71 protein-coding genes, 1 rRNA gene and 2 other annotated features (1 of these 74 only partly in view) are annotated in these 55,716 nt (G+C 39.9%); of the genes, 71 read left to right on the top strand and 1 reads right to left on the bottom strand.

Annotation, left to right across the window (positions count from 1 at the left end):
* From rrf to ACFX40_RS26075, 71 genes are all read left to right on the top strand, one after another.
* Window positions 1-76: ribosomal RNA gene (gene rrf / locus ACFX40_RS27610) — 5S ribosomal RNA — on the top strand; the annotation flags it as partial.
* Window positions 77-311: 235 nt separating this feature from the next.
* Window positions 312-773, top strand: coding sequence for a CtsR family transcriptional regulator (locus ACFX40_RS25730; RefSeq protein ID WP_013054895.1), 462 nt, complete (start codon window positions 312-314; stop codon window positions 771-773).
* A gap of 41 nt (window positions 774-814) precedes the next feature.
* Entirely contained in the window at window positions 815-1,357 is a 543-nt protein-coding gene (mcsA, locus tag ACFX40_RS25735; protein WP_025753183.1) for a protein-arginine kinase activator protein McsA, read from the top strand.
* Between the two features lie 3 nt (window positions 1,358-1,360).
* Window positions 1,361-2,434 (top strand): protein-arginine kinase McsB, encoded by a 1,074-nt coding sequence (gene mcsB, locus ACFX40_RS25740; protein WP_013054897.1) that lies wholly within the window; start codon window positions 1,361-1,363, stop codon window positions 2,432-2,434.
* A gap of 20 nt (window positions 2,435-2,454) precedes the next feature.
* Complete coding sequence (gene clpC / locus ACFX40_RS25745) at window positions 2,455-4,896, top strand: ATP-dependent protease ATP-binding subunit ClpC (protein ID WP_014462041.1); 2,442 nt, start codon at window positions 2,455-2,457, stop codon at window positions 4,894-4,896.
* 123 nt (window positions 4,897-5,019) lie between these two features.
* Window positions 5,020-6,396 (top strand): DNA repair protein RadA, encoded by a 1,377-nt coding sequence (radA, locus tag ACFX40_RS25750; RefSeq protein ID WP_013054899.1) that lies wholly within the window; start codon window positions 5,020-5,022, stop codon window positions 6,394-6,396.
* 3 nt (window positions 6,397-6,399) lie between these two features.
* The gene (gene disA / locus ACFX40_RS25755; protein ID WP_013054900.1) at window positions 6,400-7,479 is read left to right on the top strand and encodes a DNA integrity scanning diadenylate cyclase DisA; all 1,080 of its coding nucleotides are present in this window, start codon (window positions 6,400-6,402) and stop codon (window positions 7,477-7,479) included.
* Between the two features lie 147 nt (window positions 7,480-7,626).
* Window positions 7,627-8,724, top strand: a complete 1,098-nt coding sequence (locus ACFX40_RS25760) for a PIN/TRAM domain-containing protein (protein ID WP_013054901.1) — start codon at window positions 7,627-7,629, stop codon at window positions 8,722-8,724.
* 25 nt (window positions 8,725-8,749) lie between these two features.
* Entirely contained in the window at window positions 8,750-9,451 is a 702-nt protein-coding gene (gene ispD / locus ACFX40_RS25765) for a 2-C-methyl-D-erythritol 4-phosphate cytidylyltransferase (RefSeq protein ID WP_377257154.1), read from the top strand.
* A complete protein-coding gene (ispF, locus tag ACFX40_RS25770; protein ID WP_013054903.1) occupies window positions 9,448-9,927 on the top strand; it encodes a 2-C-methyl-D-erythritol 2,4-cyclodiphosphate synthase in 480 nt (159 codons plus the stop codon). The genes ispD and ispF overlap by 4 nt, the downstream gene beginning before the upstream one ends.
* A 105-nt stretch (window positions 9,928-10,032) precedes the next feature.
* Window positions 10,033-11,490, top strand: coding sequence for a glutamate--tRNA ligase (gltX, locus tag ACFX40_RS25775; RefSeq protein WP_028412658.1), 1,458 nt, complete (start codon window positions 10,033-10,035; stop codon window positions 11,488-11,490).
* 39 nt (window positions 11,491-11,529) lie between these two features.
* Window positions 11,530-11,754: a binding site (T-box leader), on the top strand.
* A 72-nt stretch (window positions 11,755-11,826) separates the two neighbouring features.
* Window positions 11,827-12,483 (top strand): serine O-acetyltransferase, encoded by a 657-nt coding sequence (cysE, locus tag ACFX40_RS25780; protein ID WP_025753192.1) that lies wholly within the window; start codon window positions 11,827-11,829, stop codon window positions 12,481-12,483.
* On the top strand, window positions 12,473-13,870 hold the full coding sequence (gene cysS, locus ACFX40_RS25785; RefSeq protein WP_028410362.1) for a cysteine--tRNA ligase: 1,398 nt from the start codon (window positions 12,473-12,475) through the stop codon (window positions 13,868-13,870). The genes cysE and cysS overlap by 11 nt, the downstream gene beginning before the upstream one ends.
* Window positions 13,871-13,877: 7 nt before the next feature.
* Window positions 13,878-14,303 (top strand): Mini-ribonuclease 3, encoded by a 426-nt coding sequence (locus ACFX40_RS25790; RefSeq protein WP_013054907.1) that lies wholly within the window; start codon window positions 13,878-13,880, stop codon window positions 14,301-14,303.
* Window positions 14,293-15,036 (top strand): 23S rRNA (guanosine(2251)-2'-O)-methyltransferase RlmB, encoded by a 744-nt coding sequence (gene rlmB, locus ACFX40_RS25795; protein WP_028410364.1) that lies wholly within the window; start codon window positions 14,293-14,295, stop codon window positions 15,034-15,036. The genes ACFX40_RS25790 and rlmB overlap by 11 nt, the downstream gene beginning before the upstream one ends.
* Before the next feature lie 2 nt (window positions 15,037-15,038).
* Complete coding sequence (locus ACFX40_RS25800) at window positions 15,039-15,548, top strand: NYN domain-containing protein (RefSeq protein ID WP_013081364.1); 510 nt, start codon at window positions 15,039-15,041, stop codon at window positions 15,546-15,548.
* A gap of 68 nt (window positions 15,549-15,616) precedes the next feature.
* Complete coding sequence (sigH, locus tag ACFX40_RS25805; protein WP_013054910.1) at window positions 15,617-16,267, top strand: RNA polymerase sporulation sigma factor SigH; 651 nt, start codon at window positions 15,617-15,619, stop codon at window positions 16,265-16,267.
* An 81-nt stretch (window positions 16,268-16,348) separates the two neighbouring features.
* Window positions 16,349-16,498: a 50S ribosomal protein L33 gene (gene rpmG / locus ACFX40_RS25810; protein ID WP_028410365.1), complete on the top strand. Its 150-nt coding sequence runs from the start codon at window positions 16,349-16,351 to the stop codon at window positions 16,496-16,498.
* 53 nt (window positions 16,499-16,551) lie between these two features.
* Window positions 16,552-16,731, top strand: coding sequence for a preprotein translocase subunit SecE (gene secE / locus ACFX40_RS25815; RefSeq protein ID WP_013054912.1), 180 nt, complete (start codon window positions 16,552-16,554; stop codon window positions 16,729-16,731).
* Between the two features lie 195 nt (window positions 16,732-16,926).
* Complete coding sequence (gene nusG / locus ACFX40_RS25820; protein WP_013054913.1) at window positions 16,927-17,460, top strand: transcription termination/antitermination protein NusG; 534 nt, start codon at window positions 16,927-16,929, stop codon at window positions 17,458-17,460.
* Window positions 17,461-17,625: 165 nt separating this feature from the next.
* Complete coding sequence (gene rplK, locus ACFX40_RS25825) at window positions 17,626-18,051, top strand: 50S ribosomal protein L11 (RefSeq protein WP_013054914.1); 426 nt, start codon at window positions 17,626-17,628, stop codon at window positions 18,049-18,051.
* Between the two features lie 110 nt (window positions 18,052-18,161).
* The gene (gene rplA, locus ACFX40_RS25830) at window positions 18,162-18,857 is read left to right on the top strand and encodes a 50S ribosomal protein L1 (protein ID WP_013054915.1); all 696 of its coding nucleotides are present in this window, start codon (window positions 18,162-18,164) and stop codon (window positions 18,855-18,857) included.
* A 65-nt stretch (window positions 18,858-18,922) separates the two neighbouring features.
* Window positions 18,923-19,066: a sequence feature (ribosomal protein L10 leader region), on the top strand.
* A 40-nt stretch (window positions 19,067-19,106) separates the two neighbouring features.
* Window positions 19,107-19,607: a 50S ribosomal protein L10 gene (gene rplJ / locus ACFX40_RS25835; RefSeq protein WP_013054916.1), complete on the top strand. Its 501-nt coding sequence runs from the start codon at window positions 19,107-19,109 to the stop codon at window positions 19,605-19,607.
* 44 nt (window positions 19,608-19,651) lie between these two features.
* On the top strand, window positions 19,652-20,014 hold the full coding sequence (gene rplL / locus ACFX40_RS25840; protein WP_013054917.1) for a 50S ribosomal protein L7/L12: 363 nt from the start codon (window positions 19,652-19,654) through the stop codon (window positions 20,012-20,014).
* A 112-nt stretch (window positions 20,015-20,126) separates the two neighbouring features.
* Window positions 20,127-20,729, top strand: a complete 603-nt coding sequence (locus ACFX40_RS25845) for a class I SAM-dependent methyltransferase (RefSeq protein ID WP_028410366.1) — start codon at window positions 20,127-20,129, stop codon at window positions 20,727-20,729.
* 245 nt (window positions 20,730-20,974) lie between these two features.
* Window positions 20,975-24,538 carry a DNA-directed RNA polymerase subunit beta gene (rpoB, locus tag ACFX40_RS25850; protein WP_377257157.1) on the top strand — a complete coding sequence of 1,188 codons (3,564 nt, stop codon included), beginning with the start codon at window positions 20,975-20,977 and terminating at the stop codon, window positions 24,536-24,538.
* A 62-nt stretch (window positions 24,539-24,600) separates the two neighbouring features.
* Window positions 24,601-28,194 carry a DNA-directed RNA polymerase subunit beta' gene (gene rpoC / locus ACFX40_RS25855; RefSeq protein ID WP_013081369.1) on the top strand — a complete coding sequence of 1,198 codons (3,594 nt, stop codon included), beginning with the start codon at window positions 24,601-24,603 and terminating at the stop codon, window positions 28,192-28,194.
* A gap of 131 nt (window positions 28,195-28,325) precedes the next feature.
* Complete coding sequence (locus ACFX40_RS25860; protein ID WP_013054921.1) at window positions 28,326-28,574, top strand: 50S ribosomal protein L7ae-like protein; 249 nt, start codon at window positions 28,326-28,328, stop codon at window positions 28,572-28,574.
* A gap of 99 nt (window positions 28,575-28,673) precedes the next feature.
* A complete protein-coding gene (gene rpsL, locus ACFX40_RS25865; RefSeq protein ID WP_013054922.1) occupies window positions 28,674-29,096 on the top strand; it encodes a 30S ribosomal protein S12 in 423 nt (140 codons plus the stop codon).
* Between the two features lie 50 nt (window positions 29,097-29,146).
* A complete protein-coding gene (gene rpsG / locus ACFX40_RS25870) occupies window positions 29,147-29,617 on the top strand; it encodes a 30S ribosomal protein S7 (RefSeq protein WP_013054923.1) in 471 nt (156 codons plus the stop codon).
* A 57-nt stretch (window positions 29,618-29,674) separates the two neighbouring features.
* Window positions 29,675-31,753 (top strand): elongation factor G, encoded by a 2,079-nt coding sequence (gene fusA, locus ACFX40_RS25875; protein ID WP_028410367.1) that lies wholly within the window; start codon window positions 29,675-29,677, stop codon window positions 31,751-31,753.
* A 116-nt stretch (window positions 31,754-31,869) separates the two neighbouring features.
* Complete coding sequence (gene tuf / locus ACFX40_RS25880) at window positions 31,870-33,060, top strand: elongation factor Tu (protein WP_013081371.1); 1,191 nt, start codon at window positions 31,870-31,872, stop codon at window positions 33,058-33,060.
* Between the two features lie 316 nt (window positions 33,061-33,376).
* On the top strand, window positions 33,377-33,685 hold the full coding sequence (gene rpsJ / locus ACFX40_RS25885; RefSeq protein WP_013054926.1) for a 30S ribosomal protein S10: 309 nt from the start codon (window positions 33,377-33,379) through the stop codon (window positions 33,683-33,685).
* 41 nt (window positions 33,686-33,726) lie between these two features.
* Complete coding sequence (rplC, locus tag ACFX40_RS25890) at window positions 33,727-34,356, top strand: 50S ribosomal protein L3 (protein ID WP_013054927.1); 630 nt, start codon at window positions 33,727-33,729, stop codon at window positions 34,354-34,356.
* Between the two features lie 28 nt (window positions 34,357-34,384).
* The gene (gene rplD / locus ACFX40_RS25895; protein ID WP_013054928.1) at window positions 34,385-35,008 is read left to right on the top strand and encodes a 50S ribosomal protein L4; all 624 of its coding nucleotides are present in this window, start codon (window positions 34,385-34,387) and stop codon (window positions 35,006-35,008) included.
* The gene (gene rplW, locus ACFX40_RS25900; protein ID WP_013054929.1) at window positions 35,008-35,295 is read left to right on the top strand and encodes a 50S ribosomal protein L23; all 288 of its coding nucleotides are present in this window, start codon (window positions 35,008-35,010) and stop codon (window positions 35,293-35,295) included. The genes rplD and rplW overlap by 1 nt, the downstream gene beginning before the upstream one ends.
* 27 nt (window positions 35,296-35,322) lie before the next feature.
* Window positions 35,323-36,153, top strand: a complete 831-nt coding sequence (gene rplB / locus ACFX40_RS25905; protein WP_013054930.1) for a 50S ribosomal protein L2 — start codon at window positions 35,323-35,325, stop codon at window positions 36,151-36,153.
* Window positions 36,154-36,210: 57 nt separating this feature from the next.
* A complete protein-coding gene (gene rpsS, locus ACFX40_RS25910; protein WP_013054931.1) occupies window positions 36,211-36,489 on the top strand; it encodes a 30S ribosomal protein S19 in 279 nt (92 codons plus the stop codon).
* A 19-nt stretch (window positions 36,490-36,508) separates the two neighbouring features.
* On the top strand, window positions 36,509-36,850 hold the full coding sequence (rplV, locus tag ACFX40_RS25915) for a 50S ribosomal protein L22 (RefSeq protein WP_013054932.1): 342 nt from the start codon (window positions 36,509-36,511) through the stop codon (window positions 36,848-36,850).
* Window positions 36,851-36,853: 3 nt separating this feature from the next.
* Window positions 36,854-37,510 (top strand): 30S ribosomal protein S3, encoded by a 657-nt coding sequence (rpsC, locus tag ACFX40_RS25920; RefSeq protein WP_013054933.1) that lies wholly within the window; start codon window positions 36,854-36,856, stop codon window positions 37,508-37,510.
* 2 nt (window positions 37,511-37,512) lie between these two features.
* Window positions 37,513-37,947: a 50S ribosomal protein L16 gene (rplP, locus tag ACFX40_RS25925; RefSeq protein ID WP_060747341.1), complete on the top strand. Its 435-nt coding sequence runs from the start codon at window positions 37,513-37,515 to the stop codon at window positions 37,945-37,947.
* On the top strand, window positions 37,937-38,137 hold the full coding sequence (gene rpmC, locus ACFX40_RS25930; RefSeq protein ID WP_013054935.1) for a 50S ribosomal protein L29: 201 nt from the start codon (window positions 37,937-37,939) through the stop codon (window positions 38,135-38,137). Before rplP ends, rpmC begins: the two co-directional genes overlap by 11 nt.
* 25 nt (window positions 38,138-38,162) lie before the next feature.
* Entirely contained in the window at window positions 38,163-38,426 is a 264-nt protein-coding gene (gene rpsQ / locus ACFX40_RS25935; RefSeq protein WP_013054936.1) for a 30S ribosomal protein S17, read from the top strand.
* Between the two features lie 51 nt (window positions 38,427-38,477).
* A complete protein-coding gene (rplN, locus tag ACFX40_RS25940) occupies window positions 38,478-38,846 on the top strand; it encodes a 50S ribosomal protein L14 (protein WP_013054937.1) in 369 nt (122 codons plus the stop codon).
* A gap of 49 nt (window positions 38,847-38,895) precedes the next feature.
* Complete coding sequence (gene rplX, locus ACFX40_RS25945) at window positions 38,896-39,207, top strand: 50S ribosomal protein L24 (RefSeq protein WP_013054938.1); 312 nt, start codon at window positions 38,896-38,898, stop codon at window positions 39,205-39,207.
* A 31-nt stretch (window positions 39,208-39,238) separates the two neighbouring features.
* Window positions 39,239-39,778: a 50S ribosomal protein L5 gene (gene rplE / locus ACFX40_RS25950; RefSeq protein WP_013054939.1), complete on the top strand. Its 540-nt coding sequence runs from the start codon at window positions 39,239-39,241 to the stop codon at window positions 39,776-39,778.
* Between the two features lie 33 nt (window positions 39,779-39,811).
* Window positions 39,812-39,997 (top strand): type Z 30S ribosomal protein S14, encoded by a 186-nt coding sequence (locus ACFX40_RS25955; RefSeq protein WP_013054940.1) that lies wholly within the window; start codon window positions 39,812-39,814, stop codon window positions 39,995-39,997.
* A 30-nt stretch (window positions 39,998-40,027) separates the two neighbouring features.
* Entirely contained in the window at window positions 40,028-40,426 is a 399-nt protein-coding gene (gene rpsH, locus ACFX40_RS25960; RefSeq protein WP_028410368.1) for a 30S ribosomal protein S8, read from the top strand.
* 30 nt (window positions 40,427-40,456) lie between these two features.
* On the top strand, window positions 40,457-40,996 hold the full coding sequence (rplF, locus tag ACFX40_RS25965; protein WP_013054942.1) for a 50S ribosomal protein L6: 540 nt from the start codon (window positions 40,457-40,459) through the stop codon (window positions 40,994-40,996).
* 32 nt (window positions 40,997-41,028) lie between these two features.
* Window positions 41,029-41,391 carry a 50S ribosomal protein L18 gene (gene rplR, locus ACFX40_RS25970; RefSeq protein WP_013054943.1) on the top strand — a complete coding sequence of 121 codons (363 nt, stop codon included), beginning with the start codon at window positions 41,029-41,031 and terminating at the stop codon, window positions 41,389-41,391.
* A gap of 20 nt (window positions 41,392-41,411) precedes the next feature.
* Window positions 41,412-41,912 carry a 30S ribosomal protein S5 gene (gene rpsE / locus ACFX40_RS25975; RefSeq protein WP_013054944.1) on the top strand — a complete coding sequence of 167 codons (501 nt, stop codon included), beginning with the start codon at window positions 41,412-41,414 and terminating at the stop codon, window positions 41,910-41,912.
* Between the two features lie 14 nt (window positions 41,913-41,926).
* Window positions 41,927-42,109: a 50S ribosomal protein L30 gene (gene rpmD, locus ACFX40_RS25980; protein WP_013054945.1), complete on the top strand. Its 183-nt coding sequence runs from the start codon at window positions 41,927-41,929 to the stop codon at window positions 42,107-42,109.
* 33 nt (window positions 42,110-42,142) lie between these two features.
* Window positions 42,143-42,583, top strand: a complete 441-nt coding sequence (gene rplO / locus ACFX40_RS25985; RefSeq protein WP_013054946.1) for a 50S ribosomal protein L15 — start codon at window positions 42,143-42,145, stop codon at window positions 42,581-42,583.
* Entirely contained in the window at window positions 42,583-43,875 is a 1,293-nt protein-coding gene (gene secY / locus ACFX40_RS25990; RefSeq protein WP_013054947.1) for a preprotein translocase subunit SecY, read from the top strand. Before rplO ends, secY begins: the two co-directional genes overlap by 1 nt.
* Before the next feature lie 66 nt (window positions 43,876-43,941).
* On the top strand, window positions 43,942-44,595 hold the full coding sequence (locus tag ACFX40_RS25995; RefSeq protein WP_013054948.1) for an adenylate kinase: 654 nt from the start codon (window positions 43,942-43,944) through the stop codon (window positions 44,593-44,595).
* A complete protein-coding gene (map, locus tag ACFX40_RS26000; protein ID WP_014462024.1) occupies window positions 44,592-45,338 on the top strand; it encodes a type I methionyl aminopeptidase in 747 nt (248 codons plus the stop codon). Before ACFX40_RS25995 ends, map begins: the two co-directional genes overlap by 4 nt.
* 235 nt (window positions 45,339-45,573) lie before the next feature.
* On the top strand, window positions 45,574-45,792 hold the full coding sequence (gene infA, locus ACFX40_RS26005; RefSeq protein ID WP_010285101.1) for a translation initiation factor IF-1: 219 nt from the start codon (window positions 45,574-45,576) through the stop codon (window positions 45,790-45,792).
* A 37-nt stretch (window positions 45,793-45,829) separates the two neighbouring features.
* Window positions 45,830-45,943, top strand: coding sequence for a 50S ribosomal protein L36 (gene rpmJ, locus ACFX40_RS26010; protein ID WP_003156543.1), 114 nt, complete (start codon window positions 45,830-45,832; stop codon window positions 45,941-45,943).
* Between the two features lie 24 nt (window positions 45,944-45,967).
* Window positions 45,968-46,333, top strand: coding sequence for a 30S ribosomal protein S13 (rpsM, locus tag ACFX40_RS26015; protein WP_013054950.1), 366 nt, complete (start codon window positions 45,968-45,970; stop codon window positions 46,331-46,333).
* Window positions 46,334-46,356: 23 nt separating this feature from the next.
* Window positions 46,357-46,746 (top strand): 30S ribosomal protein S11, encoded by a 390-nt coding sequence (gene rpsK, locus ACFX40_RS26020; protein ID WP_028412666.1) that lies wholly within the window; start codon window positions 46,357-46,359, stop codon window positions 46,744-46,746.
* Window positions 46,747-46,926: 180 nt separating this feature from the next.
* Window positions 46,927-47,871, top strand: coding sequence for a DNA-directed RNA polymerase subunit alpha (locus ACFX40_RS26025; RefSeq protein WP_013054952.1), 945 nt, complete (start codon window positions 46,927-46,929; stop codon window positions 47,869-47,871).
* Between the two features lie 44 nt (window positions 47,872-47,915).
* Complete coding sequence (rplQ, locus tag ACFX40_RS26030; RefSeq protein ID WP_013054953.1) at window positions 47,916-48,278, top strand: 50S ribosomal protein L17; 363 nt, start codon at window positions 47,916-47,918, stop codon at window positions 48,276-48,278.
* 138 nt (window positions 48,279-48,416) lie between these two features.
* Window positions 48,417-49,256: an energy-coupling factor ABC transporter ATP-binding protein gene (locus ACFX40_RS26035; RefSeq protein ID WP_028410399.1), complete on the top strand. Its 840-nt coding sequence runs from the start codon at window positions 48,417-48,419 to the stop codon at window positions 49,254-49,256.
* On the top strand, window positions 49,232-50,101 hold the full coding sequence (locus ACFX40_RS26040; protein WP_098332917.1) for an energy-coupling factor ABC transporter ATP-binding protein: 870 nt from the start codon (window positions 49,232-49,234) through the stop codon (window positions 50,099-50,101). The genes ACFX40_RS26035 and ACFX40_RS26040 overlap by 25 nt, the downstream gene beginning before the upstream one ends.
* The gene (locus tag ACFX40_RS26045) at window positions 50,098-50,895 is read left to right on the top strand and encodes an energy-coupling factor transporter transmembrane component T family protein (protein ID WP_098250161.1); all 798 of its coding nucleotides are present in this window, start codon (window positions 50,098-50,100) and stop codon (window positions 50,893-50,895) included. Before ACFX40_RS26040 ends, ACFX40_RS26045 begins: the two co-directional genes overlap by 4 nt.
* Window positions 50,896-50,913: 18 nt before the next feature.
* Window positions 50,914-51,654, top strand: coding sequence for a tRNA pseudouridine(38-40) synthase TruA (gene truA / locus ACFX40_RS26050; protein WP_098250162.1), 741 nt, complete (start codon window positions 50,914-50,916; stop codon window positions 51,652-51,654).
* A gap of 156 nt (window positions 51,655-51,810) precedes the next feature.
* Window positions 51,811-52,248: a 50S ribosomal protein L13 gene (gene rplM / locus ACFX40_RS26055; RefSeq protein ID WP_013081381.1), complete on the top strand. Its 438-nt coding sequence runs from the start codon at window positions 51,811-51,813 to the stop codon at window positions 52,246-52,248.
* A 22-nt stretch (window positions 52,249-52,270) separates the two neighbouring features.
* A complete protein-coding gene (rpsI, locus tag ACFX40_RS26060; RefSeq protein ID WP_013054959.1) occupies window positions 52,271-52,663 on the top strand; it encodes a 30S ribosomal protein S9 in 393 nt (130 codons plus the stop codon).
* Between the two features lie 111 nt (window positions 52,664-52,774).
* Complete coding sequence (locus tag ACFX40_RS26065; protein WP_013054960.1) at window positions 52,775-53,197, top strand: DUF2521 family protein; 423 nt, start codon at window positions 52,775-52,777, stop codon at window positions 53,195-53,197.
* A gap of 70 nt (window positions 53,198-53,267) precedes the next feature.
* On the top strand, window positions 53,268-53,975 hold the full coding sequence (cwlD, locus tag ACFX40_RS26070; RefSeq protein ID WP_014462005.1) for an N-acetylmuramoyl-L-alanine amidase CwlD: 708 nt from the start codon (window positions 53,268-53,270) through the stop codon (window positions 53,973-53,975).
* 90 nt (window positions 53,976-54,065) lie between these two features.
* Window positions 54,066-55,139: an Mrp/NBP35 family ATP-binding protein gene (locus ACFX40_RS26075; protein ID WP_013054962.1), complete on the top strand. Its 1,074-nt coding sequence runs from the start codon at window positions 54,066-54,068 to the stop codon at window positions 55,137-55,139.
* Between the two features lie 38 nt (window positions 55,140-55,177).
* Here ACFX40_RS26075 and ACFX40_RS26080 read toward each other — a convergent pair whose 3' ends face one another.
* Window positions 55,178-55,716 carry the 3' portion of a LysR family transcriptional regulator gene (locus ACFX40_RS26080; RefSeq protein ID WP_013081385.1) on the bottom strand. It continues 370 nt past the right edge of the window, so 539 of the gene's 909 nt are visible here — the last part of the coding sequence; its start codon lies off the right edge, out of view; its stop codon occupies window positions 55,178-55,180.

Here is a 55,716-nt window from a genome sequence, read left to right on the forward strand (position 1 = left end):
CGAACACGGAAGTTAAGCTCTTTAGCGCCAATGGTAGTTGGGACTTTGTCCCTGTGAGAGTAGGACGTTGCCAGGCACCTGAAAAAGGACTAGCTATTTTAGCTAGTCCTTTTTTGTTTACAATTTATTTGTTTTATGAAAAAGTATAGTAAGAACAATAAAATTCACGATTTGCAGGTTTTGAAATAAATTTTAGTGGCAACGATAAAAGTAAAGAATAAACTTTAATAGTACATAGTTGAAAATTTTTTCGTTTCCTTTTATATTTAAATTAAGGTCAAATATAGTCAAAGTCAGAAGGAGGGGGCAGCGTGCCAAATATCTCTGACATTATCGAACAGTATTTAAAACAAGTACTTGAATTAAGTGAAAGAGAAATTGTTGAAATAAGGCGCAGTGAGATTGCTGATAAATTTCAATGCGTTCCGTCGCAAATTAATTACGTTATCAATACCCGTTTTACAGTTGAAAGAGGTTATCTTGTAGAAAGTAAGCGAGGCGGCGGCGGCTTTATTCGTATTGCAAAAGTAAAAATGCATGATGCAGCGGATTTGTTTCAGCAAGTAATTGAGATGATTCAAAATGAAATTTCACAAGTAAGTGCTGAAAACGTCATTATTAGGTTAGTTGAAGAAAAAGTCATCACAGAACGAGAAGCAAAAATCATGTTGAGTGTTATCAATCGTTCAGTTATTAATATTGAACTTCCTTATCGTGATGAGCTAAGGGCCAATCTTTTAAAAGCAATGCTTAATTCATTACGCTACCGATAAGCTCATGATCTATTTTATTTAGAACAGGGAGTGATGACAGGATGATTTGTCAGCAATGTGAAACGAGACCTGCAACTCTTCACTTCACAAAAATCATTAATGGTGAAAAGACGGAGATGCATGTATGTGAACAATGCGCTTCAGAAAATGGAGATGCATTTTCTTTTTCAAATCAGCAAGGTTTTTCAATCAATAACTTACTAGCTGGCCTACTTAACCTAGATCCAGCAGTAACTGAAAATTATAAGCAACAAAGTCAGGAGGTTCTTTCTTGTCCTACTTGTGGCATGACATATCAAAAATTTGCTAAAATCGGCAGGTTTGGATGTGCAGATTGCTACAAAACATTTGAGCGACCTCTTATTCCTTTCTTGAAGAGGTTGCATGGAGGTAATTATCTACATCACGGAAAAATACCAGCAAGAATTGCAAGTAATCTTCATTTAAAAAAGGAATTACAGGCATTAAGATTGAACTTAAAAGAGTATATCGAAAAAGAGGAGTTTGAGAAAGCAGCCGAACTTCGTGATCACATTCGATTACTAGAAAAGAAGATGAACGAATCGAGAGAGGAGGAAGCGTAATTCATGTCCCAGGATTTGTTCTTTTCCCAGCCTGTTAGCTCTTGGATGCGTCAAGAAGCTTCGAATTCAGATATTGTTCTAAGTAGTCGAATCAGGCTGGCTCGAAATTTAACTCATTATCTTTTTCCAACTCTCTTTTCTAAAGAACAAGCAGTTGAAGTGGTTCGAGTATTCGAGCAAGTTTTTCAAAAAAGTGAGAACACCAATCAGTGGAATTTGCATTTACTAAAGATGAACGAATTACAGCCTCTTCAAAAGCAAGTGTTGGTTGAAAAGCATCTTATCAGTCCTAACTTGGCTGAAGGAGATAACAACGGAGCTTGTTTTTTATCAGAAAAAGAAGATTTGAGTATTATGGTTAATGAAGAAGATCATTTACGCATACAATGTTTATTTCCAGGCCTTCAATTATCTGAAGCTTTAAGCACAGCGAATAAAGTAGATAATTGGATTGAGAAATACGTAGATTATGCGTTTGATGAAAATAGAGGGTATTTAACCAGCTGTCCCACAAATGTGGGTACTGGGCTACGTGCATCCGTGATGATGCATCTGCCGGCTTTAGTGATGACCCGTCAAATTCATCGTATTATTCCCGCTATTAACCAGCTTGGCTTAGTGGTGAGAGGAATTTATGGAGAAGGTAGCGAAGCTTTAGGGAATATCTTTCAAATTTCTAATCAGATAACCTTAGGGAAATCTGAAGAAGATATTGTGGCAGATTTAAATAGTGTCGTACAGCAGTTGATTACACAAGAGCACTCTGCACGAGACGCGCTGTTTAAAACATCTCATGTAGAGTTAGAAGATCGAGTGTATCGTTCATATGGAGTATTGGCCAATAGCCGTATTATTGAGTCAAAAGAAGCTTCACAATGTTTATCAGATGTTCGATTAGGAATCGATTTAGGGTATATAAAAGGACTGAGTCAAAATATATTGAATGAACTTATCATTATGACGCAGCCAGGCTTTTTACAAAAGTATTCGGGAGGTCCCCTAAAGCCTCAAGAACGTGACATTAAAAGAGCCACCTTAATTCGAGAACGTCTCACTATAAATAAAAACACAAATTAAACGTGGAGGGTGACGATTATATGATGTTTGGTAGATTTACAGAGCGCGCACAAAAAGTATTAGCTTTAGCACAGGAAGAAGCACTACGCCTAGGTCACAACAACATTGGAACGGAGCATATTTTATTAGGTATCGTTCGCGAAGGTGAAGGAATTGCAGCAAAAGCTCTTTCTGCTCTAGGCCTAAGCACTGAAAAAATTCAAAAAGAAGTGGAAGCATTAATTGGCAGAGGCCAAGAATTAACGCAGACCATTCATTATACACCTCGAGCGAAAAAAGTCATTGAACTTTCAATGGATGAAGCCCGAAAACTTGGTCATTCTTATGTAGGAACAGAACATATCTTACTAGGCTTAATTCGTGAAGGTGAAGGCGTTGCAGCACGCGTTTTAAATAATTTAGGTGTCAGCCTAAATAAAGCTCGTCAGCAAGTGCTTCATTTATTAGGTAGCAATGAAGCTGCTTCAAGTCATCAAGGCGGAGGCTCTTCAAACGCTAATACACCTACGCTAGACAGCTTAGCACGCGATTTAACAGTTGTAGCGCGCGAAGGAAGCTTAGACCCTGTTATCGGACGTGGGAAAGAAATTCAGCGTGTTATTGAAGTGTTAAGCCGACGTACAAAAAACAATCCTGTATTAATTGGGGAGCCAGGTGTCGGTAAAACGGCAATCGCTGAAGGTTTGGCTCAGCAAATCGTCAACAATGAAGTTCCAGAAATTTTACGCGATAAACGCGTTATGACTTTGGATATGGGAACGGTCGTTGCTGGTACAAAATACCGCGGAGAGTTTGAAGATCGCCTGAAGAAAGTAATGGATGAAATTCGTCAAGCAGGTAATATCATTCTCTTTATCGATGAGTTACACACATTAATTGGCGCTGGTGGCGCAGAAGGTGCTATCGATGCTTCTAATATTTTAAAACCGTCTCTTGCTCGTGGAGAACTTCAGTGTATCGGTGCTACGACTTTAGATGAATACAGAAAATACATTGAAAAAGATGCAGCGTTAGAGCGTCGCTTCCAGCCAATTCAAGTGGATGAACCAACGTTGGAAGAGTCTATTCAAATCTTAAAAGGGCTTCGTGACCGTTATGAAGCGCATCACCGAGTATCTATTTCTGATGAGGCAATCGAGCAAGCGGTGAAACTATCAGATCGCTACATTTCAGATCGTTTCTTACCGGATAAAGCAATCGATTTAATTGATGAAGCTGGTTCAAAAGTGCGTTTACGTTCATTTACAACGCCGCCAAATTTAAAGGAATTAGAGCAAAAATTAGAATCAGTACGCAATGAAAAAGATGCGTCTGTTCAAAGTCAAGAATTCGAAAAAGCAGCATCTTTACGCGATACAGAGCAACGCCTACGCGAAGAATTAGAAGACACAAAGAAAATTTGGAAAGAGCAGCAAGGTAAAGAAAACTCAGCTGTAACCGTAGAAGATATTGCGATGGTTGTATCTAGCTGGACGGGTGTACCGGTCTCTAAACTGGCACAGGAAGAGACAGAAAGACTGCTGAACATGGAAGAGATTCTTCACTCTCGTGTAATTGGGCAAGAAGAAGCGGTAAAAGCAGTTGCAAAAGCTGTGCGCCGTGCTAGAGCAGGCTTGAAAGATCCAAAACGTCCAATTGGTTCATTCATTTTCTTAGGACCAACAGGGGTTGGTAAAACAGAGCTTGCACGTGCATTAGCGGAGTCAATCTTCGGTGATGAAGATGCAATGATTCGTATCGATATGTCTGAGTACATGGAGAAACATTCTACTTCCCGATTAGTAGGTTCACCTCCAGGATATGTTGGATACGAAGAAGGCGGCCAGTTAACGGAAAAAGTAAGAAGAAAACCTTACTCAGTTGTTCTTTTAGACGAAATTGAAAAAGCGCATCCGGATGTATTTAACATTTTATTACAAGTGTTAGAAGATGGACGCTTAACAGATTCAAAAGGCCGTACAGTTGATTTCCGTAATACGATTTTAATTATGACATCAAACGTAGGTGCTGATACATTAAAACGAAGCAAGCACTTAGGGTTCACAGTAGAAGCAGAAGGGCAAGACTACAAAGATATGAAAGGAAAAGTAATGGCGGAAATGAAGCGCGCGTTCCGTCCGGAGTTCCTAAACCGTATCGATGAAATTATCGTCTTCCATTCATTAGAGAAACCTCACTTAGCTGAAATCGTTAAATTAATGGCGGATCAGTTAACAAAACGCTTAAAAGAACAAGAAATTGATCTTGAATTAACAAAAGAGGCAATTGATAAGATTGCAGAGGAAGGTTTTGATCCAGAATACGGTGCTCGTCCACTTCGTAGAGCAATTCAAAAACATATTGAAGACCGTTTATCTGAAGAGCTGCTAAAAGGAGTTGTTCAAAAAGGTCAGAAAGTGACGCTAGATGTAGACAAAGGAGAATTTGTTGTTAAATCCTCCGCTCCAAGCAGCATCAGCTAAATTTACTCAAACCAAGACGAGGCATACGAAAAAACACGTATGCCTCCCTTTTTATTTTAGCTTAGGAAATAGTGTACAATAGAGATAGAAATCGATTGAATGAACGGAGAGATTGATAACATAATGGCGAAACGAAAAACAAAATTTGCATGTCAGCATTGCGGATATGAATCAGCAAAATGGATGGGGAAATGTCCCGGATGCGGAAGCTGGAATTCTATGGTAGAAGAAATGGAAGAAACGAAATCATCACGCCGAGGAGCTTTTTCCGGAGCTACTGCTTCTAAAGTTCAAAAACCTCAGTCAATTACAGCGATTGAATCTACAACAGAACCACGAATTTTTACACCTTCTGCAGAGTTAAATCGTGTATTAGGTGGAGGTATTGTCAGAGGCTCACTCGTTTTAATAGGGGGAGATCCGGGTATCGGAAAGTCTACTTTACTTTTGCAAACCTCCGCGCAGTTAGCAATGAAACAAAATAAAGTACTATATATTTCGGGAGAGGAATCAACCAAACAAACGAAGTTAAGAGCGGACAGGCTAGGTGTAAAAGCTGAAGAGCTTTATGTTCATGCAGAAACAAACTTAGAATTAATACTAGAGGCCATCTCAAGCATGCAGCCTGATTTTGTGGTGATTGATTCAATTCAAACCATTTACCATGCTGATGTGACATCAGCGCCAGGAAGCGTCTCACAGGTGCGAGAGTGTACGGCTGAACTAATGCGTGTTGCTAAAACGAATGGAATTGCCATCTTTATTGTGGGTCATGTAACGAAAGAAGGGGCCATTGCAGGACCAAGACTTCTTGAACATATGGTGGATACGGTTCTTTATTTTGAAGGAGAGCGCCATCATACGTATCGTATATTAAGAGCGGTTAAGAACCGATTTGGATCTACAAATGAAATGGGCATTTTTGAAATGAAAGAAAGTGGGCTAGAAGAAGTATTGAATCCATCTGAAATCTTTCTAGAAGAACGGTCTCAGGGAGCAGCAGGATCAGTTGTTGTCGCTTCAATGGAAGGGACAAGACCCGTATTAGTAGAGCTGCAGGCGCTAATCAGTCCAACGAGCTTTGGAAACCCTAGAAGAATGGCTACGGGAGTAGATCATAATCGCGTTTCGCTTATCATGGCTGTCTTAGAAAAGCGTGTAGGAATGCTGCTGCAGAATCAAGATGCGTATTTAAAAGTAGCAGGTGGAGTGAAATTAGATGAACCAGCAATCGATTTAGCTGTAGCCGTTAGCATTGCTTCAAGCTTCAGAGATGCTGCTTCTAGCGCTACAGATGTTATTGTAGGAGAGGTAGGATTAACAGGTGAAGTACGCCGAGTGTCTAGAATTGAACAGCGCGTTCAAGAAGCGGTAAAATTAGGGTTCCAACGAATTATTATCCCCGAGAAGAATTTAGGGGGATGGAAAGTCCCAGATGGTATTGATGTGATTGGGGTATCAACAGTAGCGGAGGCTCTGCAATATACATTAGGAGGATAAGCAGTGGAAGGAGAAAAAACAACAGTTAGTCAAAAACAAATATCAGAAATTCTGCAGTTTGTAGCACCAGGAACCCCTATTCGTGACGGTATCGATAACGTCTTGCGGGCAAAGACGGGCGGCTTAATTGTTATGGGCTACAATGAACAAGTCAAAAAGATGGTGGATGGGGGATTTTCGATTAATTGTGCATTTACACCTGCGCACTTATACGAGTTAGCCAAAATGGATGGAGCGCTTATTTTAAACGACAGCGGAAGCAAGATATTATTTGCTAATGCTCAGCTCATGCCAGATCCCTCTACTCCTTCTTCACAGACAGGAATGCGTCACCGTACAGCAGAACGCGTAGCTAAGCAGTCAGGTGTATTGGTGATAGCTATTTCACAAAGACGAAATGTGATTACGCTTTACAAAGGGTCTCTGCAGTATGTATTGAAAGACATTAGTGTTATTTTAGCAAAAGCGAATCAAGCGCTTGGGACACTTGAAAAGTACAAGGCGGTATTAGACGAATCGATTACAAGTCTCAGTGCATTAGAGTTTGAAGAGCAAGTAACTCATACAGATGTGCTGCAGTCGCTTCATCGTACAGAAATGGTTCTGCGTATTAAAAATGAAATTTTGAGCTATATTAGCGAGTTAGGAACAGAAGGAAGACTAATCCGTCTCCAAATGAATGAATTACTTTCCCACTTAGAGGAAGAAGCAACTTTATTAATCAAAGATTATATGTATGACCTCAGCTTTGACCCTTACCGAGTAATTGAACGCATGCAGCAGCCGTCAAATAATGTTCTTCTCGATGACCAAACGCTCCTTCGCTTAATGGGATATCCCATGTATACAAGCTTTGAAGACAGCGTTATTCCTAGAGGGTATCGAATGCTTCATAAAATTCCAAGACTTCCATCGATTATTATTGAAAATCTCATTGATGAATTAGGGGATTTAAAAACGATAGCAGATGCGTCGGTAGAAGAATTGGATGAGGTAGAAGGCATCGGTGAAATTCGAGCAAGGAAAATCAGAGAAGGACTGAAAAGACTAAAAGAGCAGCATCTTACAAACCGTCAGCTATAGGATATTAATTGACATTAAATGTTTGATTCATTAAGATATTGTGAAAATACAAAAAAAGTGACAGTTTGTTTACAAATTCTGTTTTTTGGTTAAATAACAGGTTTCAATCATTGTAAACTGTTTATAATGATAAAGGGAGGTGAAGGCGTGTTAAAACGTTTTGTACAGTTATTTTTTATTATTACAGGTGGTACATTGGGCGTCTTTTTTATACCTGAACTTATTCAATTATTAAATCTGCAAGATGTAGCATTTCTAGAAAAGCCTTACGTCGATGCAATACTGGGAGCCATTTTGTTTTTCCTTGTCACGTTTTGGATTGTTGATTATATAGTTGAATTAATTCGCCGAGTGGAAGAGGCGTTACTGAAGGCGCCTGTAACGGATGTGCTTTTTGGGAGCTTAGGATTGATTTTAGGGCTTATTGTGGCCTACTTGGTCGGAGCTTTTTTAGGCAGAATTCAACTTCAAGTAGTAAGTACCATTTTACCAATCTTTCTAAGTATTCTTTTAGGTTACTTAGGGTTTCAAGTCGGGTTTAAAAAACGTGATGAGCTTGTAAGCGTGTTTTCGATGCCGGCTCGAATTGGGAAGAAAAAAGGCCAAGAAGAAGAAACAGATAACGAAGAATCATTAAAGTCTCTTAAGATTTTAGATACAAGCGTTATTATTGACGGCCGTATCGCAGATATTTGTCAAACAGGATTTTTAGACGGAACGATTGTTATTCCGCGCTTTGTGCTTGAGGAACTTCAGCATATTGCTGATTCTTCGGATGTTCTAAAACGAAACAGAGGTAGACGAGGTCTAGATATTCTAAACCGTATTCAAAAAGAACTGGCAATGAAGGTAGAAATTTATGAAGGCGATTTCGAAGACATTCAAGAAGTAGACAGCAAGCTGGTTAAATTGGCAAAGCTGACTTCCGGTTTGGTCGTGACAAACGATTTTAATTTAAATAAAGTATGTGAACTTCAAAATGTTGGCGTTTTAAATATCAATGACTTAGCAAATGCCGTCAAGCCAATTGTACTTCCAGGAGAAGAAATGAACGTATTGGTTATAAAAGACGGTAAAGAGCATAATCAAGGTATTGCCTATCTTGATGACGGTACAATGATTGTGGTAGAAGAAGGAAGAAATTATATTGGAAAGCAAATTGATGTACTGGTGACGAGCGTACTCCAAACCTCAGCAGGCCGTATGATTTTTGCGAAACCCAAGTTATTAGAAAAAGCACTGTGACGTAACAGGTAAAGGGAGTATACCTATGAAGTATGAAATTATCGTGTTAGCTGCAGGTCAGGGGAAGCGAATGAAAGCGGGGCGGAACAAACAATTTTTAACTATTCAAAACGTTCCGCTTATCATTCATACGCTGCAAAAATTCGAACAAGATCCTTGGTGCAGTGGAATTGTACTAGTCGTAAACGAAAAAGAAGTGCAGATTTTTGAAGAGTTATTAATCAAATATCCAATTCAAAAGGTTCAATCTTTGAAAGTTGGAGGCGATGAACGTCAACATAGCGTTTATAACGGTCTTAAAAGTTTAAAGCAGGCTCAGATGGTATTAATTCATGATGGCGCTCGTCCATTTGTTCAACAAAACACAATCCATGAGTTAGTAGAAAAAGCTGCTAGTGATAAGGCTGCTGTGCTGGCTGTTCCAGTAAAAGACACAATTAAGCGTGTGAAACAGGGTACTGTCATTGAAACAGTTGAGCGCTCTAGCTTGTGGGCTATTCAAACGCCGCAGGCTTTTCTTTTTGATGTAGTAATGGATGCACACGAAAAAGCAAAAATAAATGAATACTTAGGCACCGATGATGCAAGCTTAGTAGAAAAAGCGGGGCAAAAAGTATCGATTGTAGAGGGAAATTACGATAATATAAAACTAACAACACCAGAAGATTTGTTATATGCAGAAGCTATATTAACAAAGCTAAACAGGACTGAAGGAGTGGAAAAATGAACATTCGAGTAGGACAAGGTTTCGACGTACATGAATTTGCAGAAGGAAGACCTTTAATCATCGGCGGTTTAGAAATTCCGTATGAAAAAGGATTATTAGGCCACTCAGATGCAGATGTGCTGTTACATACAATCGCAGATGCCTTATTAGGAGCGGCGGCTAAAGGAGATATCGGAAAGCATTTTCCGGATACAGACCCTGAATTTAAAGATGCTGATTCAGCAAAGCTTCTTCAACACGTATGGAAACTGCTAAAAGATGAAGGTTATGAATTAAGCAATGTAGATTGCACCATTATCGCGCAAAAACCTAAAATGGCTCCTTACATTGAACCAATGAGAGAGCGTATTGCGCAGCTGTTAGAAGCAAGCATTTCTCAAATTAACGTCAAGGCAACAACAACAGAAAAGTTAGGCTTTACGGGACGCGAAGAAGGAATTGCCGCCCAAGCAGCCGTTTTAGTTTATCAAAAATAAAAACAGTTGACTTTGACAGATACCTATTTGGTGATAAAATTAGAACATGTCTAAAACATATAAATACATACTATAAGTAATATTAAATTGGAGGTCATCTTAGTTATGTCAAGCGAAGTAAGAGTTCGTTATGCCCCGAGTCCAACTGGACATCTTCATATAGGGAATGCAAGAACAGCACTATTTAATTATTTATTTGCACGAAATCAAAACGGTAAATTTATTATCCGTATTGAAGATACAGATCAAAAGCGTAATATCGAAGGCGGAGAAGAAAGTCAGCTGCGCTATTTAAAATGGTTAGGTATTGAATGGGATGAGAGTATCGATGTAGGCGGCGAGTACGGTCCTTATCGCCAGTCTGAACGTACGGAAATCTATCAAAAATATACGGAAGAACTTCTTGAAAAAGGATTAGCTTATCACTGTTACTGTACGTCAGAAGAGCTTGAAAAAGAGCGTGAAGAACAGCAGGCGAACAGTCAAATGCCGCGCTATTCAGGTAAGTGCCGTAACTTAACAGCTGAACAGCGTGCTGAACTAGAAGCAGAAGGCCGTGAGCCAAGCATTCGCTTCCGTGTTCCTAGCAACACAGAAATTAAGTGGAATGATATTGTCAAAGATGAAGTATCATTTGAGTCTGAAGGCATTGGTGACTTCGTTATTGTGAAAAAAGACGGTACACCAACATATAACTACGCTGTAGCCATTGATGATTATCTAATGAAGATGACACATGTTCTACGCGGAGATGACCATATTTCTAATACACCGAAGCAAATTCTTGTGTATGAAGCTTTAGGCTGGACGCCTCCTGTATTTGGTCATATGACATTAATCGTAAATGAAAATCGCCGTAAGCTAAGTAAACGTGATGAGTCAATCATTCAGTTTATTGAGCAATATAAAGAATTAGGCTACTTGCCGGAAGCACTGTTTAATTTTATTACAATGCTTGGCTGGTCACCTGTGGGAGAAGAAGAAATCTTCTCTAAAGAACAGTTCATTGAAATTTTTGACCCAGCTCGTTTATCAAAATCTCCAGCACTATTTGATACAAGCAAATTACGTTGGATGAACAACCAATACATGAAACAATTGGATTTAGACGAGGTAGTAGCTTTATCAGTTCCTCACTTGGTGAAAGCTGGAAAAGTTGAAGAAACGCGCGATGCAGAAACAGAACAATGGGTACGTGACTTAGTCGCTCTATACCAAGAACAAATGAGCTTTGGCGCGGAGATTGTTGAACTTACTGAAATGTTCTTTAAGAAAGAAATTGATTACAGTGAAGAAGCAAAAGCAGTGCTTGCTGAAGAGCAAGTACCGGAAGTGTTAAAAGCATTTGCTGAAGAGATTTCTTCCTTAGAAGAATTCAGCGCTGATGAAATTAAGGCAGCAACAAAGGCTGTACAAAAAGCAACAGGTCAAAAAGGTAAAAAACTATTTATGCCAATTCGTGTAGCAACAACAGGCGAAACACACGGTCCTGAGCTTCCAAAAGCTATTTCTCTTTTAGGGAAAGAAACAGTTTTAGCTCGTCTAGAAAGCATTTATAGTTAACAAATTTCTATTTTGCCCATATGATAAAATAATCAAATATGGATATCGTTGAGAAGGAAGAGTAGGCAAGTTCATTGCATATCAGAGAGGGTTATCACCGGCTGAAAGTAACCTATGACAAAACTTGTTGAAGTGCGCCTTTGAGTCTTTTGTTGAATGCTGCTAAAGTAAGTAGGCAAAAGCGGGTACTTTCACGTTATGAGAGAAGAGTTGGGATCGTTTGTTGATCCAAACAGAGTGGAACCGCGTATATACGTCTCTGTGTCATTTGACATAGGGGCGTTTTTTTATACAATCAATGAGTAGATAGAGGAATAGCGGAATTGGGGTGAGATGATGCTAAAGTTGTTAAAGGAAGACATTGAAGCCATATTTGAACAAGATCCTGCAGCAAGAAGTTATATTGAAGTGATATTAACCTATTCGGGGTTGCATGCTATTTGGGCACATAGATTCGCTCACGGGCTTTTTAAAAGAAAGTGGTTTTTTCTGGCACGTGTAATCTCACAAATTAGCCGATTCTTCACAGGGATTGAAATCCATCCGGGTGCGAAAATTGGCCGCCGCTTTTTTATTGACCACGGAATGGGAATTGTGATTGGGGAAACGTGCGAAATTGGAGATAATGTAACAGTATATCAAGGAGTAACACTCGGAGGAACAGGGAAAGAAAAAGGAAAGCGTCACCCGACGATTGAAGACAATGTCTTAATTGCAACAGGTGCTAAAGTGCTAGGGTCGATTACGATTCATGCACACTCCAAAATTGGAGCAGGTTCAGTTGTGTTAAATGACGTCCCAGAAAACTCAACGGTTGTTGGTATCCCTGGCCGAGTCGTCATTCAAAATGGCGTCCGGATTCCAAAAGATTTGAATCATCAAGATTTGCCAGATCCAGATGCAGAGCGTTTCAAACAGCTAGAGAAAGAAATTTTACACCTGCAAAATCAATTAAAGGAATTAAAAGAAGGGAAGATTCACCATGGCAATTAAGCTATATAACACGTTAACACGTCAAAAAGAGACGTTTGTACCGCTGGAAGAAAACAAAGTCAAAATGTACGTGTGCGGACCGACGGTGTATAACTATATTCATATTGGAAACGCGCGTCCTGCGATTGTATTTGATACGGTGCGCCGCTATTTAGAATTTAGAGGCTACGATGTAGAGTATGTCTCAAACTTCACAGATGTAGATGATAAATTAATTAAGGCAGCAAAAGAGTTAGGAGAAGATGTTCCAACGATCGCAAACCGCTTTATCGATGCTTACTTTGAAGATACGTCAGCTCTTGGATGCAAGCATGCCGATGTGCATCCGCGCGTAACTGAAAATATGGATATCATTATTGAGTTCATTGATGAACTTGTGAAAAAAGGTTATGCGTATGAGTCAGAGGGTGATGTATACTATCGTACACGTAAGTTTGAAGGATACGGAAAATTATCACATCAGTCTATTGATGAATTGCAATCCGGTGCTCGTATCGAAGTTGGCGAAAAGAAAGAAGATCCATTAGACTTTACTCTTTGGAAAGCAACCAAAGATGGAGAGATCGCATGGGATAGCCCTTGGGGTCAAGGAAGACCGGGCTGGCATATCGAGTGCTCGGCGATGGCACGCAAGTATTTAGGTGATACAATTGATATCCACGCAGGCGGTCAGGATTTAGCTTTCCCTCATCACGAAAATGAAATTGCCCAATCAGAAGCGCTCACTGGGAAATCGTTTGCGAAATACTGGCTTCATAACGGGTATATCAATATTGATAATGAAAAGATGTCTAAATCACTAGGGAACTTCGTGTTAGTTCATGACATTATTAAAAAGCATGATCCTTCCCTACTTCGATTCTTTATTTTATCTGTTCACTATCGTCACCCAATTAACTATAACGAAGAAATTTTAGAGAATACGCGCAAAGCGCTTGAGCGTCTGCAAACAGCTTACGGCAACTTAACTCACCGTCTAGAGGCAGCAACAAATCTTCAAGAAGATGCTTCAGAATGGTTCGAAAAGCTAAAAGAGCTTCGCGAAACGTTTGTTGAAGAGATGGATGATGATTTTAATACGGCAAATGCTATTTCTGTTCTGTTCGAGCTAGCAAAGCAAGCTAACTTGTATTTGTTAGAACAAACAACGTCTACAGATGTAATTGAAGCCTTTATTAAAGAGTTTAAAGAATTAGGTGCTGCAATAGGCATTACGTTTGGAGAAGCTGAACTTCTAGACGAAGAAATTGATCAATTGATCCAAGATCGTATTCAGGCTCGTAAAGATCGTAATTTCCAATTAGCAGATCAAATTCGAGATGAATTAAAGGCTAAAAATATTATTTTAGAAGATACGGCGCAAGGAACAAGATGGAAAAGAGGATAATAGTGTTATGAGCAGCAGTAAATTAGATGTAAAACAGCTAAATAGCTTAGCTCTTGCTTATATGGGTGATGCGGTGTTTGATTTACATGTTCGCCGCCACCTGCTGGTGTTAGGGACAGTGCGCCCTAACCAGCTTCATAATAAAGCTAAAAAATACGTATCAGCAAAAGCACAAGCGCAAATCGTATATTATTTTAAAAATGAAAACTTTTTTACTGAGGAAGAAGAAGGTGTACTGCGCCGAGGACGCAATGCAAAGTCCGGTACAGTCCCTAAAAACACAGATGTGCAAACGTATCGCTACAGTACGGCATTTGAAGCGGTCGTAGGCTATTTGTATCTTTTAGGTGAAGAAGAACGAATGATGGAACTTATTACTAAAGCTATCTCTTTCGTCGATGAAGGAGAGGGAGGAATGAATCATGGAACATGAATTTATCATTGGACGTAATCCGGTCCTAGAAGCCCTAAAGTCTGGGCGCGACATTAACAAACTATGGATTGCCGAAGGATCGCAAGGCGGTTCTATGGGGCAAATCACGCAGTTAGCAAAACGTAATGGTGTATTGGTGCAGTTTGTACCGAAAAAGAAAATTGAGCAAATGGTAGACGGTATTCATCAAGGAGTAGCTGCACAAGTGGCTGCTTATCAGTATGCAGAGTTAGATGATTTATTTAACTTAGCGGAAAAACGTAATGAAAGTCCGTTTTTTCTTCTGCTAGATGAGCTTGAAGATCCCCATAATTTAGGCTCTATTATGCGAACAGCCGATGCCATTGGCGCACACGGTATTATTATTCCAAAGCGCCGTTCAGTTGGATTAACGGCCACTGTAGCTAAGGCCTCTACAGGAGCGATTGAACATGTTCCCGTAGCAAGGGTAACAAACCTATCAAGGACGATTGATGAATTAAAAGATCGAGGCGTATGGATTGTTGGAACAGATGCGAAAGAAAGCGATGATTACCGCAACTTAGATGGAGGTATGCCGCTTACGTTAGTGATTGGAAGCGAAGGAAAAGGCATGAGTCGTTTGATTCGTGAAAAATGCGACTTCCTTGTACAGCTTCCAATGGTTGGGCATGTTACATCGTTAAATGCATCTGTAGCAGCTAGTCTTCTCATGTATGAGGTTTACCGAAAACGCCATCCTCTAGGTGAATAAGAATGGATATTCTACTGGTGGATGGTTATAACATGATAGGTGCGTGGCCCGACCTAAGAAAGCTTAGAGATAATGATTTAGCCGGTGCTCGAGACCTGTTAATCGAAAAGATGGCAGAGTATCAAGCATATATGGGTTATCGTGTCATTATTGTCTTCGATGCTCATATGGTCGAAGGAATTGAAAAGAAGGCAAAAAATCATAAGGTTGACGTTGTATTTACAAGAGAAAATGAAACAGCGGATGAGTACATTGAAAAGCTGGCTCAAGAGCTAAACAATGTAAAGACACAGATTCATGTTGCTACATCTGATTTCACGGAGCAGTGGGCAATCTTTGGACAAGGTGCGCTTAGAATTTCTGCTCGAGAATTGTACAACGAAATTGAGCAGATTGAGAAACATATTAATCTTGATGTGAAGTCTATTCAAAATCAAAAGCCAGCGGCACGCATTCAACTTTCCAATCAAGTAGCCGAAATTTTCGAAAAATGGCGTCGGGGACAGCGGTGAGGTTATTGACGGTACGGAATTAGCTACTGTATAATATTTCTATCTACTGTGCGGTCGGGGGGATCGATATGGGCGATAATTATGGGAGAAAACTGCATGCTCATTTCGAACAACAAGAGGATGAAACAGTTGTCGATCTTGTGCATAAAGGCGATATTGACGCATTAGAGTATTTGATTCATAAATACAAAAACTTTGTGCGAGCAAAGGCGCGGTCATATTTTTTAATTGGGGCAGACCGTGAAGATATTGTACAAGAAGGTATGATAGGGTTATATAAGGCAATTAGAGATTTTAGAGAAGATAAGCTAACTTCGTTTAAAGCTTTTGCTGAACTTTGCATTACCAGGCAAATTATTACCGCTATTAAAACCGCAACAAGGCAAAAACATATTCCATTAAACTCTTATGTATCATTGGACAAGCCAATATATGATGAAGAGTCCGACCGAACCTTAATGGATGTTATTTCGGGGACAAAAGTAGCAAATCCAGAAGAGTTGCTCATTAATCGAGAGAAGTTTGATGATATTGAATTAAAGATGGCTGAACTGTTAAGTGATCTTGAGCGAAAAGTTCTCGTTCTTTATTTAGATGGTCAATCTTATCAAGAGATTTCAGAAGAGTTAAACCGCCACGTCAAATCCATCGATAATGCACTTCAGCGTGTGAAGAGGAAATTAGAGCGCTACCTCGAGATTCGTGAAATCACAATGTAGCCTTCTATCCTCATATTGACATGCTAAGAAAGTCTGTGATACTTTTTTATAGACATTATCACTCTATAGGTGGTTGACATTATGCGTAAAAAAGTTGTACTTGCGTGTGTGCAATGCGCTAGTCGTAACTATACGACTATGAAAAACACACTGCAAAACGAAGAGCGTTTAGAAATGAAGAAGTTTTGCAAAACGTGTAACGCACATACGATTCATCGTGAAACAAAGTAGATCAATAATCTGCACAGACTAATACCCCTTTTAATTTATTGGAGGTTACAAACATGAACCGTGTAGGAAATTTCTTGCGTGATGTTGGGCGTGAGATGAAGAAGGTAAGTTGGCCTAAAAAAAATGAGCTAACTCGTTATACAATTACTGTTATTTCTACAGTTGTATTTATGACACTCTTTTTTGTAGTAGTTGATTACGGAATTTCGTCACTTATTCGTTTAATCCCTTGAATAAATTGACTTAAATCATGGTATAATAAAGCTAAATTATGTTTTTTTCAGAAAAGCCCGGAGACGGGTTTTTTAATTTGCTTTAAGAATGATTGTGCTAGGAGTCAACTATTTTCCTAGTGCGTTGTCTGTGCAATAGATTAGGACATCTTATTTTATAGTGAGCTGGGAGGGAAGGACGTATAGTCCTCAGAAATGGAGAAAAATTGGTATGTAGTCCATACTTATTCTGGATATGAAAATAAAGTAAAAACAAATTTAGAAAAGCGCGTAGAAACAATGGGTATGCAAGATAAAATTTTCCGCGTTGTTGTTCCTGAAGAAGAAGAAAGAGAAATTAAGAACAACAAAGAAAAGATTACAAAGAAAAAAGTATTTCCAGGGTACGTGTTAGTTGAAATCATCATGACGGATGATTCATGGTATGTAGTTCGTAATACACCTGGCGTTACGGGCTTTGTAGGTTCAGCAGGTTCTGGATCAAAGCCAACTGCTCTTCTACCAGAAGAAGTAGAAATGATCTTAAAACAAATGGGCATGGACGAGAAGCATGCTGACTTTGACTTTGAACTAAAAGAAACAGTATTGGTTCAAGAAGGTCCGTTTGCAAACTTTGAAGGTACCATTGAAGAAATCGATACAGATAAACGTAAAGTTAAGGTTCATGTGGATATGTTCGGAAGACAAACGCCAGTAGAGCTAGACTTTACACAAATTGAAAAAATATAATCTGTAAGACCTTGCAATTCATGAAGTTTAATGTTAATATTTCATAAGTCAGTATGTCTCAAAACTAGAGACTAAAACAACTATTTCTTTATTTTATATATAAAGAACATTGAGTGGGAGGGCATCGCCCTATTACCACATCACGGACTTAAGGAGGTGTGTCTCGTGGCTAAAAAAGTAATTAAACTTGTTAAGTTACAAATTCCTGCAGGTAAAGCAAATCCAGCGCCACCAGTTGGTCCTGCATTAGGTCAAGCCGGTGTTAACATCATGGGTTTCTGTAAGGAGTTTAACGCTCGCACAGCTGATCAAGCTGGTCTTATCATTCCTGTTGAAATCACGGTATTTGAAGACCGTTCATTTACATTTATTACGAAAACTCCACCTGCTGCTGTACTACTTAAGAAAGCGGCTGGTATTGAGTCTGGTTCTGGTGAACCAAACCGTAATAAAGTTGCAACAGTCAAGCGTGACAAAGTGCGTGAGATTGCTGAAACTAAAATGCCTGACTTAAACGCTGCTAGCGTTGAATCTGCAATGCGCATGGTAGAAGGTACAGCGCGCAGTATGGGAATCGTAGTTGAAGACTAATTCCATTTGATTGGGTGTTAGAAGGTTGCGAGAAATGGAAGTTTTCCTATGCTCGCAACCTTTATTAGTGGGAGGTTATTCCGTTAAAACCACATAAGGAGGAAACAAAAATGGCTAAAAAAGGTAAAAAGTACGTTGAAGCTGCTAAGCTTGTAGATCGTACACAAACTTATTCAGTACAAGAAGCGATTGAATTAGTAAAGAAAACAAACACAACTAAATTTGATGCAACTGTAGAAGTAGCATTCCGTTTAGGAGTTGACCCTAAGAAAGCTGACCAACAAATTCGTGGTGCAGTAGTACTACCAAACGGTACAGGTAAAACTCAACGTGTATTAGTATTCGCTAAAGGCGAAAAAGCTAAAGAAGCTGAAGCTGCAGGCGCTGACTACGTTGGCGATGCTGACTACATCAACAAAATCCAACAAGGTTGGTTCGAGTTCGATGTAATCGTAGCTACTCCAGACATGATGGGTGAAGTTGGTAAACTTGGTCGTGTATTAGGACCTAAAGGTTTAATGCCAAACCCTAAAACTGGTACAGTAACATTTGATGTTCAAAAAGCAGTTAACGAAATCAAAGCTGGTAAAGTAGAATACCGCGTTGATAAAGCTGGTAACATCCACGTACCAATCGGTAAAGTATCTTTCGAAGAGAGCAAGTTAGTTGAAAACTTCACTACAATCTTCGAAACTATGGTAAAAGCTAAGCCGGCAGCAGCAAAAGGCACATACATGAAGAACGTAGCTGTTACTTCAACAATGGGCCCTGGTATCAAAGTTGATACTGCTTCATTCTCTGCTTAATAAATTTGGAAATAAATCGGTGTTGACTTTTTGAAAGTCCCTGATTATAATAGATAATGTTGTTAAAAAGAATAACATTTGTACCGTAGACAGTAGGTGCTGCAAAGCTTAATTCCCTACCGAGGTGTGTGAGATAAATTAGTGAAACGTTATGGTTCGCTTACTACACCTCCATGTCTTTATTGTCATGGAGGTTTTTTATTGCACCTTGTCTGAGTGTACGGAAGGAAATCTACAGGAGGTGTAAAGATGAGCAACGTAATTGAACAAAAGAAACAAGTCGTAGACGAAATTGCTGAAAAACTTCAAGCGAGTAACTCAATAGTTGTCGTTGACTACCGTGGTTTGAATGTTGCTGAAGTTACTGAACTTCGTAAGCAATTACGTGAAGCAGGCATTGAGTTCAAAGTTTACAAAAACACTTTAACTCGCCGTGCTGTAGAAAAACTTGAACTAACAGATCTTAATGATGCGTTAGTAGGTCCAAATGCAATCGCATTTGGTGGAGAAGATGTTGTTGCTCCAGCTAAAATTCTAAACAACTTCGCGAAAGAACACGAAGCGTTAGAAATCAAAGCTGGTGTAATTGAAGGTAATGTTGCATCTGTTGAAGAAATTAAAGCACTTGCAGAACTACCATCTCGCGAAGGCTTACTTTCTATGTTGCTTAGCGTGCTTCAAGCTCCAATTCGCAACCTTGCTCTTGCTACAAAAGCTGTGGCAGATCAAAAAGAAGAACAAGGTGCATAATCTAGTCTGTTATATATAACACAATCACAAGGAGGAAATTAACAATGACTCAAGAACAAATCATTGAAGCAGTTAAAAATATGACTGTTTTAGAACTTAACGATTTAGTAAAAGCAATCGAAGAAGAATTTGGCGTAACTGCTGCTGCTCCTGTAGCTGTAGCTGGCGGTGCTGCTGGTGAAGCTGCTGCTGAGAAAACTGAATTTGACCTAGTACTTGAAAGTGCTGGCGGACAAAAAATCAAAGTTATCAAAGTAGTACGTGAAATCACTGGTCTTGGCTTAAAAGAAGCTAAAGAAATCGTTGATAACGCTCCAAAAGCTCTTAAAGAAGGTATTTCTAAAGAAGAAGCTGAAGAAGCAAAAGCTAAACTTGAAGAAGTTGGCGCTTCTGTAGAAGTTAAGTAATTATTGCTTAACAACTGATATAAAAAAGCTCGCTTGTACAAGCGAGCTTTTTTGCTTCTGTCATCCTTTTCATTTATAGTAAAGAAGAACATATTGATTAGGAGGTTCTATTTTGACAGAACATTATTTTTCCAATACACCATTGTCTGCAAGTAATGAAGAGCGCTTTTCATTTGAATTGAGAGGAACCTCTTTTTCATTTACGAGTGACCGCGGTGTTTTTTCAAAAAAAGAGATCGATTTTGGATCGCGCCTGTTAATTGAAACGTTTCAAATGCCCGAGAGTCCCGGCCCGCTTCTGGATGTTGGGTGCGGATATGGCCCAATTGGGTTGGCACTTGCAAAAGAGGACAGCCAAAGAAACGTTCATATGGTTGATGTTAATGAACGTGCATTAGCACTAGCTCAAAAAAATGCTGAAGTTAATTCAGTATCCAATGTTTCAATCTATCAAAGCTCTTGCTATGAAAATGTGAAGGAAACGAATTTTGCAGCTATTCTTAGTAATCCGCCGATCCGTGCGGGTAAAAAAGTTGTTCATGAAATTCTAGAAAAATCATTAGATCACCTTGCTGACCAAGGAGAACTTTGGATTGTGATTCAGAAAAAGCAAGGAGCGCCATCTGCTCTTGCGAAATTAGAATCTCTATTTAATGAAGTAGAAGTAGTAGACAAGAAAAAAGGGTATTATATCATATGTGCTAAAAAATGTTGACTAATATTTTTTAGTATGTTAGCATTATAAAATGCCAATATATAAATATTCCATATAAGCTCGGGTTATACATAAAATAAAAGGTATAATTTTGAATTATATGGGAAAAACTAATAAAATCAATAGTACGTTTTTATGAAATTGTGGTTTTCTATTTAAAGAGACCATTTTTCTTTTGTTCAATAATAAACATATGGTTTATTATATATTTTGAATAATAACGCTTGATTTGAGGGGTGAATCAGTTGACAGGTCAACTAGTTCAGTATGGACGCCACCGCCAACGCAGAAGTTATGCTCGTATTAGTGAAGTTTTAGAGTTACCGAACTTAATCGAGATTCAAACGGCTTCATACCAATGGTTTTTAGATGAAGGTTTACGAGAAATGTTCCAAGATATTTCTCCAATTGATGATTTTACAGGTAACTTATCACTAGAATTTATTGATTACAGCTTAGGTGAGCCAAAGTATTCAGTAGGAGAGTCCAAAGAACGTGATGTAACTTATGCAGCACCTCTTCGTGTTAAGGTGCGGTTAATTAATAAAGAAACAGGTGAAGTAAAAGACCAAGATGTGTTCATGGGAGATTTCCCATTGATGACCGAAACAGGTACCTTTGTAATTAATGGTGCTGAGCGTGTTATCGTATCACAGTTGGTTCGTTCACCAAGTGTTTACTATAGTGGAAAGCTTGATAAAAACGGTAAAAAAGGATATACAGCAACTGTTATCCCTAACCGTGGTGCATGGCTAGAATATGAAACTGATGCAAAAGATGTAGTATACGTGCGTATTGATCGTACTCGTAAACTGCCAGTAACAGTGCTGTTACGCGCGCTAGGTTTCGGTTCTGACCAAGAGATTATCGATTTAATCGGTGATAATGAATACATCCGTAATACGCTTGAAAAAGATAATACGGAAACAACGGAAAAAGCGCTATTAGAAATCTATGAGCGTTTACGTCCGGGTGAACCACCGACAGTTGAGAATGCGAAGTCTCTATTAGTATCTCGCTTCTTTGATCCAAAACGATATGACTTAGCGAACGTAGGTCGCTATAAAATTAATAAAAAGCTTCATATCAAACATCGCTTATTTAATCAAAAGCTAGCTGAAACATTAGTTGATCCTGAAACAGGTGAAATTATTGCAGAAAAAGGCGCAATGATTGACCGCCGTCTGCTAGATCGCTTGATTCCGATGCTTGAAGGTGGAGTAAACTTCAAAACTTACAGCCCGGTTGGTGGAGTAGTAGAAGACGATGTTACATTACAATCTATTAAGATTTATGCGCCAAATGATCCAGAAGGTGAAAAAATCATCACTGTATCAGGTAACGCGTATGTAACAGAAGAAGTTAAAAATATCACACCTGCTGATATTTTAGCATCGATCAGTTACTTCTTTAACTTGCTTCATCAAGTAGGAGACACAGATGATATCGACCACTTAGGTAACCGTCGTCTGCGTTCTGTAGGTGAATTGTTACAAAATCAATTCCGTATCGGTTTATCTCGTATGGAACGTGTTGTTCGTGAAAGAATGTCAATTCAAGACACGAATACAATCACACCTCAACAATTAATTAATATTCGCCCAGTTATTGCGGCGATTAAAGAGTTCTTTGGAAGTTCTCAATTATCACAGTTCATGGATCAAACGAATCCATTAGGCGAATTGACGCACAAACGTCGTCTTTCAGCTCTAGGACCTGGTGGTTTAACGCGTGAGCGCGCTGGTTTCGAAGTACGTGACGTTCACTACTCCCACTATGGCCGTATGTGTCCGATTGAAACGCCAGAGGGTCCGAATATCGGGTTAATCAACTCACTATCTTCTTATGCAAAAGTAAACAAATTCGGTTTCATCGAAACACCTTACCGTCGTATCGATCCTGAAACAGGTAAAGTGACAGAGCGAATTGACTACTTAACAGCTGATGAAGAAGATAACTATGTTGTAGCTCAAGCGAACGCTCGTCTAGGTGATGATGGTTCATTCTTAGATGAAAATGTCGTTGCACGTTTCCGTGGAGAAAACACGGTTATCCGTCGCGATCGTTTAGACTATATGGATGTATCACCAAAACAAGTTGTATCTGCCGCTACAGCATGTATCCCATTCTTAGAGAACGATGACTCTAACCGTGCATTAATGGGTGCGAACATGCAACGTCAAGCAGTACCTTTATTAAATCCTGAAGCACCAATCGTAGGTACAGGTATGGAATACGTATCTGGTAAAGACTCTGGTGCAGCCGTGATTTGTAAATATCCTGGCGTTGTAGAGCGCGTAGAAGCCAAACAAATTTTTGTTCGCCGCTATGAAGAAGTAGACGGACAAAAAGTTAAAGGTAACTTAGATCAATACAAACTATTAAAATTTGTTCGTTCTAACCAAGGTACTTGTTACAACCAGCGTCCAATTGTTTCAGTTGGCGACGAAGTAGTAAAAGGTGAGATCTTAGCCGACGGTCCTTCAATGGAAAAAGGTGAGCTTGCTTTAGGGCGAAACGTAATGGTTGGTTTCATGACATGGGATGGTTACAACTATGAGGATGCCATCATCATGAGTGAACGCCTTGTGAAAGACGATGTATATACGTCTGTTCATATTGAAGAATATGAATCTGAGTCTCGTGATACGAAGCTTGGACCTGAAGAAATTACGCGTGACATTCCAAACGTAGGTGAAGATGCGCTTCGCAACTTAGATGAGCGTGGAATCATCCGCATTGGTGCAGAAGTAAAAGACGGAGATCTTTTAGTTGGTAAAGTAACGCCAAAAGGTGTAACAGAACTAACGGCTGAAGAACGTCTTCTACACGCTATTTTCGGTGAAAAAGCGCGTGAAGTTCGTGATACTTCTCTTCGTGTACCACACGGCGGCGGTGGAATCATTCTTGATGTTAAAGTCTTCAACCGCGAAGATGGCGACGAATTACCACCAGGTGTAAACCAATTAGTCCGTGCATATATTGTTCAGAAGCGTAAAATTTCTGAAGGTGACAAAATGGCCGGTCGTCACGGTAACAAAGGTGTAATTTCACGTATTTTACCTGAAGAAGATATGCCTTACCTACCAGACGGTACGCCAATTGACATCATGTTAAACCCATTAGGGGTACCATCTCGTATGAACATCGGTCAGGTGCTAGAGCTTCATTTAGGTATGGCTGCTCGTAAGCTTGGCATTCACGTTGCGTCTCCAGTATTTGATGGTGCGCGTGAGGAAGATGTTTGGGCAACAATCGAAGAAGCTGGCATGTCTCGTGATGCTAAAACAGTTCTATATGATGGTCGAACAGGTGAACCATTCGATAACCGTGTATCAGTAGGGATCATGTACATGATCAAACTTGCTCACATGGTAGACGATAAACTTCACGCTCGTTCTACTGGACCATACTCACTTGTTACACAACAACCACTTGGTGGTAAAGCGCAGTTCGGTGGACAGCGTTTTGGTGAGATGGAGGTATGGGCACTTGAAGCATACGGTGCTGCTTACACATTACAAGAGATCTTAACAGTGAAATCAGATGACGTAGTAGGTCGTGTGAAAACATACGAAGCAATTGTTAAAGGTGAAAACATTCCAGAACCTGGCATACCTGAATCGTTCAAAGTATTAATTAAAGAACTACAAAGTTTAGGTATGGATGTGAAGATGCTTTCTGCTGACGAGCAAGAAATTGATATCATGGACTCAGAAGAGGACCATGAGCAACCAACAGAATCAATTATTGCAGATAACGAAGAAAGCCTTTCTGAAGGACAAAAAGATCCTGTCACAAAAGAGTAAGGAATTACTTTCATATAAACGTTAAGGGAAAAAACCTGTAGATTAAAAGGGAGGTAGGCTCCTTGCTAGATGTAAATAACTTTGAGTATATGAAAATCGGTCTAGCTTCGCCAGATAAAATTCGTTCTTGGTCGTACGGTGAGGTAAAAAAACCTGAAACGATCAACTATCGTACGTTAAAACCTGAAAAAGACGGCTTATTCTGTGAGCGTATTTTTGGTCCACAAAAGGACTGGGAATGTCACTGCGGAAAATATAAGCGCGTTCGTTATAAAGGTGTTGTATGTGATCGTTGCGGCGTAGAAGTTACGCGCGCAAAAGTTCGTCGTGAACGCATGGGTCACATCGAGCTAGCTGCACCTGTTTCTCATATTTGGTACTTTAAAGGTATTCCTAGCCGCATGGGACTTGTCTTAGACATGTCCCCTCGTGCGCTAGAGGAAATCATTTATTTTGCTTCTTATGTAGTAACAGATGCTGGTGATACACCACTTGAAAAGAAACAGCTTTTATCAGAGAAAGAATACCGTGCGTATCGTGAGAAGTACGGACAAACTTTCCATGCAGCAATGGGTGCTGAAGCTGTTAAAAAATTATTGCATGACATCGATCTTGATAAAGAAGTAGATGCTTTGAAAGAAGAATTGAAAACTGCTCAAGGTCAACGTCGTACACGTGCTATTAAACGTTTAGAAGTACTAGAGGCTTTCCGTCATTCTGGTAACGAACCTTCTTGGATGATTTTAGACGTTCTACCGGTTATTCCGCCAGAACTTCGTCCAATGGTTCAATTAGATGGTGGACGCTTTGCTACGTCTGACTTAAACGATTTATATCGCCGTGTAATCAACCGTAACAACCGCTTAAAGCGTTTATTAGACCTTGGAGCTCCTAGCATTATCGTTCAAAACGAAAAGCGTATGCTTCAAGAAGCTGTAGATGCATTAATCGATAATGGTCGTCGCGGCCGTCCGGTAACAGGACCAGGTAACCGTCCATTAAAATCTCTTTCTCACATGTTAAAAGGTAAGCAAGGTCGCTTCCGTCAAAACTTATTAGGTAAACGTGTTGACTACTCTGGCCGTTCGGTAATCGTTGTAGGTCCGAACTTAAAGATGTATCAATGTGGTCTTCCAAAAGAAATGGCGTTAGAGCTTTTCAAACCTTTCGTAATGAAAGAGCTTGTTGAGCGCGGTTTAGCTCATAACATCAAGAGTGCAAAACGTAAAATTGAACGCGTGCAACCTGAAGTATGGGACGTATTAGAATCGGTTATTAAAGAGCATCCAGTTCTTTTAAACCGTGCACCAACGCTACACAGACTAGGTATTCAAGCATTTGAACCTACGCTTGTAGAAGGTCGCGCTATCCGTCTTCACCCGCTTGTATGTACAGCATATAACGCTGACTTTGACGGTGACCAAATGGCGGTTCACGTTCCATTATCTGCAGAAGCACAAGCAGAAGCACGTATCTTAATGCTTGCTGCTCAAAATATCTTGAACCCTAAAGATGGTAAACCAGTTGTTACACCTTCACAGGATATGGTATTAGGTAACTACTACTTAACGCTTGAGCGTGAAGAGGCAGTTGGAGAAGGTATGGTGTTCAAGGATACAAATGAAGCACTATTAGCGTACCAAAACGGTTATGTGCATCTTCATACACGTGTAGGTGTGTATGCAGGTTCTTTAAACAACGAAACGTTTACAGAAGCACAAAATCAACAGTTGCTTGTTACAACGGTTGGTAAATTAGTTTTCAACGAAATTTTACCAAAATCGTTCCCATACATTAACGAACCAACAAGAGAAAACTTAGAAGTGAAAACTCCTGAGAAGTACTTTGTTGAAAAAGGTGCAGATGTGAAGGAATTCATCAAGAATCAACCGGCTATCGCACCGTTTAAGAAAAAAATCTTAGGTAATATTATCGCTGAAGTATTTAAACGTTTCAAAATTACTGAGACTTCTAAAATGCTTGACCGTATGAAAGACCTAGGTTTCAAATATTCTACTAAAGCTGGTATTACAGTTGGTGTAGCTGATATCGTGGTTTTAGGAGAAAAAGAAGTTATCTTAACAGAAGCGCAAGCTAAAGTAGATAACGTACTAAAACAATTCCGTCGTGGTTTAATTACTGAAGATGAGCGTTATGAGCGTGTTATCTCTGTATGGAGTAGCGCGAAAGACGTTATCCAAGGTAAATTAATGGCGTCATTAGACAAACGCAACCCAATCTTCATGATGAGTGACTCTGGTGCCCGTGGTAACGCATCTAACTTCACTCAGCTTGCAGGTATGCGTGGACTAATGGCCAACCCGTCTGGTCGTATCATTGAGTTACCAATCAAATCTAGTTTCCGTGAAGGTTTAACGGTATTAGAGTACTTTATCTCTACCCATGGTGCACGTAAAGGTCTTGCCGATACGGCTCTTAAAACAGCTGACTCAGGTTACCTTACTCGTCGTCTGGTTGACGTGGCACAAGACGTTATCGTACGTGATGACGACTGTGGTACAGACCGCGGTATTCTGGCTGTTGCAATCAAAGAAGGAACAGAAGAAATTGAGAAACTTGATGAGCGTCTAATTGGACGTTATGCAAGAAAAACACTACTTCACCCAGGAACAAACGAAGTGTTAGTGAAAGAAAACGAACTGATTACAGAAGACCTAGCTGAAACAATTGTGGATGCTGGTGTTGAAGAAGTATGGATTCGTTCTGCATTCACTTGTAACACTCGCCACGGTGTATGTAAAAAATGTTACGGTCGTAACCTTGCAACTGGTTCAGAAGTTGAAGTGGGTGAAGCAGTTGGTATCATCGCTGCTCAATCTATCGGTGAGCCAGGTACACAGTTAACGATGCGTACATTCCATACAGGTGGGGTTGCTGGAGACGATATCACTCAAGGTTTACCGCGTATCCAAGAGATCTTCGAAGCGCGTAACCCTAAAGGTCAAGCCGTTATTTCTGAAATTGAAGGTACAATTGCCGGCATTTCTGAAGGACGCGATCGTCAACATGAAATTACTGTTCAAGGAGAGATTGAAACTCGTTCTTACACAGCTCCGTACAGTGCACGTCTGAAAGTTATTGAAGGACAGCGCATTGCACGTGGTCAAGAATTAACAGAAGGTTCAATTGATCCTAAAGAATTACTAAAAGTAAAAGACATCACGGCTGTACAAGAGTACTTGCTTCGTGAGGTGCAAAAAGTATACCGTATGCAAGGGGTAGAAATTGGAGATAAACACGTAGAGGTAATGGTTCGCCAAATGCTTCGTAAAGTGCGCGTAATGGATTCAGGAGATACAGATGTATTACCAGGTTCATTACTTGATATTCACCAATTCACTGATGCAAATGAAAAAGTATTACTTGAAGGCAATCGTCCAGCGACGGGTCGTCCTGTATTACTTGGTATTACAAAAGCATCTCTTGAAACTGATTCCTTCTTATCTGCTGCATCATTCCAAGAAACAACGCGTGTTCTTACGGATGCTGCAATCAAAGGAAAACGTGATGAGTTGCTTGGACTTAAAGAGAATGTTATCATTGGTAAGCTAGTTCCAGCTGGTACAGGTATGACGAGATATCGTAATGCTGAACCGATCAAAAACCAAGCTGAAGAAACGGTAACAATCGACTAATTATAAAATCATTACTCTAGAATGGATGTTTTTTTAAAAAACTACAAAACGTTAGTTGACATCCATTCTAGGGAATGATACTATATCAAAGGTGCTCCTATAAACTACCTGTTACTTTGGAGGATATGATAATGTCTTATGAAAAAGTATTACAGGCTGATCATATTATTGTAGGAACAAAGCAGACGGTGAAAGCATTAAAAAAAGGTACAGTAAAGGAAGTCATCATTGCTGAAGACGCTGATTTTTATGTCACATCCATTGTGGCAAAAACGGCACAGCAAGAAAACGTTCCGTATACGTATGTCCCTTCTATGCGAAAGCTTGGTCAAGCTTGTAGGATAGAAGTTAACGCTGCAACTGTTGCAATTATTAGTTAACACGTTTTTGAACTTTTAGTTTCAAAGACTTTGTTTTTTGCTAAAAAATGAACCACCTGGATGTGTGGTCTTACAAAAGGCGAAAGGAGGAAAATTTAAATGCCTACTATTAACCAATTAATCCGTAATGGTCGTGTGAGTAAAGGTAAAAAATCTGACTCACCTGCTTTAAACAGAGGTTACAACAGCTTCAAAAAAGCTCAAACTAACCAATCTTCTCCACAAAAACGTGGTGTATGTACACGTGTGGGTACTATGACACCGAAGAAACCGAACTCGGCTCTTCGTAAATATGCTCGTGTACGTTTAACAAACGGTATCGAGGTAACAGCTTATATCCCAGGTATTGGTCACAACTTACAAGAACACAGCGTGGTACTTATCCGCGGTGGACGTGTAAAAGATTTACCAGGGGTACGTTACCATATCGTACGTGGTGCACTTGATACTGCTGGTGTGGATGGCCGTATGCAAGGTCGTTCTAAATATGGTACTAAGCGACCAAAAGCAGCTAAAAAATAATAGCTTAACAATTAATAGATAAACTTTTAAAAGTGAAAGGAGGAAGTAGAATGCCACGTAAGGGACCTGTTGCAAAAAGAGACGTATTACCAGATCCGATTTACAATTCTAAGCTTGTATCTCGCTTAATCAACAAAATGATGCTTGATGGAAAGCGCGGTAAGTCACAAGCTATTCTTTATAGAGCATTCGATTTAGTACAAGAGCGCAGTGGTAAAGAAGCTATGGAAGTATTCGACCAAGCTCTTAAAAACATCATGCCTGTACTAGAAGTTAGAGCACGCCGTGTAGGGGGTTCTAACTACCAAGTTCCTGTAGAAGTACGTCCAGAGCGTCGTACTACTTTAGGTCTTCGTTGGTTAGTAAACTATGCTCGTCTTCGTGGAGAAAAAACGATGGAAGAGCGTTTAGCTAACGAAATCCTTGATGCAGCTAACAACACTGGTGCTGCAGTTAAGAAACGTGAAGATACTCACAAAATGGCAGAAGCTAACAAAGCATTTGCTCATTACCGTTGGTAATCTTTTAACGAAACTTTTTAAAAAACAAATTATAATATGGAAGGAGAAATACCTAAGATGGCAAGAGAGTTCTCCTTAGAAAACACTCGTAATATTGGGATCATGGCTCACATTGATGCTGGTAAAACAACAACAACTGAGCGTGTTCTTTATTATACTGGCCGTATCCATAAAATTGGTGAAACTCATGAAGGAGCTTCACAAATGGACTGGATGGAGCAAGAGCAAGAACGTGGTATCACTATCACGTCTGCTGCGACAACTGCTTCTTGGAAAGGTCACCGCGTTAACATCATTGATACTCCTGGACACGTAGACTTCACTGTTGAAGTTGAGCGTTCATTACGTGTACTTGATGGCGCTGTGGCAGTTCTTGATGCTCAATCTGGTGTTGAGCCTCAAACAGAAACAGTATGGCGTCAAGCGACTACGTACGGTGTTCCCCGTGTCGTATTCGTTAACAAAATGGACAAAATTGGTGCTGACTTCTTGTACTCTGTAAAAACGATCCACGATCGTTTAGGTGCAAATGCTCACCCAATTCAGTTGCCAATTGGTGCTGAAGATGAGTTCGAAGCAATCATTGACCTAGTGGAAATGAAAGCATACTTCTACGAAGATGACTTAGGTACTCGTTCAGAGTCTCGTGAAATTCCTGAGGAATACAAAGAGCAAGCTGAAGAATACCGTGCAAGCTTAGTAGAAGCTGTTGCAGAACTTGACGAAGAATTAATGATGAAGTACTTAGACGAAGGCGAGCTTACAGTTGAAGAACTAAAAGCTGGTATCCGTAAAGGTACTTGTGACGTTGAATTCTACCCAGTTATCTGTGGTTCAGCATTCAAAAACAAAGGTGTACAATTAATGCTAGATGCAGTAATTGACTACCTACCATCTCCAGTAGATGTACCAGCAATCCAAGGTATCGTACCTGACACAGAAGAAGAAGTTACGCGTGAGTCTAGCGACAACGCTCCTTTCTCAGCATTAGCGTTCAAAGTTATGACGGACCCTTATGTTGGTAAATTAACATTCTTCCGTGTGTACTCTGGTGTACTAAGCTCTGGTTCATACATCAAAAACTCTACAAAAGGTAAGCGTGAGCGTGTAGGTCGTATCCTACAAATGCATGCTAACTCTCGTGAAGAGATTTCTGAAGTATACGCTGGAGATATCGCGGCAGCTGTAGGATTAAAAGATACTTCTACTGGTGATACTCTATGTGACGAAAAGAGTCTTGTAATTCTTGAGTCTATGGAATTCCCAGAGCCAGTTATCTCTTTATCTGTTGAGCCAAAATCAAAAGCTGACCAAGATAAAATGACTACAGCTCTTCAAAAGTTACAAGAAGAAGATCCAACTTTCCGTGCGGAAACTAATACAGAGACTGGTCAAATCATCATCTCTGGTATGGGTGAGCTTCACCTTGATATCATCGTTGACCGTATGCGTCGCGAATTCAAAGTAGAAGCAAACGTTGGTGCTCCTCAAGTAGCTTACCGTGAAACTTTCCGCGCTGGTGCGAAAGTTGAAGGTAAATTCGCTCGTCAATCTGGTGGTCGTGGACAATTCGGTCACGTTTGGATTGAGTTCGAACCTAACGAAGAAGGAAAAGGCTTTGAATTTGAGAACAAAATCGTTGGTGGTGTAGTTCCACGTGAATACATCCCTGCAGTTCAAGCTGGTCTTGAAGATGCATTACAAAACGGTGTTGTTGCTGGTTATCCATTAATCGATATCAAAGCTGCTTTAGTTGATGGATCTTACCATGACGTTGACTCAAGTGAGATGGCGTTTAAAATTGCCGCTTCTATGGCTCTTAAAAACGCAGTATCAAAATGTAGCCCAGCTATCCTTGAACCAATGATGAAGGTTGAAGTTGTTATCCCTGACGAATACTTAGGAGATATCATGGGTGACATTACGTCTCGTCGTGGACGTGTAGAAGGTATGGAAGCACGCGGTAACGCTCAAGTTGTACGTGCATTCGTTCCACTTTCTGAAATGTTTGGTTATGCAACTGCATTACGTTCAAACACTCAAGGTCGCGGAACATATTCTATGCACTTCGATCACTACGAAGAAGTTCCTAAATCAATTTCAGAAGAAATTATTAAAAAAAATAAAGGTGAATAATTGATTTTCACTCTTTATTGAAGTATAACTACTTATGTACGCTGTGAAAGTGGAGCTCATTCCCTTTCACGGCCTCATAAAACATAAACTACATGAATTTTAAGGAGGATTTTCGAATGGCTAAGGAAAAATTCGACCGTTCAAAAACACATGCCAATATCGGTACAATTGGTCACGTTGACCATGGTAAAACAACTTTAACAGCTGCTATCACTACTGTTCTTGCTAAGAAAAGTGGTAAAGGTGCAGCAATGGCTTACGACATGATCGACGCTGCTCCAGAAGAGCGCGAGCGTGGAATCACAATCTCAACTGCACACGTTGAGTACGAAACTGACACTCGTCACTATGCACACGTTGACTGCCCAGGACATGCTGACTATGTTAAAAACATGATCACTGGTGCTGCTCAAATGGATGGCGGTATCTTAGTAGTATCTGCTGCTGATGGTCCAATGCCACAAACTCGTGAGCACATCCTTCTTTCTCGTCAAGTAGGTGTACCTTACCTAGTTGTATTCTTAAACAAATGTGACATGGTAGACGACGAAGAGCTACTTGAATTAGTAGAAATGGAAGTACGTGACCTTCTTTCTGAATACGACTTCCCTGGTGACGATGTACCAGTAATCAAAGGTTCTGCTCTTAAAGCTCTTGAAGGCGAAGCTGATTGGGAAGCTAAAATCATCGAGCTTATGGACGCTGTTGATGAGTACATCCCAACTCCAGAACGTGACACTGAAAAACCATTCATGATGCCAGTTGAGGACGTATTCTCAATCACTGGTCGTGGTACAGTTGCTACAGGTCGTGTAGAGCGTGGACAAGTTAAAGTTGGTGACGTTATCGACATCATCGGTTTAACTGAAGAGCCAAAATCTACTACTGTAACAGGTGTAGAAATGTTCCGTAAGCTTCTTGACTATGCTGAAGCTGGCGACAACATCGGTGCTTTACTTCGTGGTGTAGCACGTGAAGAAATCCAACGTGGACAAGTATTAGCTAAACCAGGCTCAATCACTCCACACACTAAATTTACTGCTGAAGTATACGTTCTTTCTAAAGACGAAGGTGGACGTCACACTCCATTCTTCACAAACTACCGTCCACAGTTCTACTTCCGTACAACTGATGTAACTGGTATTTGTAACTTACCTGAAGGCGTAGAAATGGTAATGCCTGGCGACAACATCGAAATGACTGTTGAACTTATCGCTCCAATCGCGATTGAAGAAGGTACTAAATTCTCAATCCGTGAAGGTGGACGTACAGTAGGCGCTGGCGTTGTAGCTAAAATCAGCGAGTAATTTCTCGTTTCAGTAAAGGGAGTAGGGTAACCTACTCCTTTTTTTATTTGGTGATAAAAGGTAAAGATAGTTTTTATTATTACACTTGCAAAATGATCTCCTTTTATATATAATGAAAAAAGTGTGCGACACATAAAAAAGTTTTTTAACTTTATTGTTGCAATATGAACCCATTTTTAGTATAATAAAAATGTTGGTCTTTGACTGCGATGATGCGGAAGGTTGCCGACACACCCGGCCGCTTTGCCATGGCGAGTGTGGGGAAATTTCCGCGGAGAATGTCTATTGTAAAATAGGCGAAAAAGGAGGGAAAATAATGGCAAAAGAAAAAATTCGCATTCGTTTAAAAGCATATGATCACAGAATTCTTGATCAATCTGCTGAGAAAATCGTAGAAACTGCAAAACGTTCTGGTGCGGCTGTATCTGGTCCGATTCCATTACCGACTGAAAAATCAATTTATACAATTCTACGTGCAGTACACAAATATAAAGATTCTCGTGAGCAGTTCGAAATGCGCACGCATAAACGCTTAATTGATATCGTGAATCCAACACCACAAACTGTTGATTCATTAATGCGTTTAGACTTACCATCTGGTGTAGATATCGAAATTAAACTTTAATTTAAAATAAAGAATGAAAAGATACTTAGGAGGTGTGACTAATGGCCAAAGGAATCTTAGGAAGAAAGATCGGTATGACTCAAGTATTTGCTGAAAATGGTGACTTGATCCCAGTAACAGTAATTGAAGCTTCTGCTAACGTAGTTCTTCAAGTTAAAAACGCTGAGACAGACGGTTACGAAGCAATCCAATTAGGTTTCGAAGATATCCGTGAAAAACTATCTAACAAACCTGCAAAAGGACATGCTACTAAAGCTAATACTGCTCCTAAGCGCTTCATCCGTGAGTTACGCGGTGTGGACGCTTCAGCATATGAAGTTGGTCAAGAAGTCAAGGTTGATATTTTCGCAGAAGGCGATGTAATTGATGTAACAGGAATCTCAAAAGGTAAAGGTTTCCAAGGTGCTATTAAACGCCACGGACAATCTCGCGGACCTATGTCTCATGGTTCTCGCTACCACCGTCGCCCAGGTTCAATGGGTCCTGTAGCTCCAAACCGCGTATTCAAAGGTAAATTATTACCAGGACGCATGGGTGGAGAGCGCATCACTGTGCAAAACTTATCAATCGTTAAAGTTGACGCAGAACGCAATCTTTTATTAGTAAAAGGTAACGTGCCAGGAGCTAGAAAATCTCTAGTTACTGTTAAATCTGCAGTTAAATCTAAATAATAATTCTTCGAGAAAGGAGGAATAACCAATGCCAAAAGTAGCATTGTTTAACCAAAACGGTGAAAACGTTGGAGAAATCGAACTTCAAGATGCCGTTTTCGGTATCGAACCAAACAACAAAGTACTTTTCGACGCGATCGTAATGCAACGCGCATCTCAACGTCAAGGTACTTCTAAAGTTAAAAATCGTTCTGAAGTAAGAGGCGGTGGCCGTAAGCCATGGCGTCAAAAAGGTACTGGTCGTGCTCGTCAAGGATCTATCCGTTCTCCACAATGGCGTGGTGGTGGCGTAGTATTTGGTCCAGTTCCAAGAAGCTATAGCTACAAATTACCTAAAAAAGTTCGTCGTTTAGCAATTAAGTCTGCATTATCAACTAAAGTTCAAGATAACAGCATCGTTGTTCTTGAAGCTCTTTCTTTTGATGCTCCAAAAACAAAAGAAATGGTAGCAGTTCTTAAAAACCTAACAGTAGAACGCAAAGCATTAGTAGTAACTGCTGATCTTAACGAAAACGTTGCACTTTCAGCACGTAATATTCCTGGTGTAACAGTTGTTGCAGCTAATGGTTTAAGCGTATTAGACGTTATGAACCATGATAAGCTTGTAATCACTAAAGACGCAGTTGAAAAAGTAGAGGAGGTGCTTGCATAATGAAAGATCCTCGTGATATTATTAAGCGCCCCGTAATTACAGAACGTTCAACAGACTTAATGGCTGAGAAAAAATATACGTTTGATGTTGATGTAAGAGCTAATAAAACTGAGGTTAAAGATGCTATCGAAAAAATCTTTGACGTAAAAGTTGAAAAAGTAAACATCATGAACTACAAAGGTAAATTCAAGCGTGTAGGTCGCTACAGTGGTCTTACTAACCGTCGTCGTAAAGCGGTAGTAACACTAACTCAAGAGAGCAACGAAATCGAATTCTTCGAAGCTTAAGATTACTAGAGAAGGAGGGAAATTGAGATGGCGATTAAAAAGTATAAACCAACCTCAAATGGTCGTCGTGGCATGTCAGTTTCTGATTTCGCTGAAATTACTACTGACAAACCAGAAAAATCGTTACTTGCACCTGTCAAGAGAAAAGGTGGTCGTAACAACCAAGGTAAATTGACTGTTCGTCACCAAGGTGGTGGGCACAAGCGTCAATACCGTATCATCGATTTTAAACGCGATAAAGATGGAATACCTGGACGCGTTGCTACAATCGAATATGATCCAAACCGTTCAGCTAACATCGCATTAATTCATTATGCTGATGGTGAAAAACGTTACATCCTTGCTCCTAAAAACCTAAAAGTAGGTTTAGAAGTTATGTCAGGTCCTGAAGCTGACATTAAAGTAGGTAACGCGCTTCCTTTAGCTAACATTCCTGTTGGTACAGTAGTACACAACATCGAATTGAAACCTGGTAAAGGTGGACAATTAGTTCGTTCTGCAGGTACATCTGCTCAAGTACTTGGTAAAGAAGGTAAATACGTATTAGTACGTTTAACTTCTGGTGAAGTACGCATGATTCTTGCAACTTGTCGTGCAACTGTAGGTCAAGTTGGTAACGAACAACACGAGTTAATCAACATCGGTAAAGCCGGTCGTTCTCGTTGGTTAGGTATCCGTCCAACTGTACGTGGTTCTGTAATGAACCCTAACGATCACCCACACGGTGGTGGTGAAGGACGTGCTCCAATCGGACGTAAGTCTCCAATGAGTCCATGGGGTAAACCAACACTTGGTTACAAAACTCGTAAGAAGAAAAACAAATCCGATAAATTTATCGTTCGTCGTCGTAAAAAATAACGGGATTGAGCTACGGTTCAAACGAACCGTAGGACAATCACGAAGGGAGGTTCATTTATGGGTCGCAGCTTAAAGAAAGGACCTTTTGTAGATGACCATTTAATCAACAAAATTGAGAAGTTAAACGAAACTGACAGCAAGCAAGTAGTAAAAACTTGGTCTCGTCGTTCAACTATCTTCCCTCAGTTCATTGGTCATACAATTGCTGTATATGACGGTCGTAAACATGTACCAGTTTATGTTACTGAAGACATGGTAGGTCACAAACTTGGTGAATTCGCACCATCTCGTACTTACAAAGGTCACGCAAGTGATGATAAGAAAACAAGACGCTAATATGAGAGGAGGCTTTTAAATGCAAGCTAAAGCTGTCGCGAGAACAGTACGTATTGCTCCTCGTAAAGTTCGTTTAGTTGTAGATTTAATTCGAGGTAAGCAAGTGGGTGAAGCGCTAGCAGTGCTACTTCACACGCCAAAGGCTGCTTCTCCAGTCGTTGAGAAAGTATTAAAATCTGCTATTGCCAATGCAGAACACAATTATGAAATGGACGCTAACAATTTAGTTATTACTGACGCTTTTGTTAACGAAGGTCCAACTTTAAAACGTTTCCGTCCACGCGCTATGGGACGTGCAAGCCAAATTAACAAGCGCACAAGCCACATCACAATCGTGGTATCAGAAAAGAAGGAGGGATAATTCATGGGTCAAAAGGTAAATCCGGTCGGTCTTCGCGTCGGTGTCATCCGTGATTGGGAATCAAGATGGTTCGCTGGCAAAGACTACGCTGACTTATTACATGAAGACTTAAAAGTACGTGAATATATCGCTAAACGTTTAAACGATGCAGCTGTTTCTAAAGTTGAAATCGAACGCGCTGCTAACCGCTTAAACGTAACGATCCACACTGCAAAACCTGGTATGGTAATTGGTAAAGGTGGTACTGAAGTAGAATCACTTCGTAAAGCTCTTAACCAATTAACAGGCAAGCGTGTACACATTAACATCCTTGAAATTAAACGAGCAGATTTAGATGCTAAACTAGTAGCTGAAAACATCGCTCGCCAACTTGAGAACCGTGTATCATTCCGTCGTGCTCAAAAGCAAGCTATCCAACGTAGCATGCGTGCTGGCGCACAAGGTATCAAAACAATGGTATCTGGTCGTTTAGGCGGCGCTGATATTGCTCGTTCTGAATATTACAGTGAAGGTACAGTTCCACTTCATACACTTCGCGCTGATATTGACTATGCTCACGCTGAAGCAGATACTACTTATGGTAAACTTGGTGTGAAAGTATGGATCTATCGTGGAGAGGTTCTTCCTACTAAAAAGAAAACTGAGGAAGGAGGAAAATAATTATGTTATTACCAAAACGCGTTAAATATCGTCGCGAACACCGCGGAAAAATGCGTGGACGCGCTAAAGGTGGTACGGAAGTACATTTCGGTGAATTCGGTTTACAAGCTACTGAAGCTTCTTGGATTACAAACCGTCAAATCGAAGCTGCTCGTATCGCAATGACTCGTTACATGAAACGTGGCGGTAAAGTATGGATTAAAATTTTCCCTTCTAAACCTTATACTGCTAAGCCTCTAGAAGTCCGAATGGGTTCTGGTAAAGGTGCTCCTGAAGGTTGGGTAGCAGTTGTTAAACCTGGAAAAGTAATGTTTGAAATTTCAGGTGTATCTGAAGAGGTTGCACGTGAAGCTTTACGTTTAGCTGCACACAAGCTACCTATAAAATGTAAGTTTGTAAAACGTGAAGAAATTGGTGGTGATTCTAATGAAAGCTAATGAAATTCGTGACCTTACCACTGCTGAAATTGAACAAAAAGTTAAGGCTTTAAAAGAAGAGTTGTTTAACCTTCGTTTCCAATTAGCGACTGGACAATTAGAGAATACTACTCGTATTCGCGAAGTGCGCAAATCGATCGCTCGTATGAAAACTGTAGTTCGTGAAAGAGAGATTGCTGCTAATAAATAATTAAGTCTGAGAGGAGGCTTTCAGAATGAGTGAACGCAACCAACGTAAAGTTTACACTGGCCGCGTAGTTTCTGACAAAATGGATAAGACTGTTACTGTTCTTGTTGAAACTTACAAAAAGCATTCGCTTTATGGCAAGCGTGTAAAATACTCAAAGAAATTCAAAGCTCACGATGAAAACAATACAGCTCAACTAGGCGATATCGTGAAGATCATGGAAACTCGTCCGTTATCAGCTACTAAACGTTTCCGTCTAGTAGAAGTTGTAGAAAAAGCTGTTATCATCTAATAGTTAAGATAGATCGGATAAGAATGATTCATCCGAAGGGAGGTTTCGTACATGATTCAACAAGAATCTCGTTTAAAAGTTGCAGACAACTCTGGTGCACGTGAGGTACTTACTATTAAAGTACTTGGTGGTTCAGGTCGCAAGACAGCAAACATTGGTGATGTTATCGTTTGTACGGTGAAACAAGCAACACCAGGAGGCGTTGTTAAAAAAGGTGACGTTGTTAAAGCTGTTGTTGTACGTACAAAAAGTGGTGTTCGCCGTACTGACGGTTCTTACATCCGTTTCGACGAAAATGCTTGCGTAATCATCCGTGACGACAAAGGACCACGTGGTACTCGTATCTTCGGACCAGTTGCTCGTGAATTACGTGATAATAACTTCATGAAGATCGTATCATTAGCTCCAGAAGTTATCTAATTGATATATAGAACAAATACAAAATGCCTTTTAAGGAGGTGCGAATAGGATGCATGTTAAAAAGGGCGACAAAGTAGTGGTTATCTCTGGTAAAGACAAAGGTAAGCAAGGTGAAGTACTTGCAGCTTTCCCAAAGAAAGACCGTGTACTTGTTGAAGGTGTGAACGTTGTGAAAAAACACTCTAAACCTTCTCAAGTAAATCCACAAGGTGGAATCGTTAGCCAAGAGGCACCTATCCACGTATCAAACGTAATGCCGTTGGATCCTAAATCTGGTGAGCCAACTCGTGTTGGGTACCAAGTTATCGATGGCAAAAAGGTACGTGTAGCAAAAAAATCTGGTGAAACTTTAGATAAATAATTAATGAAATGTGAAGGGAGGTTTAGTTCACATGAACCGTCTTAAAGAGAAATTTACAAAAGAGATTACTCCTGCTCTAGTTAGCAAGTTTAATTATGAATCTGTAATGCAAGTGCCAAAAATCGACAAGATCGTAATCAACATGGGTATCGGTGATGCTGTTTCTAACTCAAAAGCTTTAGATAATGCTGTTGAAGAACTAGCTGAAATCACTGGTCAAAAACCTGTTGTAACTCGTGCGAAAAAATCTATCGCTGGTTTCCGTCTTCGTGAAGGTATGCCAATCGGTGCGAAAGTTACTTTACGCGGCGAGCGTATGTACGAATTCTTCGATAAACTAGTATCAGTATCACTTCCACGTGTGCGTGATTTCCGTGGTGTATCTAAAAAAGCATTTGATGGTCGTGGAAACTACACGTTAGGTGTTAAAGAACAATTGATCTTCCCAGAGATCGATTATGATAAAGTAACTAAAGTTCGTGGTATGGATATCGTTATTGTTACAACAGCAAACACTGATGAAGAAGCTCGTGAGCTTTTAACTCAGTTCGGTATGCCATTCCAGAAGTAATAACTGCCAACGTTAAGCAGAGGAGGCGAAAATGTGGCTAAAAAATCAATGATTGCGAAGCAAAAACGCCAGCAAAAATTCCAAGTACAAGAGTATACACGTTGCGAACGTTGTGGACGTCCACACTCAGTACTACGTAAATTCAAGCTTTGCCGTATTTGTTTCCGTGAGCTTGCTTATAAAGGTCAAATTCCTGGTGTTAAAAAAGCTAGTTGGTAAAACCCAAGTTTGGGAAGGAGGTAAATTAATATGGTAATGACTGATCCTATTGCAGATTTACTAACTCGTATCCGCAATGCGAACATGGTTCGTCATGAGAAAATTGAAGTTCCTGCTTCTAACATTAAGAAGCAAATTGCAGAAATCCTTAAGCGTGAGGGTTTCGTACGTGATGTAGAATACATCGAAGACAACAAACAAGGTATTATCCGTATCTTCTTAAAATACGGTTCAAATAACGAACGTGTAATTACAGGCTTAAAACGTATCAGTAAACCTGGTCTACGTGTTTATGCAAAAAATAACGAAGTACCACGTGTACTTAACGGTTTAGGTATCGCAATCGTTTCTACTTCTCAAGGTGTTTTAACTGACAAAGAAGCTCGTCAAAAGCAAGCTGGTGGAGAAGTATTAGCGTACGTTTGGTAATAAGTTTTAAATGTGAATGGAGGTGTAACTATGTCACGTGTTGGTAAAAAGCCTTTAGAACTTCCAGCAGGTGTTACAGTTACGAACGAGAGCAACACTGTAACTGTAAAAGGACCAAAGGGTGAATTAACTCGTACATTCCACCCTGAAATCGAAATTAAAGTTGAAGACAACGTATTAGTTGTTAATCGTCCTAGTGACAATAAAGAGCACCGCGCTCTTCACGGAACTACTCGTAGCCTTTTAGGTAACATGGTTGAAGGTGTTACTAAAGGATTCGAACGTGGTTTAGAATTAGTCGGTGTAGGTTACCGTGCACAAAAATCTGGTAGCAAATTAGTATTGAGCGTTGGATACTCTCACCCAGTTGAGATTACTCCTGAAACAGGAATCGAAATCGAAGTTCCTTCTCAAACTAAGATCGTTATTAAAGGTATTGATAAAGAACGCGTAGGTGCATTAGCTGCAAATATTCGTGACGTTCGTCCACCAGAGCCTTACAAAGGTAAAGGTATTCGTTACGAAGGCGAATATGTACGTCGTAAAGAAGGTAAAACTGCTAAGAAGTAATGCCGGTTAGGTAAAAGAAAGGAGTGCCCGAAATGATCACGAAGCTTGATAAAAACAAAGTTCGTAAAAAAAGACATGCTCGTGTTCGTGCGAAGTTATCTGGAACTGCAACTCGTCCGCGTTTAAACGTGTTCCGTTCTAATCAACATATTTACGCACAAGTTATCGACGATTTAAATTCAGTAACAATCGCAAGTGCTTCAACGTTAGATAAAGACCTGACTTTAGAAAGCACTGGTAACACTGAAGCTGCTATCAAAGTTGGCGAATTAGTCGCTAAACGCGCAGTAGAAAAAGGTGTAAACGAAGTAGTATTCGACCGTGGCGGTTATTTATATCATGGCCGTGTTAAAGCATTAGCTGACGCTGCTCGTGAAGCTGGATTACAATTCTAATTGTAAAAGGAGGGAAAATCATGCGTCGTATTGATCCAAATAAATTAGAGCTTGAAGAACGTGTTGTTACCGTTAACCGCGTAGCTAAAGTTGTGAAAGGTGGACGTCGTTTCCGCTTCGCTGCATTAGTTGTAGTTGGTGACAAAAACGGTCACGTTGGATTCGGTACTGGTAAAGCACAAGAGGTACCAGATGCAATCCGTAAAGCAATTGAAGATGCGAAGAAAAACTTAATTACTGTACCTATGGTTGGTACAACTATTCCACACGAAATCCTTGGACAATTTGGTGCAGGTCAAATTTTCTTAAAACCTGCTTCTGAAGGTACAGGAGTTATCGCTGGTGGCCCAGTTCGTGCGGTACTAGAATTGGGTGGAGTAAGTGATATTCTATCTAAATCTTTAGGTTCAAACACTCCAATCAACATGGTACGTGCAACTCTTAACGGTTTAGCTAACCTAAAACGTGCTGAAGATGTTGCAAAACTACGTGGCAAGACTGTAGAAGAACTGTTAGGATAAGGGAGGGATATGGAATGGCAAACAAACTAGCAATTACCCTTACTCGTAGCGTAATTGGTCGTCCAGAAGATCAACGTGTAACTGTTCGTACACTTGGCCTACGTAAGTTAAATCAAACTGTCGTTCAAGACGATAATCCTGCAATTCGCGGAATGATTAACAAAGTAGCTCACCTTGTTACAGTAAAAGAGCAATAAGTATAAATTGTCACTCTAAGGAGGTGCTCCGGAATGAAACTTCATGAATTGAAACCAGCTGAAGGTTCACGTAAAGTACGTAACCGTGTAGGTCGTGGTACTGGTTCAGGTAACGGAAAGACTTCAGGTAAAGGTCACAAAGGGCAAAACGCTCGCTCTGGCGGTGGCGTAAGACCTGGCTTCGAAGGTGGTCAAACTCCTTTATTCCGTCGTCTTCCAAAACGTGGGTTCACTAATATCAATCGCAAAGAATACGCGATCGTTAATTTAGAAGCTCTTAACCGTTTTGAAGATGGAACTGAAGTAACACCAGAATTATTAATCGAAACTGGTTTAGTAAGCAAAGCAAAAGCTGGCGTTAAAGTACTAGGAAACGGTACATTAAACTCTAAGCTAACTGTTAAAGCTGCTAAATTCTCTTCAACTGCTAAAGAAGCTATCGAAGCTGCTGGCGGTACAGTTGAGGTGATCTAATGTTTCAAACAATCTCCAATTTAATGCGCGTGCGTGAAATAAGACAAAAAATCTTTTTCACTTTGTTAATGTTAATTGTCTTCCGAATTGGTACATTTATTCCTGTACCTAGTGTTAATACGGATGTACTGAAATTGCAAGATGGGTTAAATGTATTCGGAGTTCTGAATACATTTGGCGGCGGCGCGTTAAAAAACTTCTCCATTCTTGCTATGGGCATTATGCCTTATATTACAGCATCCATCATCGTCCAATTATTGCAGATGGATGTTGTACCTAAGTTTACAGAATGGTCAAAGCAGGGAGATGTTGGGCGCCGTAAATTAGCTCAAGTAACTCGTTATGGAACAATTGTGCTTGGATTTATCCAGGCTTTAGGTATGTCTATAGGATTCAACAATATTTCGGGCGGACAATTGATCGCTAATCCAGGAATTTCTACGTATCTTCTAATTGCTACAGTGTTAACGGCAGGTACTGCCTTCTTAATGTGGTTAGGAGAGCAGATTACTGCAAAAGGCGTAGGTAATGGTATTTCTATCATTATCTTTGCTGGGATTGCAGCTGGTATTCCGACAACATTAAATCAAATTTATGCACAGCAATTTGAAGACGTTGGGGATCAATTATTCATTCGTATCGTAACGGTAGTTTTAATTGCGATTGCAGTTTTAGCTATTATTGTTGGGGTTATTTATTTCCAACAAGCGCTACGAAAAATTCCTATTCAATATGCAAAGGGTTCAGCTGGTCGTAATCCTGTTGGAGGTCAATCCACTCATTTACCGTTAAAAGTAAATGCTGCTGGGGTTATTCCTGTTATCTTTGCAGTTTCATTTATTATCACACCACCAACAATTGCATCATTTTTCGGTCCAAATGATGTAACGACGTGGATTCAGAATACATTTGACTATACTAAGCCAATTGGTATGATAGTGTATGTAGCGTTAATCATTGCTTTTTGTTACTTCTATACATTTGTTCAAGTTAACCCTGAACAAGTAGCAGAGAACTTGAAAAAGCAAGGTGGCTACATCCCAGGCATCCGTCCTGGTAAAAGCACACAAGCTTATTTAACGAAAGTGTTATATCGTCTGACATTAATCGGTTCGATATTCCTTGCGTTAATTGCTGTGTTGCCGGTTCTGTTCATCAAAATTGCAAACTTACCATCATCTGCTCAGATCGGCGGTACTAGTTTGTTAATTGTTGTCGGTGTAGCTCTTGAGACAATGAAACAGCTTGAGAGTCAATTAGTGAAACGCCATTATAAGGGATTTATTAAGTAAAGCTGTTTAGTGGGAAGCAAGCTGCTTTCCCATTAAACGGATAAGATACTGAGGGGGAAGCAAGAAATGAATTTAGTGTTAATGGGCCTTCCTGGTGCTGGGAAAGGTACTCAAGCAGAAAAAATCGTTGAGCATTACGATATCCCTCATATCTCAACAGGAGATATGTTCCGAGCTGCAATTAAAGAAGGAACGCAACTAGGTTTAAAAGCTAAATCATTTATGGACCAAGGTAACCTTGTTCCTGATGAAGTAACAATTGGAATTGTGCGCGAGCGTTTAAACAAACAAGATTGTGAAAACGGCTTTTTACTTGATGGCTTCCCGAGAACAGTAGCCCAAGCAGAAGCTCTTGAAACAATTACAAAAGAACTAAACAAGCAAATTGATTATGTGATTAATATTGATGTAGATCAAAGCATTTTAATGGAGCGTCTTACTGGACGCCGCATTTGTAAAGATTGCGGAGCTACTTACCACTTAGTATTCAATCCTCCTGCGAAAGAAGGAGTTTGTGACAAATGTGGCGGAGAGCTTTATCAACGTGCAGATGACAATGCTGAGACGGTTTCAACTAGACTTTCAGTTAATGTTAAACAATCTCAACCTCTACTTGATTTCTATCAAGAAAAAGGTTATCTACGCAATATTAATGGTAATCAAGATATTAACATTGTGTTTGAGGATGTTCGTCAATTACTTGCTGGGGTTAAGCAATGATCATTTGCAAGACACCAGAGGAAATTGAGGTCATGCGTGAAGCTGGACGAATCGTGGCTTTAACTCATCAAGAGTTAAAAAAGCATATCGCTCCAGGTATTACGACTATAGAATTGGATGCAATTGCTGAAAATTTTATTCGTCAACATGATGCAATTCCGTCTTTTAAAGGGTATAATGGTTTTCGCGGCAGTGTATGTGCTTCTGTGAATGAAGAATTAGTTCATGGTATTCCGGGTGAACGCAAGCTTAATGAAGGGGATATCATCAGTTTAGACATCGGAGCTAAATTCGGTGGCTATCACGGTGATTCAGCTTGGACATATGGAGTAGGAAAGATTTCATTAGAAAATCAAGAGCTGCTTGATGTGACTGAGCAATCTCTCTACAAGGGATTAGCAGAAGCTAAGCCGGGCGAGCGTTTGTCGAATATTTCACATGCTATTCAACAGTACGCAGAATCACGTAACTTTTCGATTGTAAGAGAATATGTTGGCCATGGGGTCGGCAAAGACTTACATGAAGATCCGCAAGTACCTCATTATGGTCCACCGAATAAAGGACCGCGTCTACGTCCAGGCATGGTATTGGCAGTTGAGCCAATGGTGAATGCTGGTATGCGATATGTAAAGACATTACCTGATAACTGGACAGTTGTCACAGTAGATGGTAAAATGTGTGCGCACTTCGAACATACTATTGCAATTACTGAGACGGGATATGAAATTCTGACAGCATTGTAATGTTAAAGGATGTTATCTCTATCCATTCCTCGCTAGATGCACTGGACAGTAAACAGTAATTATCTAAATTCACGATGATCGTTTTTCGTCTGAATTGCTGTTAAAATGGTAAAGATGTATATTAGCGTCAATCATCTTGAATTTAATGATTACGATCTCCGGATGTTCAGAACAGGTTCTTTTTAAGTCGTTTAATGATAGCTTGTTACTGTTTCAAAGAAAGGAGAGCACTTTAATGGCAAAAGACGATGTAATTGAAGTTGAAGGTACAGTTGCTGAGACTTTACCTAACGCTATGTTCAAGGTAGAATTAGAAAATGGTCATACAGTACTTGCTCACGTATCAGGAAAAATTCGCATGCATTTCATTCGAATCTTACCTGGTGATAAAGTAACTGTAGAATTGTCACCATACGATTTAACTCGCGGTAGAATTACGTACCGTTTCAAATAAAACCTATGCACTCCGTACTATCAAGGAGGTATGAAACATGAAAGTCAGACCATCAGTTAAACCAATCTGCGAAAAATGTAAAGTTATCCGTAGAAAAGGTAAAGTAATGGTAATTTGTGAAAACCCTAAGCATAAACAAAAACAAGGTTAATCAATAAGGAGGTGCACTATTCATATGGCACGTATTGCTGGTGTTGATATTCCTCGTGACAAGCGTGTAGTAATTTCATTAACATACATTTTCGGTATTGGTCGTCCAACTGCTGAAAAAGTTCTAGCTGAAGCTGGAGTTTCTGAAGATACTCGCGTTCGTGACTTAACAGAAGAAGAATTAGGTAAAATTCGTGATATTTTAGATAGCTATAAAGTAGAAGGCGATCTTCGTCGTGAAGTTTCTTTAAACATCAAACGTTTAATTGAGATTGGTTCATACCGTGGTATCCGCCACCGTCGTAGTTTACCAGTTCGTGGTCAAAACAGTAAAAACAATGCTCGTACACGTAAAGGCCCACGCCGTACTGTAGCGAACAAGAAGAAATAATTAGTAAGGGAGGTCATTAACAGATGGCACGTAAAACTAATACACGTAAACGTCGCGTGAAAAAGAATATTGAAGCTGGTGTAGCTCATATTCGCTCAACGTTTAACAACACTATTGTAACAATTACAGATGTTCACGGTAATGCGATTGCTTGGTCTAGTGCAGGCGCACTTGGCTTCAGAGGTTCTCGTAAATCTACTCCATTTGCTGCGCAAATGGCTGCTGAAGCTGCTGCAAAAGTTTCTATGGATAACGGAATGAAAACTCTTGAAGTTACAGTTAAAGGCCCTGGTGCTGGTCGTGAAGCAGCTATCCGTGCTCTTCAAGCTGCAGGTTTAGAAGTAACAGCTATTAGAGATGTTACTCCTGTACCTCACAACGGATGCCGCCCACCAAAACGTCGTCGTGTATAATTAATATGTATAGATTCTATTTCGTTGTCTATAATGATGATGGTGTAGAATTTATTCATGCAACGAAATGTTTTCCATTTGTTGTGCACATTCGGGAACTGTCTAATAGGGAATTTCGGTTAGGCATTTGAGAAATCAGCCGTCTAGCCGAGGTTTCGACGTTTTGAAGGAGGGTTTATATTGATAGAGATTGAAAAGCCAAAAATCGAAACGGTAGAAATCAGCGATGATAGAAAGTACGGTAAATTCGTCGTCGAACCACTTGAGCGTGGATATGGTACTACTTTGGGTAACTCCTTACGTCGTATCCTATTATCCTCACTCCCTGGTGCAGCTGTAACATCTATTCAAATTGAAGGTGTATTACATGAATTTTCAACAGTTCCTGGAGTTGTTGAAGATGTAACAAACATCATTTTAAACGTTAAAAAGTTAGCGTTAAAGATTTACTCTGATGAAGAGAAAACACTTGAGATCGATGTTAAAGGTCCTGGTACAGTAACGGCTGCTGACATTCAAGCAGACAGCGATATCGAAGTTCTAAATCCGGATCTTCATATTGCAACACTTGAGTCAGATGCTCATTTCCGTATGAGACTTACTGCTCGCACAGGTCGAGGTTATAATCCTGCCGATGCTAACAAGCGTGAAGACCAACCAATTGGTGTACTTCCAATTGATTCAATCTATACGCCTGTTACTCGCGTATCGTATTATGTAGAGAATACTCGTGTTGGTCAAATGACAAATTACGATAAGTTAACGTTGGATGTTTGGACTGACGGTAGCATCGAGCCAGAAAAAGCTGTTGCTTTAGGTGCAAAGATTCTAACTGAACACTTAAATATCTTCGTTAACTTAACAGATGAAGCTCAAAAAGCAGAGATCATGGTAGAAAAAGAAGAAGACCAGAAAGAAAAAGTTCTAGAGATGACGATCGAGGAACTGGATTTATCTGTTCGTTCTTACAACTGCTTAAAACGAGCAGGCATCAATACTGTACAAGAGCTTGCTAATAAAACAGAAGAAGATATGATGAAAGTTCGTAACTTAGGCCGTAAATCTTTAGAAGAAGTTAAAGCTAAACTTGAAGAATTAGGTTTGGGTCTACGTAAGGACGACTGATTATATCTACCTGTTTAACTACTTAACAAAGGAGGGGACCTCACATGTCTTACCGTAAATTAGGTCGTACAAGCGCACAACGCAAGGCGCTTCTTCGTGATTTAACAACTGATTTAATCATCAGTGAACGCATTGAGACAACTGAAGCTCGTGCAAAAGAATTACGTTCAACTGTTGAAAAAATGATTACTTTAGGTAAACGTGGAGATCTACACGCTCGTCGTCAAGCTGCATCTTACATCCGTAATGAAGTAGCTAACGAAGAAGCTGGTCAAAGCGCTTTACAAAAACTATTCAGCGATATCGCTACTCGCTACGAAGATCGCCAAGGCGGTTACACTCGTATCTTAAAAGTTGGACCTCGCCGTGGTGACGGTGCTCCAATGGTTATCATTGAATTAGTTTAATATTTTTAATACAGATAGAAAAGGGCGAGACAGTGTGTAACTAGTCGTTGCCCTTTTTTTATACCTAAAACCGGGTAAATAGCGTAAAAAATCAATGTAGGCAATGCTGCAATAGAAAAAGCTGAGAGGAAGATAGCGTTGAAAGAAATGTCTTTAGAGGTAAAAGATTTATGCTTTCGATACGATCCTGAAGCAGACCTAACATTAGATCACCTTTCTCTCTCTGCTTATAAAGGTGAATGGTTAGCGATAGCTGGACATAATGGATCTGGTAAGTCGACGCTGGCACGAATTCTAAACGGCCTTTTGCTACCTGAAAAAGGAACGGTTCGAGTGGGCGATACGCTTTTATCTGAAGAAACAATATGGGATGTGCGCAAGCAGATTGGAATGGTGTTTCAAAATCCAGATAATCAATTTGTTGGCTCAACCGTTCAAGACGATATTGCGTTTGGGCTTGAAAACAACGGGATTCCATTTGAGATTATGGAAAAACGTATACCTGAAGCAATCGACATGGTCAATATGAGTGCTTTTCTGGATCAAGAGCCTCATCAGCTATCAGGTGGACAAAAACAGCGTGTGGCCATTGCGGGTATAATTGCCGTACAGCCATCTGTCATCATTCTAGATGAAGCAACATCTATGTTAGATCCTATTGGGCGAACTGAAGTGCTTGAAACTGTTAGAAAATTAAAAGAAGAAAAACAACTGACGGTTATTTCAATTACTCACGATTTAGATGAAGTAGCAATGGCTGACAGAGTCGTTGTGATGAACAAAGGGAAGATCTATGCAACAGGTACTCCACGCGAAGTATTTGCATTAGGTTCCAAGTTAACGGATATTGGACTAGACTTGCCGTTTTCCGTTAAACTAAGCCATCGTTTTGCTTCCGTAGGAATTCCTTTATCAAAAATTCATTTAACAGATGAGGACTTGGTGGACGAACTATGGACATTATATTCAAAGAAGTAGAGCATCGTTATCAAGTTAATACACCATTTGAACGAATTGCTCTACATGACTTAAATTTAAACATTCAATCAGGTACATTTTTGGCTGTTATTGGCCATACTGGTTCTGGGAAATCAACAATCATACAGCATCTGAACGCCTTATTGAAGCCAACTGCTGGTGAAATTCAAATCGGTGAGCGCACCATTAAAGCCAATCGAAAAGAAAAGAATTTAAAAGCTATTCGTCAGCAAGTAGGCGTGGTGTTTCAATTTCCAGAACATCAGCTTTTTGAAGAAACGGTGGAAAAAGATATAGCTTTTGGGCCAATGAATTATGGCGTTTCGGAAGAAGAAGCAAAGCAAAAAGCAAGAGAGCTTATCAAGTTAGTAGGGTTGCCAGAAGACATTCTCACCAGATCTCCTTTTGATTTGAGTGGTGGACAAATGCGTCGTGTAGCGATAGCAGGTATTCTAGCGATGAATCCTAGTGTGCTAATTTTAGATGAACCAACTGCTGGATTGGACCCTAGAGGGCGTCAAGAAATTATGAATATGATTTATCATCTTCATAAAGAAAAAGGCTTGACGACGATTCTCGTGACTCACAGCATGGAAGATGCAGCTATGTACGCGGATGAGCTAATTGTGATGAATAAGGGAACGATTGCGATGAAAGGGTCACCTAGAGAAGTATTTGGTCAGCATACGCAGCTAAAAGAATATGGATTGGATGTTCCAGAATCACTTCGCTTTATGCTGAAGCTGCAAGAGAAATTTCAGCTTGAAGCATCGGATACGGTTATTACCTTTTCTGAAGTGGTAGAGAAAGTGCAGCACCTTATGCAGCAAGGTGAACGATTATGATGAACTCAATCATTATTGGTAAGTATGTGCCGGGTCATTCTGTTGTCCATCGAATGGATCCCCGAGCCAAGCTGCTTCTTGTATTTGCGTATGTATTAATTGTGTTTTTAGCAAATAACCCTATCGGCTATGCTTTTTTAGGTGTGTATACCCTTATGATAGTGGCCATGAGTAAAGTGCCCGTTTCGTTTATTTTAAGAGGGTTAAAGCCCGTTATGTTTATTATTATCATCACGTTTCTTTTGCACATTTTTATGACAAAGGAAGGTCCTCTTTTGTTTGAATGGGGATGGTTTTCTGTCTATAAAGGCGGCCTTATTCAAGGTGTTTTAATTTCCTTGCGCTTCTTGTTCTTAATTTTAATTACGACGATGCTAACTTTAACGACTACGCCTATTGAAGTAACAGATGGAATGGAAAGCTTGCTGAATCCATTTAAAAAGCTCAAGCTTCCTGTACACGAATTAGCTTTAATGATGTCCATTTCTCTTCGTTTTATTCCTACATTGATGGAAGAGACAGATAAAATTATTAAAGCGCAGACAGCACGAGGAGTGGACTTTAGCAGCGGCCCCATTGCGGATCGTTTGAAAGCTGTGGTTCCTTTGCTTGTTCCTCTATTTATAGGTTCATTTAAGCGTGCTGAAGAGCTGGCTATTGCCATGGAGGCAAGGGGTTATAAAGGCGGAGAAGGGCGTACAAAGTATCGTCAATTGAAATGGGGAAGCATAGATACAATTATGCTTTTACTTCTGCTGGCAGTAGCAGTTGTTTTAGTGTTGATTAGAACGTAAAGATTGTTTGGTGAAAAGATGAAACGTTTAAAATGTATAGTTGCATACGACGGCACAAACTTTTCAGGTTATCAAGTTCAGCCCAATAAGCGAACTGTTCAACTGGAGATTGAAGCCGTTTTAGAGAAAATGCATAACAAAAAAGTGCCGATTTACGCCTCTGGACGAACGGACACAAATGTTCATGCACAGGGGCAAGTCATTCATTTTGATACAAACCTAAATATTCCATGTGATAAGTGGAAAAAAGCATTGAATTCAATGCTACCAGATGATATTGTAATGAAGAATGTATGTGAAGTTGATGCACATTTTCACGCCCGGTATGACGTTACTTCAAAAGAGTACCGCTATCATATTTTGCGCGGCGAAGATCGAAATCCTTTCACTCGTTCTTATGCATACCATTACCCTTATCCATTAGACTACTCAAAAATGAAAAAAGCCATCACATATTTACTCGGTACACACGACTTCACAAGCTTTTGTTCAGCGAGGACAGAAGTGGAAGATAAGATTCGTACGATTTACAAGATTGATATGTATGAAGAGAATAGTCAGCTTATGTTTAGATTCGTTGGAAGTGGCTTTCTGTATAATATGGTTCGTATTCTTGTTGGAACGCTTTTAGAAGTAGGACAAGGCCGTATTGAACCAGATGCTATAAAAGATATTCTAGAAAGCAAATCACGTCCTCGTGCAGGGAAAACTGCGCCTTCGCAAGGGCTATATTTATGGCGCGTTTTCTATGACAACTAAACCTGGTGTAACATTTTCTTGACATTAGTAGCTTAAAGATATAATATATCATATGGTATGTATTTTAACCCCACGGTTAGCCCCGGAAATTAATCGTGTTGAAATAGAAGGTTGAAATAATTTTATAATTGATGATGAAAATTAGGAGGGAAACTCATGCGTACAACTTTCATGGCGAAAGCAAACGAAGTAGAGCGTAAATGGTATGTTGTCGATGCTGAAGGTAAAACTTTAGGTCGTTTAGCAAGTGAAGTAGCATCAATCTTACGCGGTAAACATAAACCAACTTTTACACCACATGTTGATACTGGTGATCACGTGATCCTTATCAATGCGTCAAAAATCGAACTAACAGGTAAAAAATTAACTGATAAAATTTATTACCGTCACAGCATGCACCCAGGTGGTTTGAAACAACGTACAGCATTAGAAATGCGTACTAACTACTCTGAGAAAATGCTTGAATTAGGAATCAAAGGCATGCTTCCAAAAGGTAGCCTAGGCCGTCAAATGTTCAAAAAATTACATGTGTATGCTGGTGAAGCACATCCACATGAAGCACAAAAACCAGAAGTTTACGAACTTCGCGGATAATTAATAAGAGGAGGTTATTATCTTGGCACAGGTACAATATTACGGAACTGGTCGTCGTAAAAGCTCTGTTGCTCGTGTACGTTTAGTACCAGGTAACGGTCGCGTAACAATCAACGGTCGTGAAATCGAAGAATACATTCCATTTGCTGCACTACGTGAAGTAGTAAAACAACCACTTGCTTTAACTGAAACTGTAGGTAACTATGACGTATTTGTAAACGTTAATGGTGGAGGTTATGCAGGTCAAGCTGGCGCTATTCGTCACGGAATCTCTCGTGCTTTATTAGAAGCAGACCCTGAATACCGTGGAACATTAAAACGTGCTGGTCTATTAACTCGTGACGCTCGTGCGAAAGAACGTAAAAAATACGGTCTTAAAGGCGCTCGTCGTGCACCACAATTCTCAAAACGTTAATTTTATATTACGTTTCAAGCCTTGGTCTTTGGACAAAGGCTTTTTTTATTTGTTGTTTGCGTATGAGACGAAGGCTTGTGCAGACAATATGTAAAAAAGGGAGGCGTTATCGTGAACGAGGTTACATATTTAAAAGAAAAACGTTATGAAAAAGAAATGAAATATGAACGCAAAGTCCTAAGGGAGCTGTCCTTTGATTTGCTTCAAGAGAGGCTGCGCCGTTATTTTCATCCCATGTTTCAGTGGAATATGCTAGGAGACGAACATGTGGAGGAGTACTGTCTTGATATTGCCATCGAATCATTTTTATTAGGTGCCCGGGTGAGTAAACGTGGTAAAGGCTACGAAGATTTTCAAAAGCACAGTAAGCAAGAAGAGTCTCTTTTAATTGATACATTGTACGGAGCCGTCAGCATGTCTGTAACAGATCTTTATCAAGACGGTCTGTATTATTTATGTCAAGGGTATGTGCAAGACTGGTGGAAAGAAGGTTATCGAACCGCAGAAAAAAGACGTCGGTTACGTTTGCATTAAAAAGTACTCATAATTCCCGTTCTTGTCCCATATAGAAATAAATAGGTGAGGCAAGAAGGGAAGGGATAAAATGTCTAAGGTAAAAATAATGAGCACAATTATAGCGCTTCTCGTTCTTTTTGTCATTGTACAATATCAGATAGATCATAGAACATCATCCGGTTCGCTTTCACTCCCTCTTAGCGGGAAAGTTATTGTACTAGATCCTGGACATGGCGGTGTTGATGGAGGAGCCGTAGGAGAGGATGAAGTGCTTGAAAAAGAAATAACTCTTAAAATTTCGTTGATGCTTCGGGACTATCTGCAAGAGCAAGGGGCACTTGTTATTATGACGAGAGAAAAAGACGAAGACCTAGCGGCCAAAGACACAAGAGGATACAGTCGCAGAAAAGTAGAAGACTTAAAAAATCGCTTAACGATGATTAATAAATCCAATGCTGATTTGTACTTAAGTATTCACTTGAATGCTATTCCATCCTCTGCATGGAGAGGGGCTCAAACTTTCTATTATGGGTCCCTAAAAGAAAACGAGCAAGTGGCTAAACTCATTCAACAAGAGCTAAGAAATAATCTGGATAATACGACTCGTGAAGCAAAAGCTATTCAAACTCTTTACCTTCTTAAGCATTCTAAGCCACCAGGTGCTTTGGTTGAAGTAGGATTCTTATCAAATCCTACAGAACGTAAAATGCTTCAATCGAAACGCTATCAAAAAAAGTTAGCTGAATCCATTTATGAAGGAGTCAGCCGGTATTTTACTGGAGAAAAGCCCAAATAAAAAGCATAGCATCCTTCTATTCAGAAAAATCTAATATGTATGATATACTTGATAGTATAAATAAATAGATTTTAACATGGTGGTGGGAGTATGCTAACGGAAAAGCAAGTAAAAGAAGTAGTAGGGGAAATTACAGATCCATTTTTAAATAAAAAACTATCAGAAACAGATGCGATTAAAGAAATAACAATTAAAGCTGAAAAACAGCATATAAGCCTGAAGATTGCTGTTGCAAAAACAGGTACTAGTGAACAGCTGAGCCTTCAAGGCACGATTGTAGAAGAATTAAAAAAAGCAGGTGTACAGTCGGTTGGACTGCGATTTGTTGAGTTTACGCCTGAAGAACTTCAGCAGTACCGTGCTGAGCAACCGAATACTGGCAACTTACTAACTAGTCCGAATGCACCTGAATTTATTGCTATTGCCAGCGGTAAAGGAGGCGTTGGTAAATCAACAGTCTCTGTTAATTTGGCCGTTTCTCTAGCTCGTTTAGGAAAGAAAGTTGGTTTAATTGATGCTGACATTTATGGATTCAGCGTCCCAGATATGATGGGAATCACACAGCGTCCTGTAGTAGAAGGTGAAAAGATTATTCCAGTTGACCGTTTCGGAGTAAAAGTTATTTCCATGGGCTTCTTTGTAGAAGATAATTCACCTGTTATCTGGCGAGGACCTATGCTTGGAAAAATGTTGACGAGCTTTTTTACAGAAGTTGAATGGGGAGAATTAGATTATCTTTTACTAGACTTACCTCCCGGAACAGGTGATGTCGCATTAGACGTTCACTCCATGCTTCCTGCTTGTAAAGAAGTAATTATTACAACACCACATCCTACAGCGGCATTTGTTGCAGCTAGAGCGGGTGCTATGGCTTTGAAAACCGATCATGAGGTAATTGGAGTTGTAGAAAATATGGCCTACTTTGAAAGCCAGCTAACAGGGGAAAAAGAGTATGTATTTGGTAAAGGCGGAGGTCCAAAACTCGCTGAGGAACTTCAGACAGAGCTGTTAGGACAGCTTCCGTTAAGTCAGCCTGACTGGAATGAAGAAGATTTTGCACCTTCCATTTACGATGAATCGCATCGTTTAGGTAAAATATATGGAGAGATTGCAAGCAAGATTGCATTTATTTGCGAAAATGAAAAAGCAGCAACAGGAAAATAACAAAAAGCACGCGCTGTTCGAGCGCGTGCTTTTTGCTATTATACAGAGAGTTCAATTTGCGCCTTTTTTAAATCAAATGCTAGGTTTTGTTTTAAGAGAGCTAAAAATGTTTTTCCGGCTGTACTTACGGTGTGAGACTGGTGCTTTAAAATGCCGATTGCAGGCCCCTCATGCAAGTCATGAATCGTTTTAACCACCACTTGATCTGGCGGAAGAGTTGCGCTTATTTGTGGAACAACGGCTACTCCTAAGTTTTCTTTTACAAAATGCTGAAGTGTGCTAATAGTGCCTAACTGGACTTTAGCAGGCAGTTGGCCCGTTCGTTCAAAGATTAGCTGCTCAATTTTCTTTTGAACGGAAGATTGCCCAGCTGTAATCAGCGTTTCGTGTATTAAATCTTTTGCAAAGATTGTTTTTCTTTTTGTTAGAGCATGATTGAATGGTAGTAGCAGCACAAGTTTTTCCGTTAGTAATGCCTCAAATTCTATATCTCTGAACGATTCTGAGACAGTGCCAATCGCGAAATCAATTTCTTGATTGCGTATATGTTGATGAAGATGCTTTTCGTCTGCAACGA

This window comes from Priestia sp. YIM B13552 (assembly GCF_042787775.1).
GTDB classification, from domain to species: Bacteria; Bacillota; Bacilli; order Bacillales; family Bacillaceae_H; genus Priestia; species Priestia megaterium_E.

What these genes read in the sequence shown, in the direction of transcription:
- mcsA (WP_025753183.1), top strand. Translation starts at nt 815, where the DNA reads ATGATTTGTCAGCAATGTGAAACGAGACCTGCAACTCTTCACTTCACA.
- mcsB (WP_013054897.1), top strand. Translation starts at nt 1,361, where the DNA reads ATGTCCCAGGATTTGTTCTTTTCCCAGCCTGTTAGCTCTTGGATGCGT.
- clpC (WP_014462041.1), top strand. Translation starts at nt 2,455, where the DNA reads ATGATGTTTGGTAGATTTACAGAGCGCGCACAAAAAGTATTAGCTTTA.
- radA (WP_013054899.1), top strand. Translation starts at nt 5,020, where the DNA reads ATGGCGAAACGAAAAACAAAATTTGCATGTCAGCATTGCGGATATGAA.
- ispD (WP_377257154.1), top strand. Translation starts at nt 8,750, where the DNA reads ATGAAGTATGAAATTATCGTGTTAGCTGCAGGTCAGGGGAAGCGAATG.
- ispF (WP_013054903.1), top strand. Translation starts at nt 9,448, where the DNA reads ATGAACATTCGAGTAGGACAAGGTTTCGACGTACATGAATTTGCAGAA.
- gltX (WP_028412658.1), top strand. Translation starts at nt 10,033, where the DNA reads ATGTCAAGCGAAGTAAGAGTTCGTTATGCCCCGAGTCCAACTGGACAT.
- cysE (WP_025753192.1), top strand. Translation starts at nt 11,827, where the DNA reads ATGCTAAAGTTGTTAAAGGAAGACATTGAAGCCATATTTGAACAAGAT.
- cysS (WP_028410362.1), top strand. Translation starts at nt 12,473, where the DNA reads ATGGCAATTAAGCTATATAACACGTTAACACGTCAAAAAGAGACGTTT.
- ACFX40_RS25790 (WP_013054907.1), top strand. Translation starts at nt 13,878, where the DNA reads ATGAGCAGCAGTAAATTAGATGTAAAACAGCTAAATAGCTTAGCTCTT.
- rlmB (WP_028410364.1), top strand. Translation starts at nt 14,293, where the DNA reads ATGGAACATGAATTTATCATTGGACGTAATCCGGTCCTAGAAGCCCTA.
- ACFX40_RS25800 (WP_013081364.1), top strand. Translation starts at nt 15,039, where the DNA reads ATGGATATTCTACTGGTGGATGGTTATAACATGATAGGTGCGTGGCCC.
- sigH (WP_013054910.1), top strand. Translation starts at nt 15,617, where the DNA reads ATGGGCGATAATTATGGGAGAAAACTGCATGCTCATTTCGAACAACAA.
- rpmG (WP_028410365.1), top strand. Translation starts at nt 16,349, where the DNA reads ATGCGTAAAAAAGTTGTACTTGCGTGTGTGCAATGCGCTAGTCGTAAC.
- secE (WP_013054912.1), top strand. Translation starts at nt 16,552, where the DNA reads ATGAACCGTGTAGGAAATTTCTTGCGTGATGTTGGGCGTGAGATGAAG.
- nusG (WP_013054913.1), top strand. Translation starts at nt 16,927, where the DNA reads ATGGAGAAAAATTGGTATGTAGTCCATACTTATTCTGGATATGAAAAT.
- rplA (WP_013054915.1), top strand. Translation starts at nt 18,162, where the DNA reads ATGGCTAAAAAAGGTAAAAAGTACGTTGAAGCTGCTAAGCTTGTAGAT.
- rplJ (WP_013054916.1), top strand. Translation starts at nt 19,107, where the DNA reads ATGAGCAACGTAATTGAACAAAAGAAACAAGTCGTAGACGAAATTGCT.
- rplL (WP_013054917.1), top strand. Translation starts at nt 19,652, where the DNA reads ATGACTCAAGAACAAATCATTGAAGCAGTTAAAAATATGACTGTTTTA.
- ACFX40_RS25860 (WP_013054921.1), top strand. Translation starts at nt 28,326, where the DNA reads ATGTCTTATGAAAAAGTATTACAGGCTGATCATATTATTGTAGGAACA.
- rpsL (WP_013054922.1), top strand. Translation starts at nt 28,674, where the DNA reads ATGCCTACTATTAACCAATTAATCCGTAATGGTCGTGTGAGTAAAGGT.
- rpsG (WP_013054923.1), top strand. Translation starts at nt 29,147, where the DNA reads ATGCCACGTAAGGGACCTGTTGCAAAAAGAGACGTATTACCAGATCCG.
- fusA (WP_028410367.1), top strand. Translation starts at nt 29,675, where the DNA reads ATGGCAAGAGAGTTCTCCTTAGAAAACACTCGTAATATTGGGATCATG.
- tuf (WP_013081371.1), top strand. Translation starts at nt 31,870, where the DNA reads ATGGCTAAGGAAAAATTCGACCGTTCAAAAACACATGCCAATATCGGT.
- rpsJ (WP_013054926.1), top strand. Translation starts at nt 33,377, where the DNA reads ATGGCAAAAGAAAAAATTCGCATTCGTTTAAAAGCATATGATCACAGA.
- rplC (WP_013054927.1), top strand. Translation starts at nt 33,727, where the DNA reads ATGGCCAAAGGAATCTTAGGAAGAAAGATCGGTATGACTCAAGTATTT.
- rplD (WP_013054928.1), top strand. Translation starts at nt 34,385, where the DNA reads ATGCCAAAAGTAGCATTGTTTAACCAAAACGGTGAAAACGTTGGAGAA.
- rplW (WP_013054929.1), top strand. Translation starts at nt 35,008, where the DNA reads ATGAAAGATCCTCGTGATATTATTAAGCGCCCCGTAATTACAGAACGT.
- rplB (WP_013054930.1), top strand. Translation starts at nt 35,323, where the DNA reads ATGGCGATTAAAAAGTATAAACCAACCTCAAATGGTCGTCGTGGCATG.
- rpsS (WP_013054931.1), top strand. Translation starts at nt 36,211, where the DNA reads ATGGGTCGCAGCTTAAAGAAAGGACCTTTTGTAGATGACCATTTAATC.
- rplV (WP_013054932.1), top strand. Translation starts at nt 36,509, where the DNA reads ATGCAAGCTAAAGCTGTCGCGAGAACAGTACGTATTGCTCCTCGTAAA.
- rpsC (WP_013054933.1), top strand. Translation starts at nt 36,854, where the DNA reads ATGGGTCAAAAGGTAAATCCGGTCGGTCTTCGCGTCGGTGTCATCCGT.
- rplP (WP_060747341.1), top strand. Translation starts at nt 37,513, where the DNA reads ATGTTATTACCAAAACGCGTTAAATATCGTCGCGAACACCGCGGAAAA.
- rpmC (WP_013054935.1), top strand. Translation starts at nt 37,937, where the DNA reads ATGAAAGCTAATGAAATTCGTGACCTTACCACTGCTGAAATTGAACAA.
- rpsQ (WP_013054936.1), top strand. Translation starts at nt 38,163, where the DNA reads ATGAGTGAACGCAACCAACGTAAAGTTTACACTGGCCGCGTAGTTTCT.
- rplN (WP_013054937.1), top strand. Translation starts at nt 38,478, where the DNA reads ATGATTCAACAAGAATCTCGTTTAAAAGTTGCAGACAACTCTGGTGCA.
- rplX (WP_013054938.1), top strand. Translation starts at nt 38,896, where the DNA reads ATGCATGTTAAAAAGGGCGACAAAGTAGTGGTTATCTCTGGTAAAGAC.
- rplE (WP_013054939.1), top strand. Translation starts at nt 39,239, where the DNA reads ATGAACCGTCTTAAAGAGAAATTTACAAAAGAGATTACTCCTGCTCTA.
- rpsH (WP_028410368.1), top strand. Translation starts at nt 40,028, where the DNA reads ATGGTAATGACTGATCCTATTGCAGATTTACTAACTCGTATCCGCAAT.
- rplF (WP_013054942.1), top strand. Translation starts at nt 40,457, where the DNA reads ATGTCACGTGTTGGTAAAAAGCCTTTAGAACTTCCAGCAGGTGTTACA.
- rplR (WP_013054943.1), top strand. Translation starts at nt 41,029, where the DNA reads ATGATCACGAAGCTTGATAAAAACAAAGTTCGTAAAAAAAGACATGCT.
- rpsE (WP_013054944.1), top strand. Translation starts at nt 41,412, where the DNA reads ATGCGTCGTATTGATCCAAATAAATTAGAGCTTGAAGAACGTGTTGTT.
- rpmD (WP_013054945.1), top strand. Translation starts at nt 41,927, where the DNA reads ATGGCAAACAAACTAGCAATTACCCTTACTCGTAGCGTAATTGGTCGT.
- rplO (WP_013054946.1), top strand. Translation starts at nt 42,143, where the DNA reads ATGAAACTTCATGAATTGAAACCAGCTGAAGGTTCACGTAAAGTACGT.
- secY (WP_013054947.1), top strand. Translation starts at nt 42,583, where the DNA reads ATGTTTCAAACAATCTCCAATTTAATGCGCGTGCGTGAAATAAGACAA.
- ACFX40_RS25995 (WP_013054948.1), top strand. Translation starts at nt 43,942, where the DNA reads ATGAATTTAGTGTTAATGGGCCTTCCTGGTGCTGGGAAAGGTACTCAA.
- map (WP_014462024.1), top strand. Translation starts at nt 44,592, where the DNA reads ATGATCATTTGCAAGACACCAGAGGAAATTGAGGTCATGCGTGAAGCT.
- infA (WP_010285101.1), top strand. Translation starts at nt 45,574, where the DNA reads ATGGCAAAAGACGATGTAATTGAAGTTGAAGGTACAGTTGCTGAGACT.
- rpmJ (WP_003156543.1), top strand. Translation starts at nt 45,830, where the DNA reads ATGAAAGTCAGACCATCAGTTAAACCAATCTGCGAAAAATGTAAAGTT.
- rpsM (WP_013054950.1), top strand. Translation starts at nt 45,968, where the DNA reads ATGGCACGTATTGCTGGTGTTGATATTCCTCGTGACAAGCGTGTAGTA.
- rpsK (WP_028412666.1), top strand. Translation starts at nt 46,357, where the DNA reads ATGGCACGTAAAACTAATACACGTAAACGTCGCGTGAAAAAGAATATT.
- rplQ (WP_013054953.1), top strand. Translation starts at nt 47,916, where the DNA reads ATGTCTTACCGTAAATTAGGTCGTACAAGCGCACAACGCAAGGCGCTT.
- ACFX40_RS26040 (WP_098332917.1), top strand. Translation starts at nt 49,232, where the DNA reads ATGGACATTATATTCAAAGAAGTAGAGCATCGTTATCAAGTTAATACA.
- ACFX40_RS26045 (WP_098250161.1), top strand. Translation starts at nt 50,098, where the DNA reads ATGATGAACTCAATCATTATTGGTAAGTATGTGCCGGGTCATTCTGTT.
- truA (WP_098250162.1), top strand. Translation starts at nt 50,914, where the DNA reads ATGAAACGTTTAAAATGTATAGTTGCATACGACGGCACAAACTTTTCA.
- rplM (WP_013081381.1), top strand. Translation starts at nt 51,811, where the DNA reads ATGCGTACAACTTTCATGGCGAAAGCAAACGAAGTAGAGCGTAAATGG.
- cwlD (WP_014462005.1), top strand. Translation starts at nt 53,268, where the DNA reads ATGTCTAAGGTAAAAATAATGAGCACAATTATAGCGCTTCTCGTTCTT.
- ACFX40_RS26075 (WP_013054962.1), top strand. Translation starts at nt 54,066, where the DNA reads ATGCTAACGGAAAAGCAAGTAAAAGAAGTAGTAGGGGAAATTACAGAT.